The sequence below is a fragment of the Oerskovia sp. NPDC057915 genome (assembly GCF_042887685.1).
Taxonomy (GTDB): Bacteria; Actinomycetota; Actinomycetes; order Actinomycetales; family Cellulomonadaceae; genus Oerskovia.
Window position 1 is genome coordinate 1 of record NZ_JBHVOS010000014.1, and the last position, 57,671, is coordinate 57,671.

Below are 57,671 nucleotides of genomic sequence, written 5' to 3' on the forward strand. Positions count from 1 at the left end.
ATCACCGCCCCCCCCCCCCCCCCGGCCTCAGGCGCCCGCGTCGGCTCTTCCGTGAGGCGGCCCCCACCCGGTGCCGGCCGCCCCCCTCACGTACTCGACAGCCGGCCGTCAGTCCAGGCCGGCCGCCCGCCACGCCGGGCTCACCCGCACCACGTCGCCGATCACGGTCACGGCCGGTGCGCGGACGCCGGCCGCTGTCGCGACGTCGGCGATGGTCGCGAGCGTCCCGACGGTCGAGCGCTGGCGAGGGCCGTAGCCGTCCTCGACGACCGCGACCGGGGTCTCGGGCGAGCGCCCCGAGGCCACGAGGGCGGCTGCGGAGTCGCGGAGCCGTGAGACGCCCATGAGCAGGACGACGGTGTGGTCGGAGGCCGCGGGGACCTTGCCGATGTCCTCGTGCCCGGTCAGGACGGTGAAGCCGCGCGACCAGCCGCGGTGCGTCACGGGGATGCCCACGGCCGCGGGCACCGACACCGCGCTCGTCACACCGGGCACGACCTCGACGGGGATGCCGTGCTCCTCGCACGCGATGAGCTCCTCGCCCCCGCGCCCGAACACGTACGGGTCGCCGCCCTTGAGCCGGACGACACGGCGTCCCGCGAGCGCGTGCTCGACCAGCAGCGCGTTGATCTCCTCCTGCGGGACCGGGTGGAAGCCCGGGGTCTTGCCGACGTCGATCACGACGACGTCGTCCGCGAGCCCGTCGAGCAGCGCGCGCGGGCCCAGGCGGTCGGTCACCACGACCTCGGCCTGCGCGAGCAGCCGGCGTCCGCGCGCCGTGACGAGACCGGGGTCGCCGGGGCCGCCACCCACCAGGGCGACGCTCCCGCGGCCGTGCGCGGCGGGCCGGACCGGCCTCAGCGGCAGCTCGCCCGTCGCGAGCAGGGCGTCGATCGCGTCGCGGACCCGCTGGGCGCGCCGTGGGTCGCGACCTGCGCTCACAGCGACGGTGATCTCCGTGGCGTCGGCGTCCGACGCCACGACCGCTGGGGACGAACCCGCAGCACCGCCGGCACCACCGCCCCCGACCGTGACCCGCGCCACCGCGGGCACCCAGGCGGTGCCGGCCTCGGCGTCTCCCGCACTCACGCAGAAGACGCGCAGCGACTCGGCCTCGGCCGCGACGGCCGCGTCGACCTCGGGGGAGCCGGTCGCGGTGTGCACGAGCCACGCGCCCTCGACGTCACCGGGCCGGAACGAGCGTGCCTCCCAGGCCACGGTCCCGGCCGGGCCGGACCCGTCGGGGCGAGCGGCGCCGTCGGGCAGGGGGGCGACCAGCGCCGCCAGGTCCTCGCAGACCTCCGGCGCCACGACGCGCACGTGCGCGCCCGCGCGGACGAGCGACCGGGTGCGTCGCGCAGCGACCGGGCCGCCGCCCACGACGACGACCGGACGGCCCGCGATCCGCAGACCGAGGGGGTAGAGCTCAGGGTTCATGCGCCCATCATCGCCCGAAAGCGGCGGCGGCCAGCTCACGCCGGCGCAGCAGCCACCCCGAGCCCTTGCTCGTCGACGTCTCCGGAGCCAGGCCCCGGCGACGCAGCATGGTCTTCTCGACCGGAGCGAAGAAGAGCAGCTCGATGACCATGCCGACCACGAGGATCAGCAGGATCGCGGTGAAGACGAGCGCCATGTCGGACAGCTCGCGGCCCTGCTGGAGGAACGCCCCCAGCCCGAACCCGATCCCGCCGCCGACCGCGATGATCTCGGCGGCCATGAGCGAGCGCCACGAGAACGCCCAGCCCTGCTTGAGGCCCGCGAGGTAGCCGGGGAAGGCCGCGGGCAGGATGACGTCCTTGATCATCTGGAACCGCCCCGCGCCCAGGACCTGACCCACGCGCCGGTACAGCGGCGGCACCTGGTCGACGCCCGACACGATCCCGTTGATGATCGAGGGCACCGCGCCCATGAGGATGACGAAGTACACCGTGGCGTCCGACAGCCCGAACCAGATGATGCCCGCGGGCACCCAGGCGACCGACGGCAGCACCTGGAGCCCCGTGATGATGGGCCCGAACGACACACGCACCCAGCGCACGCGCGCCACGAGGATGCCCAGCGGGGTGCCGATCGCGACGGCCGCCAAGAAGCCCAGGACGCCGCGCTCGAGGCTCGTCCCGAGGGCCTGCCACAGCGTGCCGCTCGCGGCGGCGCGCGTGACGGCCTCCCAGACCTGCTCGGGGCCGGGCAGGTTGTAGATGGGCTGGACCTCGAGCCACACGAGCGTCTGCCAGACGGCGAGCAGGATCGCGATCGCGAGGACCGGCGGGTAGACGGCGTGGAACGCCTTCGACCACCGGCTCGCGGTGGGCGCGACGGTCGTCTGGAGGGCGTCGAGGCCCGCCTCGATGTCGCTCACGTCCTTGGCGTGCCCGACGACGGCGCCTGTCTCGCGCGGACCGGTCGCGGCGGTCTCGCGCGTCTCGGGCGAGAGCCCGGACGCGTCCGGGCCGGGCAGGGCCTCGTCGCGCGGGGCCAGGGTCTCGGTGCTCTTCGACGTCTCAGACGGCATGGCGGCGGATCTCCTCACGGAGGTCGTTGGTGATCTCGGTCGCGAGGCGCGACGCGGCGGCGGCCTCGATGCTGCGCTGCTCGTCGGCCCCGTACACGTCGACGTCCCACTCGCGCACGATGCGCCCGGGGCGCGACGACATGAGCAGCACGCGCTGCCCGAGCCGCACGGCCTCACGGACGTTGTGCGTGATGAACACGATCGTGCGGCCCGTCTGCTCCCAGACGCGCTCGAGCTCGTCGTGCAGCAGGTCACGGGTGATCGCGTCGAGCGCCGCGAACGGCTCGTCCATGAGCAGGACGTCCCGCTCCTGGGCGAGCGAGCGCGCCAGCGCGACGCGCTGGCGCATGCCGCCCGAGAGCTCGTGGACGCGCTTGTCGCCCGAGCCGTCGAGGCGCACGAGCGAGAGCAGCTCGGCGGCCCGCTCGCGACGCTCGGAGCGGGGCACGCCCCGGAACTTCAGGGCGAGCTCGATGTTGCGGCTCGCGGTGAGCCAGGGGAACAGCGCGGACTCCTGGAACATCAGGGCCGCGCCGTCCCCGGCGACCTCCACGTCCCCCGTGGTCGGGCGCTCGAGGCCCGCGACGATGTTGAGCAGCGTCGACTTGCCGCAGCCGGAGGCTCCGAGCAGGCAGACGAACTCGCCCTGCGCGATGTCGAGGTCGATCCCGTCGAGCACCGGGGCGCCCGTCGGGGAGAACCGCTTGGACACGCCGCGCAGGCGGACGCCGGTCGTGGGACCGGTCTCGTCGCGCGGTGCCGTTCCGGTCGGGGTGCCCGTGCGGGCGGGGGACGTGGTGGTCATCGTGCTACTCCTTGCCGAGACCTGCGGCGGAGACGGTCGGCTGACCGGCCTCCTTCAGCACCTTGTTGAGCAGGCTCAGGTCGTAGATGCCGTTCAGGTCCGCCTCGGTGGTGGTCCCGGCGGTCACGCCGTCCTCGAGCAGGGTGTTGAGCGTGCCCGCGAGCGGGTCCGTCGTGAAGGTGATGTTGGTGAAGGCGCGGTCGAGGACCTCGTCCGACAGCGGCTTGCCGGCGATCTTCTCGATCTCGCCGTTGACGAGGGTCTTGGCCTCGTCAGGGTTGGCGTCGAGCCAGTCGATCGCCGCGACCTCCCCGCGCAGGAGCGCCTCGACGGTCTCGGGGTGCTCCTCGAGGAAGTCGGTGCGGACGATGAGGTGCGTGGTGAGGAACTGGCCGTCGTCCCACAGGTCCTTCTCGTCGACCAGGACGTGGGCGCCCGCGTCGAGCACCAGGCGCGAGGCCCAGGGCTCGGGCAGCCAGCCGCCGTCGAGCTCGCCGTTCTGGAACAGCGTGAGGGTCTGGGCGTTCTCGGTCGGGGTGACCGCGACGTCCCCGCCGCCCTGGATGTCGTTCTTCAGGCCGTTCTCGGTGAGCCAGGCACGCAGCGCGACGTCCTGGGTGCCGCCGAGCTGGGGCGAGGCGATCTTGGTGCCCTTGAGGTCGGTGGCCGTGTCGATCCCGTCGCGCACGACGAGCTGGGCCCCTCCCGACGTCGAGCCCGCGATGATGCGCACGGCCTCTCCGTTCGACTTCACGAAGTTGTTGATCGCGGGGTTGGGGCCGATGAACGTGGCGTCGATGGCCCCGGCGTTGAGCGCCTCGATCGCGGCAGGGCCGGCGTTGAAGACCTGGGTGGAGAGCGTGGTGTCGCCCAGGGCCTCCTCGAACTGCCCGCCTGCGACCCCGACGAGCGCGGGGGCGTGCGTGACGTTCGCGAAGTAGCCGAGGCGCAGCTCGTCGGCGGCGCCCGAGGACTTCTCGGGGCCGTCGGCGGCGTCGGACGTGCCCGTGGAGCAGGCGGAGAGCAGGAGCAGCGGCGCGACGGCGATCGCGGCGACCGCGGAGCGGGTCCGGGCGAAGCGGTGTCGTGACGTGCCGGCTCGGGTCGTGCGGGTCGGGCGGGACGACGTGTTCATGGTGGATCCTTCTGGATGGTCGGTGGTTGCCTGGCGGTGGACGTGTCGAGTCCCGGCAGCGCCGATCCGTGCAGTACGCGATCCGAGGGCCCGGTGGTCCGGGCCCCGACCTGCGGTGGTCGGGTGGGCCTCAGATCGCGTACTGCACGGGACGCTGCGAAGGACATCGCACGGCCGCCAGGGCGTCTCCGACCATTCCTGCTGCGAGGGTGCCGCCGTCCTGACCGTCGATCAGGAGGAAGGCACCGGTGCGGCGCGAGGTGACGTACTCCTCGGCCGCGACGGGTGAGGCGAGGCGCAGGGTGACGCGCCCGATGTCGTTGAGCTCGAGCGTCTCCGCGGGCTCGAGCTCGGCGGTGTCGAGGTCCAGACGCCCGACGACGTCGCGCACCACGGCCTGCACGGTGCGGGTCGTGTGCTTGAGCAGCACGCGGGTGCCGGGGCGCAGGGTCTTGTCGCTGAGCCACGCGACGGTGCCCTCGACGTCCTGCGTGACCTCGGGGGCGTCGGCCGCTGCCGCGACGAGGTCGCCGCGGGCGATGTCGATCTCGTCCGTGAGGCGGATCGTGACGGACTGGGGAGCGAAGGCCTCGGCGAGCGTGCCGTCGGCCGTGTCGATGCCCTCGACCGTGCTCTTCTTCCCGCTGGGCAGGACCACGACCTCGTCGCCCACGCGGACGACCCCCGAGGCGATCTGGCCCGCGTACCCGCGGTAGTCGCGGAACCGTTCCTCGAGGGCCGCGCCCTGGGGGCGCAGGACGACCTGGACGGGGAAGCGGAACGCCTCGGTGTCGGGCGTCTCGGCCGCGGGGAGCTCCTCGAGCAGGTCGAGCAGGCTCGGCCCGTCGTACCAGGGCGTCCTGCCGTCGGGCCCGCCCGAGCGGTCGACGACGTTGACGCCCTCGAGCGCCGAGACCGGCAGCGTGAGGATGTGCGCGACGCCGAGCGAGGCCGCGGCCTCGCGGATCTGGTCCGCGAGCTCCTCGTAGCGCTCCTGGCTGTAGTCGACGAGGTCGATCTTGTTGACGGCCACGATCACGTGCGGCACCCGCAGGAGGCTCGCGACCGCGAGGTGGCGTCGCGTCTGCTCCAGGAGCCCCTTGCGTGCGTCGATGAGCAGCACGACCACGTCCGCCGTCGAGGCGCCGGTCACGGTGTTGCGCGTGTACTGCACGTGCCCGGGGCAGTCGGCCAGGATGAACGAGCGCCTGGCGGTCGCGAAGTAGCGGTAGGCGACGTCGATCGTGATGCCCTGCTCGCGCTCGGCGCGCAGACCGTCGGTCAGCAGCGCGAGGTCGGCCGTGGCGAGGCCGCGGTCGCGCGAGACGCGCTCGACGGCGTCGAGCTGGTCCGCGAGCACGGACTTGGAGTCGAACAGCAGGCGACCGACGAGGGTCGACTTCCCGTCGTCGACGGACCCGGCGGTCGCGAGGCGCAGCAGGGTGCTCGTGGGGAGCACCTGGGGGTCGCCGGTGGTCTCGGCGGGCACGGCGCCCTCGGCGGGCAGCGGGTGCGTGGTGGTGGCGCTCACTAGAAGTACCCCTCCTTCTTGCGGTCTTCCATGGCGGCTTCGGAGATCCGGTCGTCGGCGCGCGTGGCGCCGCGCTCGGTGATGCGCGTCGCGGCGACCTCGGTGATGACGTCGTCGACCGTGTAGGCCGTGCTCTCGACGGCACCCGTGCAGGACATGTCGCCCACCGTCCGGTAGCGCACCGTCTCGGTGCGCACGTTCGCGGCCTCGGCGTCGTTGCGGGGCTGGGAGTACGGCCCGACGGCGAGCAGCATCCCGTCGCGCTCGAAGACCTCGCGCTCGTGCGCGTAGTAGAGGCTGGGCAGGTCGATCTTCTCGGCCGCGATGTAGCGCCAGATGTCGAGCTCGGTCCAGTTGCTCAGCGGGAACGCGCGGACGTGCTCGCCCGGCCGGTGGCGGCCGTTGTACAGGTTCCACAGCTCGGGGCGCTGGTTGCGCGGGTCCCACTGCCCGAACTCGTCGCGCAGCGAGATGACGCGCTCCTTGGCGCGCGCCTTCTCCTCGTCGCGGCGCCCGCCGCCGAACACGGCGTCGAACCTGTGGCCCGTGATGGCGTCGAGCAGCGGCTGGGTCTGGAGCGGGTTCCTGGTGCCGTCGGCGCGCTCCAGGAGGCGGCCGTCGTCGAGGTAGTCCTGGACGCTCGCGACCTCGAGACGGGCGCCGAGGCGCTCGACCGTGGCGTCGCGGTACTCCAGGACCTCGGGGAAGTTGTGGCCCGTGTCGACGTGCAGCAGCGGGAACGGCACCGGGGCCGGCCAGAACGCCTTGGTCGCCAGGTGCAGCATGACGACCGAGTCCTTGCCGCCGCTGAACAGCAGCACGGGGCGCTCGAACTCGGCGACGACCTCGCGGATGATGTGGATCGCCTCGGACTCGAGGGACTCGAGCTGGGTCAGGCGGTAGGTGGAGGTGGTCTCGGTGGTCTCCGTGGGGGAGGCCGGTGGGGCGAGGGGGGCGGTCAAGGCGTCGCTCTTCTCGTCGGGGTGCGTGGGGTGGTCGGTGGGCGCGGTCGAGAGGCCCGTGGTCACGGCGCTCATACGTGGAGCCCGCACTCGGTCTTGTCGAGCCCGGCCCAGCGGCCTGCGCGCGGGTCCTCGCCGGGGGCGACGCGGCGCGTGCAGGGCGCGCAGCCGATCGACGGGTACCCGTCGTTGAGCAGCGGGTTCAGGATCACCTGGTGGTCGGCTGCGTAGCCGAGCAGGTCGTCGAAGGACCAGGCGGCGAGCGGGTTGATCTTGACCAGCCCGTTCTTCTCGTCCCAGGTCACGAGCGGGGTGCCCGTGCGGGTGGGGGCCTCGTCGCGGCGCACGCCCGTGACCCAGACCTCGTACTCGCCGAGCGTGCGGGTCAGGGGTTCGACCTTGCGCATCGCGCAGCACGCGGCGGGGTCGCGCGACCACAGGTCCTTGCCGTGCGCCTCGTCCTGCTGGGCCACGGTGAGCTGGGGCAGGACGTCGACGATCGTGACCTCCATCTGCTGCTCGACGGCGTCGCGCGTGCCCGAGGTCTCGGGGAAGTGGTAGCCGGTCTCGAGGAACAGGACGTCGACCCAGGGGGCCTGCTGCGCGACGACGTGCGGCAGGACCGCGTCCGCCATCGAGCACGCGACGGCGATCGAGTCGCCGAACTCGCGCACGGCCCACGCGACGACCTGCTCGGCGGTCGCTTCGTCCGTGGCGCCCAGGCCTGAGCCGTGCAGCTCGGCCTGACCGCGCTCGACGATCGCACGCAGCTCGTCGGCTGTCCGCCGGGGGCGGGCGTTCTCGGCGCGGCGGGCGGCGTGCGCGGCCCGGGACGCGGTACGCGCCTCGGTGCGTGCCCTGGCGGCGGCGCGCAGCGCGGCCAGCGGGTCGCCGCCGGTCGCCGTGCCTGCGGTGCCAGGAGCACCCGCGGTGCCCGACGGCGTCGCGCCCGCCGCGCTCGACGCCCCGCCAGCGGCGGTGGTCGGCCCGCTCATCGCAGCGACTCCTCGTCCGCGCGGTGCGCCCACCGGGCGAAGCTCTCCTCGCCCTCCTTCTCCTTCTCGAACTGGCGCACGACGCGCTCGACGTACTCGGGCAGGTCGTCGTTGGTGACCTTGAGGCCGCGCACGGTGCGGCCGAGGCCGGCCTCCGCACGGTCGTCCGAGGTCAGCCCGCCGCCCAGGTGGACCTGGAAGCCGGGGACCTGGTTGCCGTCGTCGTCCATCACGAGCTGACCCTTGAGGCCGATGTCCGCGGTCTGGATGCGGGCGCACGAGTTGGGGCAGCCGTTGATGTGCAGCGAGAGCGGCTTCATCGTCGAGAGGTCGCCCAGGCGCTTCTCGAGGTCGTCGATCGCGCGGCTCGCCGCGGCCTTGGTCTCGACGATCGCGAGCTTGCAGTACTCGATGCCCGTGCACGCGATGGTGCTGCGGCGGAACGGGCTCGGGTTCGCGTCGAGGCCCTGCTCCTTGAGCCCGGACACGACGCGCTCGAGGTGCTCGTCGGGGACGTCGAGGACGAGCAGCTTCTGGTGCGGGGTGAAGCGGACGCGGTGCGACCCGGCGGACTCGGCGAGGTCGGCGACGGCCGCGAGGATGGTGCCCGAGACACGCCCCACGTAGGGCGCGGCGCCGATGTAGTTGAGGCCGTCCTTCTGCTTGTGCACGCCGATGTGGTCGCCCGGCTGGTCGGGCTGCGGGGCGGGCGGGCCGTCGGGCAGCGCGTAGCCCAGGTACTCGGTCTCGAGGACCTCGCGGAACTTCGCGGGCCCCCAGTCTGCGAGGAGGAACTTCAGGCGGGCCTTGTTGCGCAGGCGCCGGTAGCCGTAGTCGCGGAAGATCTGGACGACCCCGTGCCACACGTCGGCCACCTGCTCCTCGGTGACGAACGCACCGAGGCGCTCGCCGAGCCGGGGGTTCGCGGACAGGCCGCCGCCGACCCACAGGTCGAAGCCGATGCCGAGCTCGGGGTGCTCGAGCGCGACGAAGCCCACGTCGTTGATCTCGTGGACCACGTCCTGGGAGGGGTGGCCCGTCACGGCGGTCTTGAACTTGCGCGGCAGGTTCGCGAGCTCGGGGACCCCGATGTACTTGTCGGTGATCTCCTTGATGACGCGGGCGGGGTCGATCAGCTCGTCCGCCGCGATCCCGGCGACCGGGCTCCCGAGGACCACGCGCGGGACGTCGCCGCACGCCTCGGTGGTCTGGAGGCCCACGGACTCGAGGCGGCGCCAGATCTCGGGCACGTCCTCGACCTCGACCCAGTGGAGCTGGATGTTCTGGCGGTCCGTGATGTCGGCGCTGTCGCGGCCGAAGTCGCGCGAGATGTCCGCGATGACGCGCAGCTGCTCGGTCGTGACCGCACCGCCGTCGATGCGCACGCGGAGCATGAAGTACTTGTCCTCGAGCTCGTGCGGCTCGAGCGCAGCGGTGCGCCCGCCGTCGATCCCGGGCTTGCGCTGCGTGTACAGGCCCCACCAGCGGAACCGTCCGTGCAGGTCGTCGCCCGTGATCGAGTCGAAGCCCTCGCGGGAGTAGACGTCCTCGATGCGCTGGCGCACCGAGAGGCCGCCGTCCTCCTGCTTCCACTTCTCGTTGCCGTTGAGCGGCTCCTTGCCGTCGACGGCCCACTGGCCGTTGGGCCGGGCGACGCGCGCGGGGCGGGCCGGACGCTCGGGGCGAGCGGCGGCGTCGGGCGCCTGCGGGCTGGGCGCGGTACCGGTGGTGCTGCCTGCCTGCTGGTCGGCGACCGGGGTCGCGTCCGTGGTGGTGTGCGGCGGCGTCATCGTGCTCCTCGTGGGGGGACGTGGGCACGCGGACCGAGGGACTCAGCATGGAACGAGGGGGCTGAGGGCCGACCACGCGCACCCTTGGCTCAGGAAGATGGCGAGCGGTCGGCGAGGACGGCTCGGGCTGAGTCAGGCGCGGGTCAACAACAACAGCAGAAGCTGTCGCGGGCGCAGGCCGTCGACTCGTGACGTGCCGTCACGAGGAGGAGGTGCGCTGCCGTGGTCATGGCGGGAAATCTACAGAGGCAGCGGGTGAATGAACACCCCCTGTCCGCATGGTGGATGGGTGTCTCAGACTTCGGCGCCCTGCGGCGTGCTCGTCGAGGCGTCGGGCGGGGCGATGGGCGGGCGTGGGGCGGGCGTCGGACGAGCGTCGGACGAGCGTCGGGCGGGGCGATGGGTGAGCAGCGCCACGCCGATCTTTTTCCGACAGCGGCGTCAGCAAACTAGGATGCGGTCATGGAAATCGTCTACAACGTGTTCGCGGTCCTGCACTTCGTCGGCTGGGCCATCGTCCTCGGCGGCTACTTCGTGTCGCTCAAGTCCACCGCGCTCAACAAGGGCGTCTTCCACGGCGCCGCGACGGCAGCCGTCGCGGGCATCCTCATGGTCGGCGTGGCCGAGATGAGCGGCATGTGGGACGACGGCGGGCCCAGCATGATGAAGATCGGCATCAAGCTCGTCATCGCCGTGATCATCGCCGTCCTCGCGTTCGTCGGCGTGCGCCAGGGCGACAAGATCTCGCCCGCGCTCAAGCACTCGATCGGCGGCCTCACGCTGGTCAACATCATCGTGGCGGTCTTCGTCTGACCCCGGCATGCGCGACCCGGCGTCCTGGGCACCGCACCGGCCTGCCTGCCGGTGCGGACCGCCCGGCCAGGGGTCGCGTAGATTGACGAGCTCCCCGTACCCGTCAGGGTGCGGGGAGCTCTGTCGTCCCGGCTCTGTCGTCGAGGAAGTGGGTGCGCACGCGTGAGCGTCGTGGGAGAGGTCGTCGTCGGCCTGGTGATCCTGGTCGGGCTGGCCGGGATCGTGGTGCAGGTCCTGCCGGGCAACACGCTCGTGGGCGGGGCGATCCTCGTGTGGGCGGTCATGACGGGCGGGACGGGGGCCTGGGTCTGCTTCGCGGTCGCCGCCACGTTCATCGTCGCCGCCGAGGCGAGCCAGCTCCTGCTGGCGGGGCGGCACATGCGCCGGGCCGACGTCCCGTGGTCGACGCTCGCCTGGGGAGGCCTCGCGGGGGTGGTCGGGTTCTTCGTCATCCCCGTGGTCGGCCTGTTCGTCGGCTTCGTCGGCGCCGTCTTCGTGGCCGAGCTGATCCGCCGACGTGACCGTCGTGCGGCCTGGCGGGCGACCGTCGCGGCGCTCCAGGCCACGGGCATCACGATCCTGGTCCAGCTCCTGGGCGGGCTGCTCGCGGCCGCGACGTGGGGAGTGGGCCTGGCGGTCACGTGACCCGCCCCGGCCCCGCTGCGGGCGCCCGCCCGGCTGCCGGTGCCGTCGTCGGCGTCGAGAACGGGGTCCGGGTGGTCCTGGGCGGCAGAACCACCGCCACCTCGTCCTCGGCCCCCTCCGAGGGTGCTAGCCCTCGAGCCGCGGACGGAGCCGGTACTCCAGGCCGACCCGCACGGTCGGCCACTCGGCGGCCGTGATCGAGTAGACGACCGTGTCGCGCAGCGTGCCGTCGTACCCGATCTGGTGGCTGCGCAGCACGCCGTCGAGCCGGGCCCCGATCCCCTCGATCGCGGCCCGGGACTGCCGGTTGTGGAAGTGGGTGCGGAGCTCGACCGCGATCGCGTCGAGGTCGTCGAACGCGTGCGTGAGGAGCAGCAGCTTGGCGGCGGGGTTGACGCCCGTGCCCTGCGCGCTGGCCCGGGTCCAGGTGTAGCCGATCTCGACGCGGCGGTTGAGCGGGTCGATCCCGAGGAACGTCGTCACGCCCACGACCTGGTCGTCGGCGTTGCGTATCACGACCCACGGGTTGGCCGTCCCGGCCTCCCGTGCCGCGATCTTGTCCCGGATGTACTGCGCCATCTCCTCGGGGGTCGGGACCGAGGTGTACCAGGCGTTCCACAGCTCGCCGTCGCGCACGGCCTCGACGAGGGCGTCGTGGTGGTCCGGGTGCAGCGGGACGAGGCGCACGAGGGGGCCGGTCAGGGTCACGGGGTCGGCGAAGACGTTCACGTCCCGACACTATCTGCCCCGGCCGTGCCTCGTCCGTGGGTCCTGATGGTGGTCGCCGGGCGGCCGGTTGCCGAGAACGGGGCGTTGACCGTCCTGGGCGGCGGAACGACCACGACCCCGTGCTCGGCACCGCCGGCCGCAGCCGCGCCGCCCGGACGGTTCAGCCCACCGAGATCTCCGTCACGTAGAGCACGTTGCCGTCGAGGTCGCGCATCGAGAACATGGGCGGGACGCCGTCCCACCGCAGCAGCTCCTCGACGCGCACGCCCTGGGCCCCGAGCGCCGCGTGGTCGGCGGCGGCGTCGGAGGTCGCGAGGCGGATGCCCGTGTCCGTCCCGGCCTCCTGTCCCTGGCCCTCCTGGACGAGGGCGACCGAGACCGCCGCACCGGGTGGGGCGACCTCGATCCAGCGGAAGCCCTCCTGGAGGTCGCCGTCCATGCGGACCTCGAAGCCCAGGGTGTCGCGGTAGAACGCGAGCGCGGCGTCCTGGTCGCGCACCGGGACGGCGACCGTGTGCAGGCCCGTGAAGTGGGTTCTCGTCATGACTCCTCCTTCGCAGCGGGGCGCCCTCGACGGAGGGCGTCGTGGGGAGGACCGGCGCGGGGGAGCGAAGTCATCGGTCGAGCCCGTGTCCCGAGGGCCACGGGAGTCCGAGGGGCCGGGAGGTGCCGCGCGCCCCGAGCTCGTGGGGCGCGCGCCGATGCGGGGAGTGTCGGTGCGCACGCCTAGGCTGGGAGGGCTATGACATCGCTCTTCGAGAACCTGCCGCTGCCCGGATTCGACCTCGCGTCCCTCGGGGACTCGTCGCGCCTGCCGACCACCGCGCCGCGGTGGGACGAGGCGCCCGACGGCGGAGGTTCCGCACGCGGGTCCGCCCGCCCGGGGCGCGGCTCGGCGGAGCGCGGCTCGGCGGGGCGTGCCGACGCGGCGGCCCACGACGAGGACGGGCACCGCGCGGGCGGGTTCTCGCACATCGACCCGGACTCGCTGCTCGACGGCATGAACCCGCAGCAGCGCGAGGCCGTGGTGCACGCGGGCAGCCCGCTGCTCATCGTGGCCGGTGCGGGCTCGGGCAAGACGAGGGTCCTGACGCACCGCATCGCGTACCTGCTCGCGACGGGTCGGGCCCGGCCGGGCGAGATCCTCGCGATCACGTTCACCAACAAGGCTGCCGCGGAGATGCGCGAGCGCGTCGAGGCGCTCATCGGTCCTGCGGCCCGGTACATGTGGGTCTCGACGTTCCACTCGGCGTGCGTGCGGATCCTGCGCAAGGAGGCCTCGGCGCTCGGGCTCAAGTCGAGCTTCTCGATCTACGACGCGGCGGACTCCCAGCGCCTCATCACGCTCGTGAGCCGCGAGCTCAACCTCGACGTGAAGAAGTACCCGGCGCGGACGCTGTCCAACAAGATCTCTGACCTGAAGAACGAGCTGATCGACCCCGAGCGCTACGCGCGCGAGAGCGGCGCGTCGGCTGCCGACGGCACGCCCGGCGCTGGCCCGGCCAACGCGTTCGACCAGGTCCTCTCGGACGTCTACACGCGCTACCAGGCCCGCCTCGCGCAGGCCCACGCGCTCGACTTCGACGACATCATCATGACCACGGTCAACCTCCTGCAGGCCTTCCCGGCCGTCGCGGAGCACTACCGTCGCCGGTTCCGGCACGTGCTGGTCGACGAGTACCAGGACACCAACCACGCCCAGTACGTCCTGGTCCGTGAGCTCGCGGGGGCGAGCGCCCCGGAGGCTCAGAGCGAGGACGGCACGTGGGCCCCGGGCACCATCCCGCCCGGCGAGCTCACGGTCGTGGGTGACGCCGACCAGTCGATCTACGCGTTCCGTGGGGCCACGATCCGCAACATCCTCGAGTTCGAGGCCGACTACCCGAACGCCCGCACCATCCTGCTCGAGCAGAACTACCGCTCGACGCAGAACATCCTCTCGGCCGCGAACGCCGTGATCTCGCGCAACATCGACCGCAAGCCCAAGCGCCTGTGGACGGACGCGGGGGCGGGCGTCAAGATCATCGGCTACGTCGCGGACAACGAGCACGAGGAAGCGCGCTTCATCGCCGAGGAGATCGACCGCCTCGGCGACTCGGACGGCGTGCGCCCGGGCGACGTCGCGATCTTCTACCGGACCAACGCGCAGTCCCGTGCCCTCGAGGAGGTGCTGATCCGCGTCGGTCTGCCCTACAAGGTCGTGGGCGGCACGCGCTTCTACGAGCGGCGCGAGATCAAGGACGCGATCGCCTACCTGCGGGCCGTCGCGAACCCGGACGACGACGTGAACCTGCGCCGCATCCTCAACGTGCCCAAGCGCGGTCTCGGCGACCGCGCGGAGGCCCTGGTCGCCGCGTTCGCCGAGCGCGAGCGCATCTCGTTCGCCGCGTCGCTCGACCGGGCCGAGGAGATCCCGGGCATGACGACCCGGACCCTGAACCCGCTGCGCACGTTCCGCGAGCTGTTCCACGGGCTGCTCGACCTGTACGCGACGGGCGCGACTCCCGCGGAGATCCTCGGTGCCGTCCTCGACCGCTCGGGCTACCTCGCCGAGCTGCGGGCCAGCGACGACCCGCAGGACGGGTCGCGCGTCGAGAACCTCGCCGAGCTGCACGCGGTCGCGAGCGAGTTCACCGAGCTCGAGCCCGAGGGGACCCTCACGGACTTCCTGGAGCGGGTCTCGCTCGTCGCGGACTCGGACCAGATCCCGTCGAGCGACGACGAGGGGCACGAGGGCAAGCCCGTCGTGGACCCTGGCGTCGTGACGCTCATGACGCTGCACACGGCCAAGGGCCTCGAGTTCCCCGTGGTGTTCCTGAGCGGCATGGAGGACGGCACGTTCCCGCACATGCGCTCGCTGCACGACGAGAGCGAGCTCGCCGAGGAGCGACGTCTCGCGTACGTCGGCATCACGCGCGCCCGGGAGCGGCTCTACATCTCGCGCTCCGCGGTGCGCTCGGCGTGGGGCATGGCCAACGAGTTCCCGCCCAGCCGGTTCCTCGACGAGATCCCCGAGGACCTGTGGGACTGGCGCCGCAAGGAGTCGTCCATGGCGACCCTGCGCGGTCCGGGCGGCTACACGGGCGGGTGGGGCTCGTCATCGGGCGGCTCGCGCGGCGGGTCGGGGACCGGCTACGGCTCGGGGGGGTCGGGCTCGCGCAACGGCGCGGTCCGCACGCGCTCGGTCACGCCCAACCCGGACGGGCCGAAGTTCGGCTCGGCGACCCCGCGCAAGGAGGGGGACATCCCCTCGCTCGCGATCGGCGACAAGGTCACGCACGACGCCTACGGGCTCGGCACGGTCGTCGCGGTCGAGGGTGCGGGTACCAACGCGGTCGCCAAGATCGACTTCGGGGCCGACGGCACCAAGCGCCTCCTGCTGCGCTTCTCGCCCGTCACCAAGCTCTAGAGGCCCGACGGCGGCCCGCACGTCGGGTCGTCGGCCCGCGCCGGGTGATCGGCGCGGGATCGCGACCGGGCGCACGGCCCGGCTGCGCGCCCGGCCGGGCCCGTGCCCGGCGCCGCGTGCCCGCCCTGGGCGAGCGGCGCCGTCGGGCAGGTCAGGGCCCCTTTCCCGGCCGCACCCTGCCACCCGTGCGGTGCGCCACGCCGGGCGTCGTGGCGCCCGTGGACACCCCTGCGGTGTGGCCAACGAGACAGCGCCGGGCCGGGGCGACGGGCTGCTCCGGGTAGGTCTCGGCGTGTCGCCGGGCTACCCTGTGACGGGATGTCTCGATGTCGAGACATCGGTAGGCCGGTCAGGCAGTCAGATGGAAGGACGACACAGGGTGGACCTGTTCGAATACCAGGCGCGCGACATCTTCGAGAAGCACGGCGTGCCCGTGCTGGGCGGCGTGGTCGCCACGACCCCCGAAGAGGCTCGCGAGGGCGCTGAGAAGCTCGGTGGCGGGACCGTGGTCGTCAAGGCCCAGGTCAAGACCGGAGGACGTGGCAAGGCGGGCGGCGTCAAGCTCGCCCACTCGCCCGAGGAGGCCGCCGAGAAGGCGTCCGAGATCCTCGGCATGGACATCAAGGGCCACACGGTCCACCGCGTCATGATCGCGGCCGGCGCGAAGATCGCCGAGGAGTTCTACTTCTCGGTGCTCCTCGACCGGGCCAACCGCTCGTACCTCGCCATGGCGAGCGTCGAGGGTGGCATGGAGATCGAGGTCCTCGCGGTCGAGCGCCCCGAGGCGCTCGCGAAGGTCGCCGTGGACCCGACCGTCGGCATCGACCAGGCGAAGGCCGACGAGATCGTCGCCGCCGCCGGGTTCGCCGACGACATCAAGGCGCAGGTCGCCGACGTCATCCAGAAGCTGTGGACCGTCTACAAGGAGGAGGACGCGACCCTGGTCGAGGTCAACCCCCTGGTCCGCACCGAGGACGGCTCGATCGTCGCGCTCGACGGCAAGGTGACCCTCGACGAGAACGCCGGGTTCCGCCACGCGGACCACGCCGAGCTCGAGGACAAGGACGCGGCCGACCCTCTCGAGGCCAAGGCCAAGGAGAACGACCTCAACTACGTCAAGCTCGACGGCCAGGTCGGCATCATCGGCAACGGTGCGGGGCTCGTCATGAGCACGCTCGACGTCGTCGCCTACGCGGGTGAGCAGCACGGCGGCGTCAAGCCCGCCAACTTCCTCGACATCGGCGGCGGCGCGTCCGCAGCCGTCATGGCCGCGGGCCTGGACGTCATCCTCAACGACGAGCAGGTCAAGAGCGTGTTCGTGAACGTCTTCGGCGGCATCACGGCGTGCGACGAGGTCGCCAACGGCATCGTCCAGGCGCTCGCGATCCTCGGCGACGAGGCGAACAAGCCGCTCGTCGTCCGTCTCGACGGCAACAACGTCGAGGAGGGGCGCGCGATCCTCGCCCAGGCGAACCACCCGCTCGTCACCCTGGCCGAGACGATGGACGGCGGCGCCGACAAGGCTGCCGAGCTGGCCAACGCCGCTTCCTGACCGAGACCCGAGAGAGAAAACAGACAGACATGGCAATCTTCATCAACGAGGACTCCAAGGTCATCGTCCAGGGCATGACGGGTTCGGAGGGCCAGAAGCACACGACGCGCATGCTGGCCTCCGGCACCAACATCGTGGGCGGCGTGAACCCGCGCAAGGCCGGCACCTCGGTCTCCTTCCCGAAGGGTGAGGGCACTGTCGACGTCCCCGTCTTCGGGTCCGTCTCCGAGGCCATCGCCGCCACGGGCGCCGACGTCTCCGTGATCTTCGTGCCCCCGGCGTTCACGAAGTCCGCGGTCGTCGAGTCCATCGAGGCCGGCATGCCGCTGACCGTCATCATCACCGAGGGCGTCCCGGTCGCGGACTCCGCGGAGTTCTTCACCCTGGCCGAGGCCAAGGGCGTCCGTCTCATCGGCCCCAACTGCCCGGGCATCATCAGCCCCGGGAAGTCGAACGTCGGGATCATCCCGGCCGACATCACGGGCCCCGGCAAGATCGGGCTCGTCTCGAAGTCCGGCACGCTGACCTACCAGATGATGTACGAGCTGCGTGACTTCGGCTTCTCGACCGCGATCGGCATCGGTGGCGACCCGATCATCGGCACCACGCACATCGACGCCCTCGCGGCGTTCGAGGCGGACCCCGACACCGAGGCGATCGTCATGATCGGCGAGATCGGTGGCGACGCCGAGGAGCGTGCCGCGGCGTACATCCAGGCGCACGTGACCAAGCCGGTCGTCGGCTACGTCGCGGGCTTCACGGCCCCCGAGGGCAAGACCATGGGTCACGCGGGCGCCATCGTGTCCGGCTCCTCGGGCACCGCGCAGGCCAAGAAGGAGGCCCTCGAGGCTGCAGGCGTCAAGGTCGGCAAGACGCCGTCCGAGACGGCCGCGCTCATGCGCGAGATCCTCTCCTGACCACGCCCCGCTGAGCACCCGCTCAGCATGCCCGACGGCGCCCGGCCACCATTCGGCCGGGCGCCGTCGGCGTACCCTGTTCTTCCTGGACACGCCGGGCCAGGTGCGCGGATCGCGGGCGCGCCGCCCGACCTGCACCGCCAGGGCCGACCGATCGACGACGATGGAGACCATGACCACGCCCACCCAGTCCGTCGCCGGGCGACGGGCACCCCGCACGGTCGAGGAGCCCGCCCGCGGTCCTCGTCGTCCCCTCGAAGCCCCTCGGCGCTGGATCTCGGGCGTGGTCGCCGCGCTCCAGGCGCTCGCCCTCTCGCTGGCCGTGGTGATCCTCCCGGCGGTCGCGGCGTTCCTCGCGTCCTCCGCAGGTCCGGGCGAGGGTGACGCCGGGGGCTGGGGGCAGTCGGTGTCGGTCGCCGCCGGTTTCTGGCTCCTGGCGCACGGGGTCCCGCTCGCGGCCGCCGGCACCTCGATCACGATGGTGCCGCTCGGCCTCACGTTCCTCGTCGTCTTCACGTGCTTCGCGTCGGCCCGTCGCTCGGCGCACACCGCGACGTCGTCGTGGGCCGTCGGCGTCGGGGTCTACGCGGTCGCCACGCTCGTCATCGCGCTGCTCGCGGGGTCGGCGCCGGGGTGGGACGTCCTGTTCGCCCTGCTGGGTGGCGCGGTCGTCGCGGGGATCGGCCTCGGTGCCGGGATCCTGTCGCGCCCCGACGCCCCCAGGGTCGCCGACCTGACTGCGGTCCTCGACCCGTACGTCCCGCCCGTCGTGCGGCTCGGCGCCCGCGCGGGCCTGCTGGGCCTGGCGCTGCTGGTCGGGCTGTCGAGCGTCGTGGTCGGCGCCTGGGTCGTCGCCGGTCGGGCGACGTCGGGAGACATCGTCGTCGGCCTCGCGCCGGGCCTGCTCGGGGGGCTGATCCTGGCCGTCTCGCAGCTCGCGGTCGTGCCGAACCTGGTGCTCTGGGTGAGTTCCTGGATCGCCGGACCCGGCTTCGTGGTGGGCGAGGGGAGCAGCTTCACGACCAGCGCCTCGGAGCCCGGCGCGCTGCCCGCCGTGCCGCTCCTCGGCGCCCTGCCCGGACCCGAGTGGACGACGGTCCTCGCGTCGTTCGCCCCCGTTCTCGTCGTGGTCCTGGGCGTCGTGGCGGGGGTGTTCGTCTGGCGCCGGTGCGGGCGCCACGACGCCCGCTGGGCGGACCTCGGCCTCGCGCTGGCAGGCGTCGCCCTGAGCGCGGGACTGCTCGTGGTGGTGCTGCAGGTCCTGGCGGGCGGCGCCGTCGGCCCGGGGCGCATGGCCCACGTGGGCGCGCCGCCGCTGCTCGCCGGGGGCATCGTCGCCGCGGAGATCGCGGGTGGCGCGGCGCTCGCGCTGGCGTGGGGCAAGGCGGCCGTCACCGAGCGGGTGCGTCACCGTCACGACGACACCGCTCCCGACGACACCGCCCCCGAGGACGCCGCCGCGCCCGTCGACTGATCTCCCCGGGCGCGGCGGACCGGCGACCGTTGCCGGCCTGGCCTACCGACCCAGCCGGTCCTTCGTCCACTGCTCGCGCGCCTGCTCGTACTGCACGGCGCACTCCTGCTGCGCCGAGACCGTGATGGCACCGTCGAGGCACTGCTGGTTGTCGAGCTCGACGTCCCACATCGCGAGGCCGCCGAGCATCGACAGGGACATGGTCGCGGTCAGGCCCAGCCCGACGGCGACCGCGGGCAGCAGCGCCCCGCCCAGGCGGGCGCGCCACACCGCACGCATCGCGCGGACCCCGAACACGATCGTCACGACCGCGAAGAAGAGGCTCGAGACCCGCCACGGGAACGCGAGCGAGCTCGTGACGAGCGTGACGAGCATGAGCAGCCCGAAGTGCAGCACCTGCCGCGTGGTCGCGCGCAGCGTGTCGGGGTCGACGGGCACGGGCGGCTCGCCCGGTGCGGGCGGGCCGCCGCCGGTGCGGCCGGGACGGACCTGACCGGGCGCGGCGTCGTGGGCGGGAGGAACCGGGGGCCCCTGCACCGGGGGAGGGGTGGGCTTCCGCGCCTCGTCGGTCGGCTTCTGGCCGGGACGTGGGGGCGCGTACGGGTTGCCCATGGGCAGCTCCTCGGTGCTTCGCGGGTGGCACCGGGCGGAACCGGCCCGCGGGTCCCGCCCCAGGGGCGGACGAGCAGACCGGCGCCTCTCCGGCGCGGACTAGGGTGGTACCTGGCTTTTCTCCCCCATTCTCCACCACTGCCGACGCCTCCGAGGAGCACCGTGCGCACACCTTCCGGTCAGCCCATCGACACGACGAGCGCGGCGCGGGTCGTCGTCCTGGTCTCGGGGGCGGGCAGCAACCTCGCGGCGCTGCTCGCGGCGCACGAGGACCCCGCCTACGGGGCACGGGTCGTGGGAGTCGTGACGGACAAGCCGGGCGCGGGCGCGCTCGACCTGGCACGCCAGGCGGGGGTCGCGTCGGTCGTCGTGGCACCGGGCGACTTCGCGGACCGCGACGCGTGGAACGACGGCGTCGCGGAGGCCGTCGCGGTCTTCTCGCCCGACCTCGTGGTCCTCGCGGGCTTCATGCGCATCCTGAGCCCGGCGTTCGTGGACCGTTTCGCGGGCCGGACGATCAACACCCACCCGGCGCTCCTGCCGTCGTTCCCGGGGGCGCACGGGGTCCGCGACGCGCTCGCGTACGGCGTCAAGGTCACGGGCTGCACGGTCCACGTGGTCGACACGGGCGTGGACACGGGGCCGATCATCGCGCAGGCGGCCGTGACGGTCGAGGACTCGGACGACGAGCAGGCGCTGCACGAGCGCATCAAGGTCGCCGAGCGGGCGCTGCTCGTCGAGACGGTCGGGCGCGCTGCGCGCGAGGGCCTGCGGGTCGAGGGGCGCCGGGCGCTGCTGGGGTGAGCCGCGCGAGGTGGCGGCAGGTCTAGCGTCGAGAGGGTGATCCTGGACGGGGGCGCTGAAAAGGTGGGGTGCGCAGGGCGCGCCGTCGGGCAGGATCGGACGGTCGCCCGGCGCAGCGCCGCGCGACACCCGTCAGGAGGCCGTCCGTGCAGCTCCCGTTCACCTACGAGGTCACCAAGTACGACCCCGCGACGCGGACCGTCAACCCGGACGGGACGGTCGACTGGGACGAGCGGCCGGACGCCGACGGCTCGATCGAGGACGCCTACGTCGACGCGGTCTCGATCATCGCGCGCGAGCTCGGGGTCGAACGGCTGACGCTGCGCGATACCGAGCTCTGGCACGACGACTCCGACCTCGACCCGGGGAGCGTCCTGGCCCGGCTCTTCGGGACGCGTCTCGAAGGCTGCTACGACGGCGCGATCGTGGACGTCGCGGGGGCCAGGCTCCTGGTGCGTGAGGCGCTGCGGGCCGAGAGCCTCGATCGACCTGCCCCCGAGGTCCCGACGCTGTGGTGCCGCTTCGAGGCCGAGGGGCGCATGTTCGTGCACACGGGTTACGACCTCTACATGTACATCGGGGCGTCCGAGCCGTGCCTGCAGGCGGTCGAGGCCGTCGCGGCGTCTGGCCTGTTCCCGGTCCGGATCCGGGAGTCCCCGTACGACCCGACGACTGCGGACGCGTGGGCGGAGCTGGCTGACGTACCTCCGGTCGACGAGACGTTCTGGGCGACCGTCGACGACTTGGTCGACGAGCGCGGGGGCGTGCTCGTCCAGGAGCACGCCGGGTGGAGCCGTTGGCACCGGATCGTCGCAGGCAATCCCCGGCCGGTGTTCCGCCCGCGGGCCATGGTGGAGGTCTGGCCGGACGTGTCCACCGACGTGACGGCGGTGCTGAAGGGGATCGTCGACGAGGACGACGACCCGCAACGTGACCTCGTCTACCTCACGGCGGACGGCGCGGTGCGCTGTGTGCGGATCGACGAGGACAGCCTGCCGGGGATCGAGCGGCGCCTCGCTGGTGCGGTCGGCGGGTTCGCCGTCCCGGAAACCGTCGACGAGGCGCGGCCGATGTTGCTGCACCGGGCGGCATGCCCAGATCCCGACGGGGTGGTGCGGGTTCGGGTCAACAGGTGGTGACGCTCGGGCACCGGGCGGACTGCTGTTGCGGCAGACCGATTGTCCCCACCTCTTGACCGGCCACATGATCAATGAGTATGTTGATCAACATAACTGTTGATCACGACGAGCAAGGCCGACATGACCCTCCTGGACGACTCCCACGACGAGACGGCCGCCGACCTCGACCGCGCGTTCCTCGCGCTGGCCGACCCGGTCCGTCGGAGCATCGTCGCCACGCTGTCCAGGGGGCCGGCCACGGTCAACGAGCTCGCCGCACCCTTCCCCATCACGAAGCAGGCCGTGTCCCGGCACATCCAGGTCCTCGAGACCGCGGGCCTCATCACCCGCACCCGGGACGGCCAACGACGACCCTGCCATCTCGATCCCGCCGCGCTCGAACGGCTCACGGCGTGGATCGACGAGTACCGGCTCACCGCGGAGCGGCAGTACCGCCGGCTCGACGCCCTCCTCGGGCGGCTCCAGGCGCCGTCGTCGGACCTATCGAAGGAGCAGTCATGAGCAGCACGCACCCCACGACCGTCACGGCGCCTCCGGGAACACCCTTCATCGAGGTCGTGCGCGACGTCGACGCCCCGCGGCCCCTCGTGTTCCGGGCCTTCACCGACCCGACGCTCGTCACGCAGTGGCTCGGCCCCCGCCGCTACGAGATGGTCCTCGACCACTGGGACGCCCGGACGGGCGGCTCGTGGGCCTACGCCCACCGTGCGGGCGACGAGGAGTACGGGTTCTTCGGCACGTTCCACTCGGTCGTCCCGGACACGAGGGCCGTCCAGACCTTCGAGTTCGCGGGTGCCCCCGGGCACGTGAGCCTCGACGAGGTCACGTTCGAGGACCTGCCGGGCGGCGGGACCAGGATCGTCACGCGCTCGGTCCACCAGTCGGTCGAGTCCCGCGACGCCATGGTCGGCTCGGGCATGGCCGACGGCATGAGCGAGGGCTACGACCGCCTCGACGAGCTGCTGGCCTCGGACGTCGTCGCCTGAGTTGTCGAGAGTCGTTGCGCACTACGTTCGAGAGGAGGCCATCTGGGGTCGGAGGCTCGCTCCGACCCCAGATGGCCGCATCTCGTGTGCGGCGCAGCGGGCCGGGTCGCGTGGCGCCCCGCCGTTCAGGGAGCCCAGGTGCCCGACGGCGCCACGCACCCAGGGCGACCCGCTCGCCCGGGTGCGTGGCGCCGTCGGGCAGGGGGCGGATCCTGGCGAGGCCCGCTGCGAACCGGGCGCGGTAGGATCGGAGACGGCCGCGACTGGCGAAGGTGGGAACGACCACCGGGGAGCGTCCGATCGACCTGTTGGTGCGTCGTCCGCCTGGGCGCCTGGGTGACCGGAATTCCGCGACCCGCTGACGACCCACAGGAGCCCCTCGATGTCCGCAGCCTCCACCTCCCCTGACCTCCAGATCGCCGACGACGCCCAGCGCCCCGTACGCCGCGCCCTGCTGAGCGTCTACGACAAGACCGGCCTCGTCGAGCTCGCCACGGCACTGCACGCCGCGGGCGTCGAGCTCGTCTCGACCGGCTCGACCGCGTCCACGATCGCCGCGGCCGGTGTCCCCGTGACCAAGGTCGAGGACCTCACCGGGTTCCCCGAGTGCCTCGAAGGGCGCGTCAAGACGCTGCACCCGCGCGTGCACGCCGGGATCCTCGCGGACACCCGCAAGCAGGACCACCTCGACCAGCTCGCGCAGCTCGAGATCGCGCCGTTCGAGCTCGTGGTCGTCAACCTGTACCCGTTCGCGGACACGGTCGCGTCGGGTGCCGGTCCGGACGCCGTGATCGAGCAGATCGACATCGGCGGCCCCTCGATGGTGCGCGCCGCGGCCAAGAACCACCCGAGCGTGGCCGTCGTCGTCGACCCCGCCGCGTACGGCGACGTGGTCGCCGCGGTCCAGGCCGGTGGCTTCACGTATGCCCAGCGCAAGGCGCTCGCGGTGCAGGCGTTCGTGCACACCGCGACCTACGACGTCGCGGTGGCGTCGTGGATGAGCAGCGTCGTCGCGCCCACCGATGCCACCCAGGTCGACGGCGAGACGGTGAGCACGGGCTTCCCCGCCTGGGTCGGCGCCACCTGGGACCGTTCCGACGTGCTGCGCTACGGCGAGAACCCGCACCAGCGCGCCGCGCTCTACACGAACGGCCACGGCGCCACGGGCCTCGCGCAGGCGAACCAGCTGCACGGCAAGGCCATGAGCTACAACAACTACGTCGACGCCGACGCCGCGTGGCGCGCCGCGCACGACCACGGCGACGCCCCGACCGTCGCGATCATCAAGCACGCCAACCCGTGCGGCGTCGCGGTCGGCAGCGACGTGGCCGACGCACACGCCAAGGCCCACGCGACCGACCCGGTCTCGGCGTACGGCGGGGTCATCGCGACCAACGCCGTGGTCAGCGCGGCGGCCGCCCAGCAGATCGCGGGGGTCTTCACCGAGGTCGTCGTGGCCCCGGGCTACGAGCCCGAGGCGCTCGAGATCCTCTCGCGCAAGAAGAACGTCCGCCTGCTCCAGGTCGACGGCGCCCCGAGCGCGAGCGTCGAGATCCGCCCCGTCTCGGGCGGGCTGCTCATGCAGCAGGTCGACCGCATCGACGCCGCGTCGGAGAACGGCGGCGACAGCCCCGAGTCGTGGGCCCTCGCGACGGGCGAGGCTGCGGACGCCGAGACGCTCGCCGACCTCCAGTTCGCGTGGCGGGCCGTGCGCGCCGCGAAGTCGAACGCGATCCTGCTCGCCAAGGGCGGGGCCGCGGTCGGCATCGGCATGGGTCAGGTCAACCGCGTCGACTCGTGCCGCCTGTCGGTCGAGCGCGCCAACACGCTCGGCGCCGACGGCGAGGAGCGCGCTCGCGGCGCGGTCGCCGCGTCCGACGCGTTCTTCCCCTTCGCGGACGGCCTGCAGGTCCTGCTCGACGCGGGGGTCAAGGCCGTGGTCCAGCCCGGCGGCTCGGTCCGTGACGACGAGGTCGTCGCGGCCGCGCAGGCCGCCGGCGTCACGCTGTACCTGACGGGCACGCGCCACTTCGCGCACTGACCCGTCCGGCTCGGCGCCCCGTTCGGGGGAGGGGCGCGCCGAGCATGCGGTTCCTGCGGGCCGAGCATGCGGTTCTCGTCCGGGTCGACCCGGACCCGGACGACAACCGCATGCTCGGCGCCGAGGGGCCGAGGGGCCGAGGGGCCGAGGCGCCGAGCAGGCGAGCCCCCGCCTCCTCAGACGACCGCGTCGCGCAGCTTGCGGGTCGGGTCGGTCGCGACCTCGACGTCCACGTGCAGCGCCACGTCGCGGTTCATGAGCTTGCGCACCTGGCCGACCTCGCGCGGTGCGTCGACCACGAGGATCGCGCGCACGGTCGCGAGCCGGTGCCCCTCGGCGTTGGTGCGGTGCGCTCCCGCGACGGTCTCGAGGTACAGGGCGATCCAGCCTTCGTGACCGGTGGCCCCGCCGCTCGGGTCGCCGCGGTAGACGACCTCGTGGAACGGCGAGGGCGTACCGAACAGCGCGATGTCGTGCCCGAGCTGCTGCGAGAACACGTACGGCGCGTGCTGGGGGACCGGCGCCAGCCCGAGCAGCGCGCGGACGGGCTGCGGCTCGGCGGGCATCTCGTCGATGCCGAGGAGGGCCCGCACGGTCGGCTCGGGGTCGTGCAGCGCCGCAGACCAGTGCCCGCCGGGCACGGGCCCGAACACCGCGTTGTCGCGTGTCGCGCAGTCGCCCACGGCGTACAGGCGGCGGAGAGCCTTGAGGGGCAGGTGCCCCGAGGTGCCCGACGGCGCCGCGACGGTCGGGGGAGCGACGCGCCCTGCGCTGTTGACCCGGATCGAGCCGCGCGGGTCGAGGGGGAGGGCGCCCTTGAGCCATGCGGTCGCGGGCCGGGCGCCGACCGCTGCCAGGACGAGGTCGCCCTCGATCGTGCGCCCGTCCGCGAGCACCACGGACCGGGCGCCCACCTCGGTGACCTGGGCTCCGGTGAGGAGGCGCGCACCGGCGTCGGCGTACCAGCGGGCCAGGTGGCTGCCGACCTCCGCACCGAGCTGACGCTCGAGCGGGGTCTGCGCTGCCTCGAGCACCGTGACGTCGCACCCGGCCTTCGAGGCGACCCCGGCGACCTCCGCGCCGATCCAGCCCGCACCGATCGAGACGAGGTGCGTCCCGGGGGTGAGCCGCGCGCGCAGGTGGGTGGCGTCGTCGGCGGTGTGCAGGGTGAGCGCGGCCTCCCAGCCGGCCGGCCGCACCGGTTCGGAGCCCAGGGCGAGGACCGCGACGTCGGCCGTGACGCGCCGACCCGAGCGGGTCGTCACCGTGACTGCCTCGGTGCCGGGCTCCAGGTCGACCGCGGGGTCGTCGAGCAGCGCCTCGTCGGCCAGGACGGTGACGTCCACACCGATCTCCTCGGTCAACCAGGCGGGCTCGGGGCGGGACAGCAGCTCCTTGGACAGCGGAGGGCGGTCGTAGGGCGGCACGCCCTCGGCCCCGAGGATCGTCACCCGCCCCGTGAAGCCGTGCGCCCGCAGGGCGGCCACGGTCTGGGCGCCGGCGAGGCCCGCGCCCACGACGACGACCGACCCGGCCGCAGGGCGCCGCGAGTGCGGCAGGACAGCAGTGGTGACTGGTGAGGGCACGATCCCTACGGTAGTCGGCGGTAGGCTCGGACTCGTGAACTGGTGGGAAGCGTGAGCGACGTCACCGCGCCCGGGCGCGGTCCGCACAACGGCACCCCGACGCAGCATCGACCGGGGGCGGCCCCCAGCTGGCACCGGCTCGACGGCGCGTCGGAGACCGCGGGTGCTGCAGAGGGTCAGGCGGGGGCCGCGGAGCCGCTCGCTCCTGTCGCCCCGCCCTCGGGGATCCCCCGGGTCTCCGGTGGCGACGGCGGGACCGAGTCGCTCGACCGACCGGCCACGGTGGTGGTGCCCGCCCCGCAGAGCAACCTCGCGATGTGGCTCGTCTTCGCCGGGGTACTTCTCGCGGTCGCGGTGACCCTGCTCGTCGGGGCGCGTGCCGGAGTGCTGGTCCTCGTCGGGATCCTCGTCGTCGGGGCGGGGGTCCGGGCCTTCCTGCCGGGCCCGGGACCCGTGGGGCTCACGGTCCGCACCCGGTGGACCGACGTCATCATGTACCTCGCCATGGCGGGTGCCATGGGCACGCTCGCCGTCACGGTCCCCAACGTCTGACGGCTCGTCCCGAGGCCGGGCACCGGGCTCGTCCCCGATTCCGGACACCCTGGTCCCGCCCGCCGCACACCCAGACAGCGCGAGGCCCGGTCCGCAGCAGCGGACCGGGCCTCGTCGTCGTGGTGCAGCGGCTGGTCAGGCCTTGGGAGCCGTGCCGTCCGTCGGCTCGGCGTCGGACCCCTCGGGTCCGGTCGTGCCGGCCTCGGTGGCCTCGGCGGACTCGACGACCTCGACGGTCTCGACCGTCTCGGTCACCTCGACGGCCTCCGGGACCTCCGTGGAGGGGGACGCCGCTTCCTCGGCGACCGCGGCGGCCGTCGCTGAGCCCGCTGCGCCCGCTGCGCCTGCGGTACCCGTGCCCTCGGCCACGACCGCGGCCTCGTCGACCACGAAGACCTCGTCCTCGGCCAGGAGGTCGTCCTGGACGGGGGCGAAGGCGAACGCGCGGTAGAACAGGGCGGCGATCGCGGCGCCCGCGAGCGGGGCGACGACGAAGAGCCAGAGCTGGCCCCAGGTCCACCCGCCGGCGAAGACCGCGGCGGCGAACGAGCGGGCGGGGTTGAGGCCCGCGTTGGTGAACGGCGTGGCGACGAGCAGCAGGACCGTGAGCGTCAGGCCGATCGCGACGGGCGCGAGCTTCGAGTTCGAGCGCTTGTCGGTGACGCCCAGGATCACGCCGACGAAGATGGCGGTCGCGACGATCTCGATGATGAGCGCCGACCAGATGCTGAACGAGAACGCCCCGTTGGTGGCGACGGCGAGAGGCGAGTGCTCCTCGAAGCCGTTGGCGGTCGAGGACAGGAAGGCCTGCTGCGTCGCGTCCGAGATCAGCCCGCTCTGCTGGAGCACGGGGAGCGCCGAGGACGGGATGGTCGCGAAGAGCACGGCCGAGGCGATGACGCCGCCGACGAGCTGTGCGAGCCAGTAGGGCAGGACGTCGGCCCAGGCGGTGCGCCCGCCGATGGCCGCGCCGAGCGTCACGGCCGGGTTGAAGTGTCCTCCGGAGACGTGGCCGACCGCGGCGATCCCACCGAGCAGCGCGATACCGCCCGCGAGGGCCACGCCGACCGTGCCGGCGCCGAGGCCGCCGACGCTGTAGAGCGCCACGCCGAGGATCGCGAGCACGAGGAAGAACGTGCCGAAGGCTTCGGCGCCGAGCCGGGCGAGCAGGCTGGGCCCGACCACGACGGTCGTCTCGTCGACGACGACTGCGTCAGGTGCTGAAGTGTCCTGGGACATGGTGTTCCTGTCTGGTGTCTGTGTGGGGTCCGGGGAGGCCGGACGTTCGGGATGAACATGCGAGGTCGGTGCAGAACCGGCATCTCGGAGGCATCCTGCCACCGATGTCTGGGAGTTGGCTGATGAGTTCGTGACCAGTCTCACTCCGCGAGCGCGACCGCGCCAGAGGGCGGGCCGGACGCGCGGGGGCGAGCGGCGCCGTCGGGCCGTGGGTGTCCGAGGCGCGGACCGGGCGGAAAGTATCTTGACGTCGAGAAGTCGAGTACCCTGGGCGGCGGTCAGCATCAACGGTTCGCGCGCGCGAGTTCCGGCACCCGCCGGAAGCCCCCGGGCGGCCGCAGGTTCCCCTCGCAGAGTTGGAGTTACCCCCGCATGGGCAAGATCAAGGTCGTCAACCCGGTCGTCGAGCTCGACGGTGACGAGATGACGCGCATCATCTGGCAGTTCATCAAGGACCGCCTCATCTACCCCTACCTCGACATCGACCTCAAGTACTACGACCTGTCGATCGAGAACCGCGACGCCACCGACGACCAGGTGACGATCGACGCGGCGAACGCGATCAAGCAGTACAACGTGGGCGTCAAGTGCGCGACCATCACCCCCGACGAGGCACGCGTCGAGGAGTTCGGCCTGAAGAAGATGTGGGTCTCCCCGAACGGGACGATCCGCAACATCCTCGGCGGCGTCGTCTTCCGCGAGCCCATCATCATCTCGAACATCCCGCGCCTGGTGCCGGGCTGGAACAAGCCGATCATCATCGGCCGTCACGCCCACGGCGACCAGTACAAGGCGACCAACTTCAAGGTCCCGGGCGCCGGCACCCTGACGCTCACCTACACGCCTGCCGACGGCTCCGAGGAGATCAAGCAGACGGTCGTCACCTACGGCGACGACGGTGGCGTGGCCATGGGCATGTACAACTTCAACGAGTCCATCAAGGACTTCGCGCGCGCCTCGTTCGCGTACGGCCTGCAGCGGAACTACCCGGTGTACCTGTCGACCAAGAACACGATCCTCAAGGCCTACGACGGCCAGTTCAAGGACCTGTTCCAGGAGGTCTTCGACGCGGAGTTCAAGGACCAGTTCGAGGCTGCCGGCCTGACCTACGAGCACCGCCTCATCGACGACATGGTCGCCTCGGCCATGAAGTGGGAGGGCGGCTACGTCTGGGCCTGCAAGAACTACGACGGCGACGTCCAGTCCGACACGGTCGCGCAGGGCTTCGGCTCGCTCGGCCTCATGACGTCGGTCCTCATGACCCCGGACGGCAAGACCGTCGAGGCCGAGGCCGCGCACGGCACCGTGACGCGTCACTACCGCCAGCACCAGCAGGGCAAGCCGACGTCGACCAACCCGATCGCGTCGATCTTCGCCTGGACCCGTGGCCTCATGCACCGCGGCAAGATCGACGGCACCCCCGAGGTCACGGCGTTCGCCGAGACCCTCGAGGACGTCGTCATCAAGACGGTCGAGTCCGGCAAGATGACCAAGGACCTCGCGCTCCTGGTCGGCCCGGAGCAGGAGTGGCTGACGACCGAGGACTTCCTCGCGGCGCTCGACGAGAACCTGGCCGCCCGCCTGGCTGCCTGACCCTCTCCTTCGCACGCCCGACGGCGCCGCTCACCTCCCGGGGTGGGCGGCGCCGTCGGGCGTTCTCCGGGGCGGAGGACGGGACGCGCACGGCCCGGCGCCGCCCGCTCGCCCGGTGCGAACAGGGGCCCGCAGGGTGTGACGGACGCCCCACGGACGAGGAGCGCGAGTACCCCTGGGGAGCGCGGGGGCGTTGTGACAGAGTGTGGCCATGACAACTCCCGTGAACGTGACCGTGACCGGAGCCGCCGGTCAGATCGGTTACGCCCTGCTGTTCCGCATCGCCGCAGGTCAGCTCCTCGGACCGGACGTGCCCGTCCGCCTGCGACTGCTCGAGATCCCCCAGGGGGTGAAGGCTGCGGAAGGCACCGCGATGGAGCTCGACGACTGCGCCTTCCCGCTGCTGGCGGGCATCGACATCTTCGACGACCCGCGCGCCGGTTTCGAGGGGGCCAACGTCGGCCTGCTCGTCGGGGCGCGCCCCCGCGGTCCGGGCATGGAGCGTGGCGACCTCCTCGAGGCCAACGGTGGCATCTTCAAGCCGCAGGGCGAGGCGATCAACGCCGGCGCGGCCGACGACGTCCGCGTGCTCGTCGTCGGGAACCCGGCGAACACCAACGCGCTCATCGCCGCGTCGAACGCCCCCGACGTGCCGAAGGACCGCTTCACGGCCATGACGCGCCTCGACCACAACCGGGCGCTCACGCAGGTCGCCAAGCGCGCGGGCGTGCCCGTGTCCGAGGTCCGCAAGGTCAGCATCTGGGGCAACCACTCGGCCACGCAGTACCCGGACATCTTCCACGCCGACGTCGCAGGCCGCCCGGGCGCCGAGCTCGCCGCGGACTCTGCCTGGCTCACGGGCGAGTTCATCCCGACCGTCGCCAAGCGCGGCGCGGCGATCATCGACGCACGCGGCGCCTCGTCGGCTGCCTCGGCAGCGAACGCCGCGATCGACCACGTCTTCGACTGGGTCAACGGCACGCCCGAGGGCGACTGGACGAGCGCGGGCATCGTGTCGGACGGGTCGTACGGCGTCCCCGAGGGCCTCATGGCCTCGTTCCCCGTGGTCTCGCGCGGCGGGAGGTGGGAGATCGTCCAGGGCCTGGAGATCTCGGACTTCTCGCGCGAGCGCATCGACGCCTCGGTCGCCGAGCTCGTCGAGGAGCGCGACGCGGTGCGGGGGCTCGGTCTGATCTGAGCCACGAGGGTCGGCGTCCGGGACCGGGCGCCGACCCCCGCGCGCCCGGTCCCGGTGCCCGGGACCGGCGTCCGGACCACGGTGCGGGGTCCGGAAAATCCCTGCGTGCACGTCGGACCCCCGCCATAGGATCGACGGGCCATGACCGATGCACCCACCGGCTCTCCGACCGGCCCAGACCATGCCCCCTCTTCCCTGAGCGCCCCCCCGACGGACCCCGCGCGCCGCCTCGACTGGCGGCGCCTGCGCGGTCCGCAGGCCGTGGTCGCGCTCGTCGCGCTCACGATCGGTGCGGTCGGCGCCGCGTACGGCACGGTCGTCGTGGGCTGGCTCGCCGCCGACCCGACGACGGCGACGCTCCAGCTCCTCGCCGCGTGCATCGTGGGTGCGGCGCTGCTCGACACGGTCGGACAGGTGGTCTGGGCCGGGGTCGTCGACCGGGCCGAGGGGCGCCTGCGCGGCGACCTGCTCTCCGCGGCGCTGCACCAGCCCCTGGCCACGCTCACCGAGCAGGCCGTGGGCGAGGTGCTGGACCGCGTCGACGACGACACCCACGCCGTCGGCACGCTCGTTCGCCGTCAGGCCTGGGGGGCAGGACGCACCCTCGTCGGTGTGGTCCCCATGTGGGTCGTGGCCGGACTGACGTGGTGGCCCGCATGGATCCTGTTCCCCGTGCTCGGCCTGGTCGCCGGGCTCATCGTGCGTCCCATGCTCGGGGAGATCGCTCGCCGGAAGGTGATCGAGGAAGCGGCCTGGACGGACCACGCGGCCGTGTTCGAGGAGGCCGTGGCCGCGCGCGACGACCTGCGCACGAGCCTGGGCCAGTCGTTCGCGGTGCGGCGGCTCGCCGAGCGGTCGGCGCAGGTCCACCGGAAGTTCGAGGCCGTGCTGTCGGTCGAGTCACGCATGCTCCGCCGCGCCGGCCTCGTGCTCGCGTCGCTGCTCGCCGGCGTCGCGGTCTCGGGCGCGGCGCTCGCCGCCGACGGACAGCTGGGCGTCGACCGCCTCGTCACGCTGTTCCTCGTCACCTCGATGTTCGTCGGGCAGACCGACAACCTCGTCCACCACCTGCCCGACATCCAGGAGGGACTCGGAGCCCTCACGCGCATCCGGCAGATGCTCTCGGTAGCCCCCGAGCCGGCCGGCGGGCGCGACGTGCCCGCGGGGCCGGTCGGCATCGAGCTCCGCGACGTCCACTTCTCGTACGCCGAGGGCACCTTCGCCCTCGACGGCGTGAGCCTGCACGTGCCCGCCGGGGCGACGGTCGCGCTCGTGGGCAGGACGGGGTCGGGCAAGTCGACCCTCGCGTCGCTGCTGTCCCGGGCGGTCGAGCCACCGCACGGTTCCGTCTTCCTCGGGGGCGTCGACGTCCGCGACCTGGACCTGCAGGCGCTGCGTGCCGCGGTCGGTGTCGTGACCCAACGGACCGAGATCCTCGCGGGGACCCTCGCCGAGAACGTCGCGCTGTTCGCCGACGTCCCGCGCTCGTCGATCGAGGCCGCGGTGCGCGAGCTGCGCCTCGACGACTGGGTGGCCGGCCTGCCGGACGGGCTCGACACGCTGCTCGGACCCGGCGGGACGTCGCTGTCCGCGGGGGAGGAGCAGCTCGTCGCGTTCGCCCGCCTCCTGGTGCGTGACGTCCAGGTCGTCGTCCTCGACGAGGCCACGGCGCGCATGGACCCGCTGACCGAGGCGCGGGTCGTCGCCGCGTCCGAGCGGCTGCTCGCAGGACGCACGGGCGTGCTCGTCGCGCACCGACTCACGACGATCGAGCGCGCCGGCCTCATCGCGGTGCTCGACCGGGGGAGCGTCGTCCAGCAGGGCGACCGTGCCGCGCTCGCACGCGTCGCCGGGCCCTACCGCGACCTGCTCGACGCGAGCGTCGCGCAGGACGGCCAGCCGTCGTCGGTGCTGGTCGACGGCCGGGGGAACGAGCAGGTGACGGAGGGTGAGGGCGCGCGCCCGACCGAGGCCACCGCGACGCTCCCGGTGGTAGCCGCGGGATCCACGGACGCTGTCGACGGCGACCCGTCGGCGCAGGGCGTCGGAGGTCGACGTCGGCTGGGTGCGCCGCCGGCCCTGGTGGACCCGGGCGACGGGCCCAGCCTCGCGCGCGGTGTGCGGCACGCGCTGTTCGTGCGACCCGCGTGGGGCGTCGCGGGTGCCGGGCTGTTCCTCGTGGCGAGCCTCGTCTCGGCCCAGGGGGCCGTCACGGGCTTCCTCTGGGGGCACGCCGTCCAGGGGCTCGACGAGGGTTTCCCGGTCGCGCTGCTCGTCCCGTTCGCCGTGCTCCTCGTGGTCGCGCCCCTGTGTCTCGCGCGTGCCCTGTACGTCTACCCGCGGTGGTGGATCGAGGTCCTGCTGCGGGTGCGCATGTCCGTCATGGCGGGCCAGACGCGCCAGCACCGCCTCACGTCCACGCCCCCGGGCGAGGTCGTGGCGCGGGCCATGGACGCCGACCGCTTCGTGCGGTACGCGGACCGCTGGGTCGACCTCGTCAACGGGCTCGTCATCGCGGGGGTCACGGCCCTGCTCAGCCGGTCGTGGCTCGCGGGGGGCGTGCTGCTCGCGGTCATGGTCGTGTCGGCTGCCGCGTCGGCGCTCGGTCGCCCGATCGCGGGCCGGTCGGCCACGCGGTCCTCGGCCGCTCGGGCCCGGTTCGGGCGCGCCCTGGTCTCGGCGCTCGACTCGGCGCGCTCGGTCAAGCTCGCGGCCCGGACGCCGCAGGTGCACGCGCACCTGCACGAGGTCGACGCGGGCCGGGTGCGGGCCGCGATCTTCGAGCACCGGGTGCAGGCCGCGCTCGACGGGGTGCCGCTCGTCATGATCCAGCTCGGCGTCGTCGCCGCGTGGGCCGGCCTCCTGACGGGTACGTGGGACCTCGCGACGGCGCTCCTGGTCGCGAACGCGGTCAACGGCTTCGGGTGGTTCGGTGTCGTCGCGGGGGCGGTCGTGACCGAGGCGCCGGGTACGCGGTCGTGGCAGCGTGCCACGAGCCGTCTGGCTGCGGGGGCGGACCTCATGGACCTTCCCCCGGGTGTCGACCTCCTCTCGGGCGACGCGCCCATCCCTGTCCCGGGCACGCGGCAGGCGCTCGAGCTCCTGGAGCTCGCGGGCGTGAGCGCGCTGCACGACGACGGCACGATCGGCGTGCAGGGCGTCGACCTGACGGTGGAGCGCGGCGAGCTCGTGCTCCTGCTCGGCCAGGTGGGGGCGGGCAAGTCGAGCCTGCTCGCTGCCCTCGCGGGGCTCATGGAGCACACGGGCCACATCCGGTGGAACGGGACCGACGTCGAGGACGCGCAGACGTTCCTGCGCCCGGGGCAGGTCGCGCACGTCGCGCAGGTCCCGCGGGTGCTGTCGGGGACGTTCGCCGACAACGTGCGGCTCGGGCACGAGCGCGAGGTCCAGGGGCCTGTCGCGGCCGCGCGCATGGAGCGGGACGTGGTCGAGGCGGGCGGGCACGGTGCCCTCGTGGGGCATCGCGGTGTCCGGCTCTCGGGCGGTCAGGTGCAGCGGCTCGCGCTCGCCCGGGCGCTCGCGACCGACGCCGAGCTGCTCCTGGCCGACGACGTGTCGAGCGCTCTGGATGCCGCGACGGAGATCGAGCTGTGGTCGTCGTTGCGCGAGCGGGGGACCACGGTGATCGGTTCGACGTCGAAGCGTGCGGCGCTGTCCCGGGCGGACCGGGTGGTCGTGCTCCACGAGGGAGCGATCGCGGAGGTCGGCCCGTGGAGCGAGCTGGCGCCACGGTGGGGGCACCTCGCGGGCTGACCCGCTGCGTCGACCCGGCCCCTCCGGCGCCACCCCGTCGGGTCGCGTCCCGTCCCGTCCCCGACCACCCTCGGGTTCGGCGTCTCCATGACAACAAACTCTTGCTGCAACTTTCTGCAAGGACTACAGTCTGGGTCAGCCGGCGGCGGGGAGCGCCCGGCTCGGGAGACCACGCGGAGCGCAGAGGCTCGGTCACCCGGCGGTGCGTTCGCACGTCCGACTCCCCGGCGACAAGGGAGTCCTCATGCCATCACCTGCCCCCAGGCGGTCCTCCAGACCGCGCCGCACCACAGCCTCCCTCGCGGCGATATCGGTCGCGCTGACCGGGCTGACCGGGTTCACGGCGGTCGCCAACGCGGCGACCGGGCCAGCAACGACCGCGGCCGACGCGGCACGCACCTTCGCGCTCGTCGGCAGCCTCCAGGACGAGGCGGGCTGCGCGGCCGACTGGGACCCGGCCTGCGCCGCGACCGAGCTCGCACCGACCGGCACCGAGGGCGTGTACTCGGCCGACTTCCAGGTGCCCGCGGGCACGTACGAGTACAAGGTCGCCGTGAACGACTCGTGGGACGAGGCCTACGGCCTGAACGGTGGCGCGGACAACATCCCGCTCGTCGTCGGCGGCCCCACGACCCTGCGCTTCACGTTCGACGACGTCGCCAAGCGCGTCTCGCTCGCGCCCGTCGGGCTCGGGGGCGCCTACGACGAGGCGACCGATGCGCCGATCGTGACCCCGCCCGTGCGCCAGCCGGGCTCGGACGAGCAGTTCTACTTCGTCATGACGGACCGCTTCGCGGACGGCGACCCGACCAACAACGAGGCCGGCATCGAGGGCGGCGCGCTGCGCTCGGGCTACGACCCCACGAACAAGGGCTTCTACCAGGGCGGTGACATCCAGGGCCTGCGCGACCAGCTCGACTACATCGAGGGGCTCGGGACGACCGCGATCTGGCTGACGCCGTCGTTCAAGAACAACCCGGTCCAGGGCGAGGGCGAGAACGCCTCGGCGGGCTACCACGGCTACTGGGTCACGGACTTCACGCAGATCGACCCGCACCTGGGGACCAACGCCGAGCTCGAGGCGCTCATCGACGAGGCGCACGCCAAGGGCATCAAGGTCTACTTCGACATCATCACCAACCACACGGCCGACCTCGTCGACAACGAGCAGAAGCAGTACTCGTACGTCGACCAGGCGACCGCGCCGTACAAGGACGCCGCAGGCAACGCGTTCGACCCGGCCGACCACGCGGGCAAGGACACGTTCCCCGCGATGGACGCCGCGACGTCGTTCCCCTACACGCCCGTGGTGGCCGAGGACGCGAAGGACGCCAAGGTCCCCGCGTGGCTCAACGACACGACGCTCTACCACAACCGCGGGAACTCGACGTGGTCCGGCGAGTCCGTGACCTACGGCGACTTCGACGGCCTGGACGACCTCATGACCGAGAACCCCCGCGTCGTCGACGGCTTCGTCGACGTCTACCAGGGCTGGGTCGACCTCGGCATCGACGGCTTCCGCATCGACACCGTCAAGCACGTCAACTTCGAGTTCTGGGAAACCTGGACCACCGAGGTCCTCGACTACGCCCACGCACAGGGCAAGGACGACTTCTTCATGTTCGGCGAGATCTACGACGCCGACGCCGCCAAGCTCTCGCCGTACGTGCGCAGGACGGACATGAGCTCCGTTCTCGACTTCGCGTTCCAGTCCTCGGCCGCGAGCTTCGCGAGCGGCAACAGCGCCAAGGGCCTGTCCCAGCTCTTCGCGAGCGACGACATGTACACGACGCCCGACTCCTCGGCGTCCGCGCTGCCGACCTTCCTCGGCAACCACGACATGGGCCGCATCGGGTACCTCCTGCAGACCACGGGCGACGCCCAGCGTCGTGACGAGCTCGCGCACGACCTCATGTACCTCACGCGCGGCCAGCCCGTCGTCTACTACGGCGACGAGCAGGGCTTCGCGGGCGTGGGCGACGGCAAGGACAAGAACGCGCGCCAGTCGCTGTTCGCGACGCAGGTCGGCGAGTACGCGGACCAGCAGCTCGTCACGGGCGAGACCGCGGGCAGCCAGGACCGGTACGACACCACGTCGCCGCTGTACACCCACATCGCCGAGCTGTCCGCGCTGCGTGCCGACAACCCGGCCCTCGCGACCGGTGCCCAGGTCGAGCGCTACACCGACTCGGGCGCGGGCGTCTACGCGTTCTCGCGCGTGGACCGCACCGAGAAGGTCGAGCACCTCGTGGGGCTCAACAACTCGACCTCGGCCAAGACGGTCGGCTTCACCACGCTCACGCCCGGAGCGACGTATACGCCGCTGCGCGGCGGCGACCCCGTCACGGCCGGTGCCGACGGCACGGTCTCGCTCACGGTCCCGGCCCTGGGCTCGGTCGTCCTGAAGGCCGACCGCACGGTCGGCGTCGAGTCCACGGGCGACGTGTCGGTCACGGTCCCGGCCGCAGGGGCGGGCCTCACGGGGGTCGCCCCGGTCAGCGCCGACGTCGACGACGCCGCGTGGTCCGAGACCAGCTTCGCGTGGCGCGTCGTCGGCTCGGACGAGTGGCAGGTTCTCGGCACGGCCGAGGACACCTCGCCGCGCGTCTTCCACGACGTGAGCGACCTGGCCAAGGGCACGCTCGTCGAGTACCGCGCCGTGACGGTCGACGCCGACGCCGACCGTGCCGCGGCCTCGACGTTCGCGAGCGTGGGGAACTCGGTCAGCGGTGACGAGGAGGTCGAGCCCCCGACGGACATCGACCTCGTCACCGTCCCCGGCAGCCACAACTCCGAGATGGGGTGCGCGGGCGACTGGGCTCCCGGCTGCGAGGCCGCGAAGCTCACGAAGCGCGCCGACGGCGTCTACGCGGGCACGTTCGACGTCCCCGCCGGGACGTACGAGTACAAGGTCGCGATCAACGGCTCGTGGGACCTCAACTACGGCGTGGGCGGCGCGAAGGACGGCTCCAACGCGACGTACACGACCGCGGGCGGTCCCGTGACGTTCTACTGGGACCCGGTCTCGCACGACTTCTCGAGCACCGCGCAGGGCCCGATCGTCACGGTCGCCGGATCGTTCCAGGACCAGCTCGGCTGCGCGGCCGCGTGGTCCCCGGACTGCCTGCGCTCGTGGCTGCGCGACCCGGACGGTGACGGCGTCTACACGTTCACGACCTCGGCGCTCGCCACGGGCGCGTACGAGGGCAAGGTCACGCACGGCATGAGCTGGGCCGAGAACTACGGCGTCGGTGGCGTCAAGGACGGCCAGAACTACTCGTTCAGCGCGTCCGAGGGCAAGGCCGTGACGTTCTCGTACGTCCTCGCGACGCACGTCCTGACGGTCGAGGTCGCGGACCCGCCGCTGCCCGGCACGGGCCAGCAGGCCGCGCACTGGGTGGGCAAGGACCTCGTCGCCTGGCCGCGCGAGCTCCTCGCCGGGGCGGACCCGGCCACGCTGGGCTGGACGCTCCACACGGCGCCGACGGGCGGCCTGAGCGTCGCGGACGGCGCGGTCGTCGCTCCGGAGGGGGCGTCGTCGTACGCCCTGGTCCTGGACCCGGCCGGCCTGCCCGACGACGTCGCGGCCGACTTCCCGGCCCTCGCCGACGCGGTGGCCCTGCGGGTCACGGGCGCCGACGGCGAGCCGATCCCGGTCGACGCGGCAGCTGCCGCGCTGACGGGCCAGCTCCTCGTCGCCCAGCGCAGCGGCCCTGCGGCCGACGCGCCGCTCACCGCGGCCACCGGGGTGCAGGTCCCCGGTGTCCTCGACGACCTGTTCGCGGAAGGCGCTGCGGACCGCACGCTCGGCGCCAGCATCTACAAGAACGGCAAGTGGGCCTCGTTCGCCCTGTGGGCCCCCACCGCCAAGAAGGTCACGCTCCTCGCGTGGCCCGCGAAGGGCGACGCAGCGGACCTGAAGACCGAGGACGCGCGGCGGTTCCCCGCCGAGCGCCAGGCGGACGGGACGTGGACCGTCGACGGCAAGAAGGCCGACAAGAAGTTCGGCTGGGTCGGGGCCAGGTACCTCTACGAGGTCGAGGTCTTCGTCCCGTCGACCGGCAAGGTCGAGACGAACGTCGTGACCGACCCGTACTCGCTGGGGCTCACGCTCAACTCGACCCACTCGGTCGTCGTCGACCTCGACGCGAAGAAGACGCAGCCGAAGGTCTGGAAGGAGACCAAGGCGCCCGTCGTGGAGCGGGCCGTCGACCAGACGATCTACGAGCTGCACGTGCGTGACTTCTCGATCGCCGACACCACCGTGCCGGCCGCCAAGCGCGGCACGTACCTCGCGTTCGGGGAGAAGAGGTCGGCCGGCATGAAGCACCTCGCCGAGCTCGCAGACGCGGGCCTGACGACGGTGCACCTGCTGCCGACGTTCGACATCGCAACCATCCCTGAAGACCCTGCGGACCGGGCTGCTACGCCCGACCTGAGCGGCTTCGCGCCCGACGGCACCGAGCAGCAGGCCGCCGTGTCCGCGATCCAGGGCACCGACGGCTTCAACTGGGGCTACGACCCCCTGCACTTCTCGACGCCCGAGGGGTCCTACGCCGTCGACGCCGAAGGTGCCGCGCGCGTCGCGGAGTTCCGCACCATGGTCGGGTCGCTGCACCAGACCGGGCTCCAGGTCGTGCTCGACCAGGTCTTCAACCACACCGCAGCGAGCGGCCAGGACCCCAAGAGCGTGCTGGACAAGGTCGTTCCCGGCTACTACCACCGACAGAACACGACGACCGGCGCGGTCGAGACCAGCACGTGCTGCCAGAACCTCGCGACCGAGCACGCCATGACGGGCAAGCTCATGGTCGACTCGGTCGTCACGTGGGCCCGCGACTACAAGGTCGACGGATTCCGCTTCGACCTCATGGGGCACCACTCGAAGCAGAACATGCTCGACGTCCGGGCCGCGCTCGACGAGCTCACGCCGAAGAAGGACGGCGTCGACGGCAAGGCCGTGTACCTGTACGGCGAGGGCTGGAACTTCGGCGAGGTCGCGGACAACGCGCTGTTCGAGCAGGCCACGCAGGGGCAGCTCGGCGGCACGGGCATCGGCACGTTCTCCGACCGCCTGCGCGACGCGGTCCACGGCGGGTCGCCCGTCGACGGGGCCTCGACGTTCACGCAGGGCTTCGGCACGGGCCTCGCGACCGACCCGAACGGGCAGCCCGCCCGGGCGGGGGAGCCGGGCACCGTGAACGACGGGTCTCCCGACGAGCTCGCAGCGCTGGGCCACGAGACGGACCTGGTCCGCCTGGGCCTCGCGGGCAACCTGCGCAGCTTCACGTTCACGACCTCGACGGGCGAGACCCGGCGCGGCGACGAGATCGACTACCGGGGCGCGCCCGCAGGCTACGCGGACTCGCCCGAGGAGATCATCAGCTACGTCGACGCCCACGACAACGAGACGCTGTTCGACCTGCTGACCCTCAAGCTGCCGGCGGACACGTCGATGGCCGACCGGGTGCGCATGAACAACGTCTCGCTCGCCACGACGGCCCTGTCGCAGACGCCGTCGCTGTGGCACGCGGGCACCGACCTGCTGCGCTCCAAGTCGCTCGACCGCAACAGCTACGACTCGGGCGACTGGTTCAACGCGATCGACTGGACCGGGACGGACAACGGGTTCGGCAAGGGCCTGCCGCTCGAGGCCGACAACGGCGAGAAGTGGCCGCTCATGGCCCCGCTGCTCGCGAACCCGGCCCTCAAGCCGGGCGCGCAGGACATCGAGGCGGCGTCCGACAACGCGGCCGACCTGCTGCGGCTGCGGTCCTCGACGGACCTGTTCCGCCTGGGTAGCGCCGACCTCGTCAACCAGAAGGTCACGTTCCCCGACGCGGGGACCGCTCAGACGCCCGGTGTGATCGTCATGAGCATCGACGACACGGTCGGGGCGGACGTGGACCCGACGCTCGACGGCGCGCTCGTCGTCTTCAACGCCTCGCCCGACGCGGTCACGCAGACGGTCGCGGGGCTGGCGGGGCGCCAGTACGCGCTCTCGCCGGTCCAGGCGCGCGGGGCCGACCCCGTGGTCAAGGCGACCACGTGGGACGCGGCGACCGGCACGGTCACCGTCCCGGCCCGCTCGGTCGCGGTGCTCCTGGAGCCCAAGGCCGCGAAGGTCGAGCTCACCGCCACGGCGCGCACCCAGTGCGCCGCGGGCCGCGTGACCGTCACGGTCAGCGCGGTCAACGCGGGGAAGGTCCCGGCGACGGTCAAGGTCGAGACGCCGTTCGGCGCCAAGACCTTCAGCGGGGTGCTGCCGGGCAGGTCCGCCCAGCAGACGTTCGCGACGCGCCAGACGCAGGTCCCCGCCGCGACCGCCACGGTCACGGGCACGGCGACGATCGGCGGCAAGGAGGTCCGGACGGGCTACGACGTGTCGTACTCCGCGCGTGACTGTGGCTAGCGCCTGGGGGTGAACGAGCGAGAGCGGAGCTCGTGCGCGACGTGCCTGACACGTCGCGCACGGGCTCCGCTCTCGGTGCGTGCGGGGACTAGACCGCGTCGAGCCGCGCCCGCACCTCGGGGTCGAGGTCGAGCTCTGCCGCCCCGAGCAGCTCGTCGAGCTGCGCGACGCTGCTCGGCCCGATCACCGGGATGACCGGCACGGGCCCGCCGAGCAGCCACGCGAGCGCGACCTGGTTCGGCGTCGCGCCGATCTGACGTGCGACGTCGTGCAGCACGCGGCGCCGCTCGAGGGACGTCGGGTGCCCGTAGCCTTCCCACAGCTCCTTGTCGTCGCGCACCATGGCGCCCTGCAGCAGCGGGGAGTAGGCCGTGACCGCGAGCTGCGGCCGCTCGTCGGTCCCGGTCGAGCGCGCGTAGTCGAGCAGCTCGGGCGAGGCCCAGTTGTGCCGGTCGGGGTCCGGTGTCGGGTAGAGGTAGCTGAGCTGCTCCTGGACCACCCCGTACGGCGCGACGCCCTGGCGCAGCGCCTCCTCGCGCGCCTCGACCACGCGCCACAGCGCGACGTTCGAGATCCCCGAGATCCCGACCGCCCCCTCGGCCTGCAGCTTGCCGAACGCGCCGACGGTCTCCGCGAGCGGGGTGTCGAGGTCGTCGACGTGCCCGTAGAGGACGTCGAGCCGGTCGACGCCGAGGTGCCGCAGGCTCTCGTACGCCTCCCACGCGACGGTCTCGGCCGCGAGCCCCTGGAAGTTGGTCGGGGGAGTGTTGGACAGCGGCAGCGCGGGATCCTTCTTGGCCGCGCCGAGCTTGGTCGCGATGCGCACGTCCCCACGCGCCCCGCGGCTCGTGAGCCAGCGGTTGAGCAGGTCCTCGCTGTCCCGGCCCTGCCCGCCGGCCCAGTAGCTGTAGTTGTTGGCCGTGTCGAGGAACGTCCCGCCGGCCTCGACGTAGCGGTCGAGGATCGCGAACGACGTGTCCTCGTCCGTCAGCGTGCCCATGTTCATGGTGCCGAGGCACAGCGTGCTGACGTCGAACGACGTCCGGCCGTCGCCGAGGGTGCGGTAGCGCATGGTGGTCTCCTGCGAAGAGTGCTGCTGGTTGACGGTCTCCACGCTAGGAGTCGAGCGGCCTGGGTGTACGGTCCATTGGCATGGCACGTGACCAGACCAATTCGCTGCGAGGGCGCGGGGGCAGCGCACCCCACGCGTCCGGTCCGTCCCGCCCAGCAGCTCCGGCCCCACGTGCCTCGTCCGCCGCCGGCCCGATGACGGCGCTCGCCTGGGAGACGATCCTCGACCTGGGCGCGGGGCCGGGACCGCTCCACGGGCGGCTCGAGGACGCCGTGCGCGAGGCCGTCTTCACGGGGCGCGTCCCACCCGGGGCCGCGCTGCCGCCGAGCCGTGTCCTCGCCGACACCCTGGGCGTCTCGCGGTGGGTCGTGACCGAGGCCTACGGCCAGCTCGTCGCCGAGGGGTTCCTCGAGTCCCGGACCGGGTCGGGGACCAGGGTGCCGCTCACGGCCGGGACCGGACTGCCGTCCTCCCGAGCCGCACATGACGACGTCGAGGCGCACGTCCGTGCCGGGCGCGCGGTCGGCACGGACGACCCGACCGACCCTCTGGTCGCGCCCGACGTGGGGACGCGAGCGACGTCGTCGGGCCGTGCAGGCGCGGGGACCAGTGCCCCGCGAGCGCGCTTCGACCTGGGGCCCGGCGTGCCCGACCTGCGGCACGTACCGCGCGCCGCCTGGGTCCGCGCGCTGCGCGCCGCCCTCGCCGAGGCCCCCGACGCCGACCTCGCAGCCCCCGACCCCACGGGCCATCCCGCGACCCGGGCGGCGCTCGCGGACTACCTCGCCCGCGCCCGGCACGTGCGCGCGGGCGGGGGCGACGTCGTCGTGACCCACGGCGCCGACGACGCGATGCGCAGGGTCGCGGCCGCACTGCACCGGACCGGGCACCGGGCGATCCTCGTCGAGGACCCGAGCTGGTCGCGCCTGCGCGAGACCGCGGCCGCCGCGGGGCTCACGCCCGTGCCGGTCCCGGTGGACGACGACGGGATCGACGTCGACGCGCTCCTCGCCGCGGCGGGCCGGACCGGTGCGCGCGCCGTCCTCGTGACGCCCGCCCACCAGTTCCCCACGGGCGCGGCCCTGTCGCCCGCGCGGCGCGAGGCCCTCGTGCGCTGGGCGCGCGACGTCGACGGGCTCGTCGTCGAGGACGACTACGACGCCGAGTTCCGCTACGACCGCCGCCCCGTGGCCGCGATGCAGGGACTCGCGCCCGACCGCGTGGTGCTGCTGGGATCGCTGAGCAAGACGCTGTCGCCGGCGTTCGGGCTCGGCTGGGCGGTGCTGCCGCCGGGCTGGCGGGACACCGTGGTCGACCGGGGCGGGGCGGGACCGTCGACGCTCGACCAGCTCGCGCTCGTGCGGTTCGTGACGTCGGGGGCCTACGAGCGGCACCTGCGCGCGGCGCGCGGACGCTTCCGACGGCGCCGGGAGGCGCTGGTCGAGGCGCTCGCCTCCGTGCTGCCCGGGGCGAGCGTCACGGGGATCGCCGCGGGCATGCACGCCGTGGTCGAGCTCCCGCCCGGGATCGTGGCCGCCGACGTGGTGCGCGAGGCGGCGCTGCGCGAGGTCAACGTCGCGGCGATCGAGCGGTACCGGGCGACGGCGGCCCGGCGAGACGGCGGGAGCGACCGGCTCGTCGTCGGGTACGGCAACGTCGCGGACGCGCGCGTCGAGGAGGCCGTGGCGCGGCTCGCGGCGGCGGTACGGGCGGTGGGGCGTGCTATGGGGCGGTAGCGCGCGGGCTGGGCGGTGTCGCTGCGCCGAGTGTGCAGTTCCGGTCGTCAGGCGGCGCTCGGGACAGCCCGAACTGCACACTCGACGCGCCGCAGTGGCGCCTCGCGGCAGCGCCTCGCAGTGGCGCCCCGCAGCCGCGCGCCCGTCAGCGGAAGACGATCGTCCGGTGCCCGTCGAGCAGCACACGGTGCTCGGCGTGCCAGCGCACGGCCCGTGCGAGCGTGCGGCGCTCGACGTCCTCGCCCAGCGCGACGAGGTCCTCGACGGCCCGCGAGTGGTCGACACGCTCGACGTCCTGCTCGATGATCGGCCCCTCGTCGAGGTCGCCCGTGACGTAGTGCGAGGTGGCGCCGATGAGCTTGACGCCCCGGTCGTGCGCCTGGGCGTAGGGGCGGGCGCCCTTGAAGCTCGGCAGGAACGAGTGGTGGATGTTGATGACCTGGCCCGACAGGTCGCGGCACAGGTCGTCGGACAGGATCTGCATGTAGCGCGCGAGGACGACGAGCTCGACGTCGAGCTCGGCCACGAGCTCGCGCAGGCGGTCCTCGGCGGCGGCCTTGGTGTCGCGCGTGACGGGCACGTGGTGGAATGGCTTGCCGTAGAACGCGGCGATGTCCTCGAGGTCCCGGTGGTTGCCCACGACGCCCACGACCTCGATCGGCATGCCCTGCGAGCGCTCGCGGTAGAGCAGGTCGACGAGGCAGTGCGCGGCCTTGGACACCATGACGAGCGTGCGCACGCGGCGCCCGACCACGTCGAGGTTCCACGTCATGTCGAACGCCTCGATCACGGGGGCGAGGGCGCCCTCGAGCTCGTCGCGCGACGCGGTCGACTCGACCTGGACGCGCATGAAGAACAGCCCGGACAGCGGGTCGCCGAACTGCTGCGACTCGGTGATGTTGCCGCCGTGCTCGGCGAGCGTCCCCGTGACGGCGTGCACGATCCCCGGACCGTCCGGGCAGGACAGCGTGAGGACCCAGTGGGTCGGCGTGGACGCGTCGGGCGCGCCGGAGGCGGAAGCGTTCGGGAGAGAGGTGCTGGACACGGTCCCAGGGTAGCCGCGCCGTCGCTCGACCAGGGGCTCCGTCCGGGCCACGCTCGACCTGTGCCCGCCCCGCGCGTCGGGCAGAGTCGCCCAGCGCCCGGCCCGCGCGTCGGGCGGAGTCGCCCGCACCTGGCCCGCGCGTCGGGCGGACTCGCCCCGCGCACCCGGCCAGCGCGCCCTGCTCACGCAGCGGATGGGCCGGGCCAGGTGGCGCCCGCGCCGGGACGAAAAACCTCACATCACCCGTTTCCGGGCAGACCCTCCGACTAATTGGCAACAAAGTTGTCTTCCATTGTGCAGTGCGCAACGGAGCGCGCCACGACGTGGACCGCGCCGCGAACAGGTGCATAACCTCCCGGAACCGGCGCCACCGACGACGCCGGCCCCGAGTCGATGACGGAGTCGATATGAAGAAGTCCCGCCTGGCGGCGTTCGGCGTCGCCGCCGTGCTGGCCCTGACGGCCTGCGCCCCCACCCAGTCCACGATCACCGAGGCCGAGAACGACGAGAGCACGGGGACGCTGCGCGTCTGGCTCTTCGCCGAGGTCAACCAGGACCCCAAGGCGGCCGTGGTCGACGAGGCCGTCGCCGAGTTCGAGGCCGAGCACGAGGGCGTCGAGGTCGACGTCCAGTACATCCCCGTCGACACCCGCGCCGAGCGCTTCAACGCCGCGTTCAACGACCCGGCCTCGGCCCCCGACGTCGCCGAGTTCGGCAACACCGACATCGCGGCCTACGTCGCCGCGGGCGGTCTCGCGGACGTGACCGAGGAGGTCGCGGCCTGGGACGAGTCGGGCGACCTGACCCCCTCGATCGCCGCCACGACCGAGATCGACGGCGCGACCTACGGGGTCCCCTGGTTCATCGGGGTCCGCGCGCTCTACTACCGCACGGACGTCTTCTCCGAGCTGGGCCTCGCGGTACCGAAGACCCTCGCCGAGATCGAGACCGCGGCGCGCGCGATCCGGGCCGCCAAGCCCGAGATGGTCGGCATCGCGGCGGGCGGCGCCTACCAGTACGCGGCCATGCCGTTCCTGTGGGCCGGCGGGGGAGCGCTCGCGACCCAGGGCTCCGACGGTGCGTACACCTCGGCGCTCACCACGCCCGAGTCCCGCGCGGGCGTCACGGCGTACACGAACCTCCTCGCCGACGACATCTGCCCCTCGGCCCTGTGCGCCGAGTGGACCGGCAGCGCGAGCGTCCAGCAGTTCGTCGCGGGCACCGCGGGCATGGTCGTGGGCGGTGACTTCAACCGCAAGGCCGTCGACGAGTCGGCCGTCGGCGCCACCTACGCGATCGTCCCGCTCCCGGGCGAGAAGGCCGGTGAGGTCGCCCCCGCGTTCGCGGGCGGCAACAACCTCGGCGTCTTCAAGAGCACCGAGCGCAAGTCCCTCGCGGTCGACTTCATGACGCTCCTGGGCGGGAAGAAGTACCAGGAGAAGATGTTCGACGCGATGGGCAACCTGCCCACGTTCACCGACGTCCAGGAGAAGGTCGCGGCGGCGACGCCCGCGATCGAACCCTTCACCGCGACCCTCGCGGCAGGCACCGAGTTCGTCCCCTCGACCCCGGCGTGGACCCAGATCGACGCCCAGGGCGACATCAAGACCATGCTCCAGACCGTCGCGACGAAGCAGGCCACGGTCGAGCAGGCCACCGAGACCGCGGCCGCCGCGATGGACAAGGCGTTCTCCGAGGCCCCCTGATGACCTCGCTCACCACCGCACCGGGGGCGGGCAGCACGTCCGCCCGCCCCCCGCGCCCCGCGCGTCGCTCCCGGACCGGGACCTCCCGGCTCGAACCGTGGGTCTACCTCCTGCCGGCCGCCGCGATCCTCGTCGGCCTGCTCGGGTACCCGCTCTACCAGCTCGTCGTCACGTCGTTCTACGACTACCGCCAGGCCAACGTCACCGGCGGCGCGCCGCTCGAGTTCCTGGGGCTCGGCAACTACGCCCAGCTGTTCGGGGACGCCAAGTTCTGGACGGTCCTGCTCAACACCACGGTCTTCGCGGCCGGCTGCGTCGTCGCGACCCTCGCGCTCGGTTCGGCGCTCGCGGTCCTCGCGACCCGGGTCAGCCGGTGGGTGCGCTCGGTCCTGTTCCTCGCGGCGCTCGGCGCGTGGGCGACGCCCGCGATGACGGGTTCCGCGGTCTGGCTGTTCCTGTTCGACCCGACGCTCGGGCTCGTCAACAAGACCCTCGTCGACGTCGGCCTGTCGGGCTTCGCGGGGCACTCGTGGACGGCCGAGAAGTGGCCGGCGTTCGCGCTCGTGGGCGCCGAGGTCGTGTGGTGCTCGTTCCCGTTCGTGCTGGTCACGGTCTATGCGGGCATCCTCGCGATCCCGAGCGAGCTGCTCGAGGCCGCTCGCCTCGACGGTGCGTCCATGCCGCGCATCGCGCGCTCGATCATGGTCCCGATGCTGCGGCCGATCATCATCATCGTCACGATCCAGTCGATCATCTGGGACTTCAAGGTGTTCACGCAGATCTACGTCATGACGAACGGTGGCGGCATCGGCGGGCAGAACCTCGTCCTCAACGTGTACTCGTACCAGCAGGCGTTCGCGTCCAACCTTTACGGGCTCGGGTCGGCGATCGGCGTCGTGATGACGCTCCTGCTGCTCGGGGTCACGCTCGTCTACCTGCGCCTGCTGCGCCGATCAGGGGAGGTCCTGTGAGCACCAGCGTCACCGCCGGCACGCCCGACGCCGGAGCGTCCGTCGGGCGCGGAGCCTCACCGTCCGCCGTGCGGGGCACGGGCACCCCGGACGCCGGGGCGACCACCTCGCGGGGCGGGACGGGCGCCGCGGGTGCGCGGCGCCGTCGGGCGTGGAAGAACCCCGGCTCGGACGTCGCGGCGCTCCTGGTCGCCCTCGTCGTCGCGTTCCCGCTCTACTGGATGGTCCTGTCGGCCCTGCGACCGAAGGCCGCGATCGACGCGGGCGACGCGTCGCTGTTCACGACCGATCTCACGCTCGACTCGTTCGTGCGGGTCCTGACCGTCAACGACTTCGGGCGGTTCTTCCTCAACTCGCTCGTCGTGGCCCTGGCCGTGGTGGTCCTCTCGACGGTCTGCGCGTTCCTCGCGTCCGTCGCGCTCACGCGCTACCGGTTCCGCAGCCGCACGACGCTGCTCGTGATCGTGCTGATCGCCCAGATGGTGCCCATCGAGGCCCTGACGATCCCGCTGTTCTTCCTGTTCCGGAACATGGGGGCGAGCGTCCCCGCGATCGGGCTCAACCAGCTCGGGTCGCTCGTGCTGGTGCACCTCGCGTTCTCGATCCCGTTCGCGATCTGGATGCTGCGCGGCTTCGTCGCGGCCGTCCCGGCCGAGCTCGAGGAGGCGGCGCGGATCGACGGGGCCAAGAGCTTCCGGTTCGTGCGCTCGATCCTGTTCCCGCTCGTGTTCCCGGGCGTGGTCGCGGTCAGCGTGTTCTCGTTCATCTCGACGTGGAACGACTTCCTGTTCGCCAAGACGTTCATCATCTCGGCGCAGGAGAACCAGACGCTGCCGCTCGCGATCCTCACGTTCTTCAAGGACGACCAGAACGACTGGGGCGCGATCATGGCGGGCTCGGTCATCATGACGGTGCCCGTGCTGATCTTCTTCGTGCTCGTGCAGCGGCACCTGGTGTCGGGGCTGGCGGGGGCGGTGAAGGGCTAGGTGAGACGGTCACCGTTCCACCCGCGGACGTGCACCGCGAGGCGGTCCGTTTCTGACACGATGGGACCATGACCGACACGCCGATGACCATGGACCTCGTCACGGACGAGCACGCTGGGGAGCTCCTGACGCTCCGCCGGGCAGCGTTCGTCACCGAGGCGCAGCTCTACGGGGACCCGAACATCCCGCCGCTCACGCAGACGCTCGCCGAGCTCAAGGCGGACCTCGCGACCAAGGGCGTCATCACGCTCGGGGCGTGGCAGGGGCCGCGACTGGTGGGGTCGGTGCGCGTGGAGATCGAGGGCGGCAAGGCTACGCTCGGTCGGCTCGCGGTGGCCCCGGACCTCCAGGGGCGCGGGATCGGCACGCAGATGCTCTTCGCGGTCCTGCCGCACCTTCCTGAGGAGACCACTGAGATCTGGGTCTTCACGGGCAAGGACTCCAAGCAGAACCTGGAGCTGTACACGCGCCACGGCTACGAGGAGCAGTACGACAAGGCTGCGGGCGACCTCACCTACACGTACCTGCGTCGCATCCTGGGCGAGGCCGAGGCGCGCAACGCGAGTGACGCCCAGGACTGATCCCCGCCGAGTCGCCGACGAGGCGCGTCCCCACCCGGGGGCGCGCCTCGCGCGCGTCTACGGCTCGTCCCACGCGTACGCCCGCACGTGGTCGACGAGCATGCGCGCGGGCAGCGGGGTGCTCTCGTCGGGCGGGCCGGGCCAGTCGCCGCCGACCGCGAGGTTGAGCAGCAGGAAGAACGGGTCGTCGAATACCCACGGGTCGTCGCCGACGTCGGCCGGGGTCTTGCGCGAGTACTCGACGCCGTCGACGTACCAGGTGATCGCGTCCGGGGCCCAGTCGACCGTGAAGGTGTGGAAGTCGTCGGCGACGTCCTGACCGCCGGGGAGCGTGAAGGACGCGTGGACGGCGTCCGCCCCCGAGTACCCGGGGCCGTGCAGGCTGCCCCACACCGTGCCGGGCTCCTGGCCGACGTTCTCCATGACGTCGAGCTCGCCGCTCACGGGCCACGGCTCGGTCGTGAAGATGTCCTGCCCGAGCATCCAGAACGCGGGCCAGGTGCCCTGCCCTCCCGGGACCTTGATGCGTGCCTCGAAGCGCCCGTACTGCTGGGTGAAACGGTCCGCGGTGATGAGCCGGGCCGAGGTGTACTCGCAGCGCCCGTAGTGGCACCAGAGGTCGCCGGGGTTCTCCCGTCGGGCCGTGATGACGAGGTGTCCCTCGCCGTCGGTCGAGGCGTTGCCCGGGTTGTCGGTGTAGTACTGGAGCTCGCCGTTGCCCCACCCGCTGCCGCCCGTCTCGAGGCGCCAGCGCGAGGGGTCGGGCGGGGCGCCGGCCTCGCCGTCGAACTCGTCGGCCCAGGTCAGGGGCCCCGGCGGGGCTCCCATGCGGGTCGCCCCGGGTCCGGACGCAGGCGGCCCGACGGCGGCGGCCGTCAGGGTGGCGAGGCCCACCACGACGAGCACGGCGGCCACGAGGACGCTCGGGCGGGTCGGGCGAGCGGCCCGGCGCAGGGTGGACGACATCTCACTCCTCGCAGGTCGAGACGTCCTCGGCGTAGCGCAGCCACGACGGGAGGTCGGCGACGAACGCGTCCCGGACGTCGGGCGCGCCCGCGGCCCGCCAGTCGACGTCGTCGTCGATCTCGATCTCGTACTTGTCCCACTCGAACCAGTTCACCATCTTGAGCTGCGGGAACCGTTCGTGGGTCTCGGACGAGAACACCTGCCGCCACCAGGCGCGCTTGATGTCGAGCTCGGCGGCCCCGCCGCGCGAGGGCGTGTAGATGGCGGCGGTCTCCGGGACGGCGACCGGGTGCCCGTGCTCGACGCCGTACACCGTGTAGAAGTCCGGCACGGCGGCGTCGTCCCCGGCAGTGCCCACGTACGTGCCCGTCAGCATCGCGAGGAACTTGCCGTCCTCGGGGACCTCGTTGTTGCCCCACGGGCGCTGGTTTCCCCAGTGGTAGAGCGAGACCCCGACCCAGTCCACGGCGTCGTCCCCCGGGAAGTAGGGCAGGTAGCTGTCGTCGGCCATGGTGACCGTGCCGTCGTGGTCCGTGTCGAGGGCCGCGTAGTCGGCCGACCCCGGGAGCGCCGCGAACTGCCCGCCCGTGAACGGGTAGCCGCCGCCGTAGTTGGGCGCCCACATCATGGCCGTGCCCGGTGCCTCGGCATGGACCGCCGCGGCGACCCGGCGGAACGTCTCGACGTACGCCGTCGGCTGCTGGCCCCACGCGTACCAGGAACCGTTCATCTCGTGCGCGAACCGCAGCACGACCGCGACCCCCTGCTCGTTGACGTCCCGCAGGTCGTCGGCGAGCGTGGCGATCACGTCGTCCGACATGGCCGCGAGGCCTGCGTGCGGTTCGAGGGTCAGGAGCAGCACGCCCCCGTTGGCCTTCATCTGGGTGACCGCGCTGACCGTGTGCTCCCAGGTCTCGCGGTCGTAGGGGACGTCGGAGAACTGGACGGCGACGGCCGGGGCGTGGTCGAGGTAGGCCCGGTGCTCCTCGAGGGTCTCCGACGCCCAGTCGAGGTTGACGCCCAGCAGCGTGCCGTCGTCGGGCACGATGCTCGCCGCGTCCGCGGTGCACGCCTCGGCAGCAGGCGCCTCCGGCGCGGGGGGCGGGCCGGCCACCGCGAACCCCGCACCGACCGCCCCGACGCCCGCGAGCATGACCACGAGCGGCGTCACCAGGCCCGGCCTGCGGCGGCGGCCGCCCGTGCCCGGGAGGTAGAACGTCATCAGGAGGCCCGGGACGCGAGCAGCCCCCGCGCCTCGTCGTGACCGCCGTAGATCCGCGCGACGGCGTCGAGCCCCAGAGCCGTGAAGGCGTGCCGGAGCGCGGTCGACGCACCGAAGAGGCGCAGGTCGCCGCCGCGCGCGCGGACCACGCGCAGCAGGTCTAGCAGCCCCGCGACGCCCGACGGCGAGACGCCCTCGACCCCCGAGACGTCCAGCAGGACGAGCACGGGCCCGTCGGCGACCGCCTCCGTGACGGGGACGCGCAAGGACAGGACGGTGGCGGCGTCGAGCCGACCGCCGGGAAGGTCGACGCTCGTGACGGGGTGGCTCAGGGTGAGGACGGGTGCGCTGACGAAGGCGGCCATGGCGAGCTCCTGGGGACGTGGCGGACGGTGAGGTCGAGCGGGACTTCCGTCGGGTCGAAGGCGGTCGGGGAGGTGTCGTCGTTGCTGTCGAGCGCGTCGCCCACGGCCTGGGCCGCGAGGAGCGCGACGGACGGGGGAGTCGGGTCCGTGACCGAGTCACCGGGGCCCGTGTACCGTGCTGCGCGCAGCGCGGCGGACAGGAGGGCGAGGTCGACCGCGACCCAGCCCAGGGTCAGGAACGTGGCAGGGGCCGAGGCCTCGCCCGCGAGCATCCGGGCGACGCCGACCGCACAGGCCACGAGCAGGACGACGGTCACGACGACCTGCGGCAGCACGTGCCGGTACCCCGTGCCCGTGGCCTGCTTGGTCTTGGACGTGACGGAGAACGCGACGTGCCTGCCGAGGAACACCGCGGAGGCCCCCGAGAGCGTGGCCGCGATCCACGTCGGGAACAGCGCGAAGGACATCTGCTGCCCGCGCCACAGCCCGCGGCTGCCCCTGCCGGACACCTGGAAGAGCAGCTGGCAGGCCACGAAGAACGGCAGGAAGTGCAGGAAGAACAGCGCCGGGTCGGCGTGCAGCGGGAACACGCCGAGCGTCAGGAAGAGCACGGGCGCCGCGAGGTACACCAGAGCCGCGAACCCGCTCAGGTAGCTCGTCATGGTGCCCAGGTACATGAGCCGCTGGGCGAGCGAGAGCCCACGGACCAGGAGCGGGTTGTCCCGGAAGAAGACCTGCATCGAGCCCGTGGCCCAGCGCAGGCGCTGCGACAGCGCCGTGCCGACGTCCTCGGGCGCGAGCCCGTGCACGAGCACCTCGTGGTGGTAGACGCTCGTCCACCCCATCGCGTGCAGGTGCATCGCCGTGGCCATGTCCTCGGTGATCGTGGTCGTGTCGAGCGGGTTGATCGTCAGGGCCTGGTCCGTGCGGGCCACGTCGACCCGCTCGAGGACACCGTCGAGCTCGGCGAGCAGCTCGCCCGCGACGTCCTCCGGGAGCGCTCCGCCCCCAGGCGTCCCCGTGGCGCCCGCCGGCGCCACCGCGACCACGCCCGTGCCCGACGCCGAGGGCGCGCCCGGCGCGTGGACGAGGGCCGCGGCGAAGGCAGAGCGCAGCTCGCCCGTGATCTCGGCGAGCACGTCGCCACGCCGGAACTGCCCCTCGGCCCGGCGCACCGCAGCCAGCGCCTGCTCGGCCACGGGCATCGCCGCGGGCTCACGGACCGCGAGCTGGCTCAGGAGGTCCTGGAGCCGTGACCGGCCCGCCCGGAGCGCGGCACGCATCGCGCCGCGCGCGTCACGCGAGAACCGGGTCAGCCCCAGCGCCATGAGGGCCTCGCGCCGCAGCACCGCGTTCGACCCGCAGAAGAACGCCGCACCCCACCCGTCCTTGCCCTGCTGGATCGGGCCGTAGAACAGCTCGGCCTGGGTGCCCAGCGGGTCGCTCGGAGGGACGTTCCAGAAGTGCTGCGGCGTCTGGACGAACGCGACCTCCTCGTCCTCGAAGTACCCCAGGACCCGGTCGAGGAACCGAGGCTCGGGCACCTGGTCCGCGTCGAGGATCGCGACGAGGTCACCGCTCGTGCGGAAGAGCGCGTTGTTGACGTTGCCCGCCTTGGCGAACCGAGGACGGCCCTCCCACTCGGGTCCGCGCGTGATGTACCCGACCCCCACGCGGGAGGCCGCGACCTCGAGCTCGGGCCGGTTCCCGTCGTCGAGGATCCACGTCGCGTGCGGGTACGTCATGTCGCGCGCCGCGATCGCGGTCCGCAGGACCAGGTCCACGGGCTCGTTGTACGTCGTGACGAACACGTCGACGCTCAGGCCCTCGGGCGCGGGTGGAGCCGGTGCCCGGCGCCTCGCGTTCCACATGGTCAGCGCGTACAGGACCGTCTCGCCCAGGCTGTACGTCTCCGCCAGGACCAGGGGCACCGCGACCCACCAGGCGTCCCACGCCACGGTCCCCGTCCAGCGCCACCCGATGTACACGAGCCCGAAGGCCACCGCGACCACGGCCAGGAGCCGCACCGCGGCCAGTCTGCTGCTACCCATGCGTTCTCCTCCGCCGGACGACGAGAGACGGCAAGTCGGGACCGGGTCGGCGTGCGGCGAGAAGACCGGCGCACGGCGGCTCGAGAGCGGCGGCGGCGATGACGTCGGGACGGGCAGTGACACCCCTGCGTGCCTGTCACGACGGCGGGCGGTCCGGTCGAGCGGGACCCCCGGCGGTGTCGTGCCTCGAATGTAGAGCGGGTGAAGTTCGCAGGGGAAGCAGTGCGCGAGCCGGTCTGCGAGGTTCGTCCGGTCTGCGCCCACATCTCCACAGGCCGGCAACCCGGCGGTAACGCTGGGTCACACGGGCTTGCGCGCCGTTCACCACGACGACACGTCGGGGCGCTCGCGGCAGCGCACCTTCACGCGTGGGCGTGGGCGTGGGCGTGCGTGGGTGCTTGCCTGGACGGGGCCCGGGCGCTGACGGGATGCGCGCGGGACCCGGACGGGGCGTGCGCGGGACCCGGACGGGCCCCGCAGCCGTCCCCGTCAGGCCAGCCGGGCCGCCCGGCGCGGAGCGACGACGGCGCCCGTGATCGCCGCGATGATCTCCTCGTAGCTCGTGCCGGGCCCGGAGAACGAGCCGTTGTTGCGCCCGTGGCGCAGGACCTCGATCCGGTCCGCGACGGCACGCACGTCGGTCATGTTGTGGCTGATGAGGATGACCGCGTGCCCCAGGTCGCGCAGGCGCTCGATGTGGGTCAGGACCTCGGCGGTCTGCGACACCGACAAGGAGGCCGTGGGCTCGTCGAGCACGACGATGCGCGGGTCGCCGAGCAGCGTGCGCGCGATCGCGACGCTCTGCCGCTGGCCGCCCGACAGGTCGGAGACGCGCGTGCGGACCGAGGGGATGCGGGACGTGAGGTCCCGCAGGATCCGGCGTGCGTTCTCCTCCATCGCGGCCTCGTCGAGCCGCGGGCCGTGGCGCAGCTCGCGCCCCAGGTAGAGGTTGGACACGACGTCGAGGTTGTCGCACAGAGCGAGGTCCTGGAAGACCGTCGCGATGCCGAGCGCGTGCGCGGCCGCCGGGTTGGGGATGGTGACCGGGACGCCGTCGGACTCGATGATGCCCGCGTCCGGGACGAGGACGCCCGCGATGACCTTGGCGAGCGTCGACTTGCCCGCGGCGTTGTCGCCGACGAGCGCGACGACCTCGCCGCGGTGCACCTCGAGGTCGATCCCCTCGAGCGCGCGGACGGCGCCGAAGGACTTGTCGATGCCGTGCAACGACAGTGCGGGGAGGGTGGAGCTGCTCACGTTCTGTCACCTGTTCGTGCTCGGGCGCCCGGGGGCGCCGTCGTGCCCGCCACGTCGTCGTGGCGAGACGGTCGTGCGGTCGCGGTCATGGGCGGTCCCCCGGGGACGGGGGCCCGGCGTCCCCTGCGGCGACGAGGCCCACGGGACCCGGCGCCCCCGGGGCGAGGCGGACGTCGCTCGTGACGTCGGTCGACTGGAGGGCGAGCGCGAGCGCGCCCATGACCTCGGCGCGGGCGCCGAGCTCGCCCAGCACGACCTCGACCGGGGCGATCGTGTTGGGCACGAGGTGGCGCCGGACCGCGTCGCGCAGGGGGCCGGCGAGGATCTCTCCGGTCTCGGCGAGCTCGCCCCCGACGACGATGACCTGCGGGTTCATGGCGCTCGCGAGCGTCGCGACCGCGATGCCGATGCGGTCGCCCGCGTCGGCCACGACGCGACGGCACCCCGGGTCGCCCTCGAGCGCCCGGGAGATGACGTCGCGCAGGGTCAGGTCTCCGTGGCTCGTGCGCAGCAGGTCGAGCAGCGCGTTGGAGCCGACGACGGTCTCGAGGCAGCCGCGGTTGCCGCAGCGGCAGATGGGGCCGGCGGGGTCCACCTGGACGTGCCCGATCTCGCCCGCGGTCCCCGCGTACCCGCGGTGGACGTGCCCGCCGACGACGACGCCCGCCCCCGTCCCGTACGAGACCCGGACGAACACCGAGTCGCGGTAGGCGCGGGCCGCCCCGAGCTCGGCCTCGGCGAGCGCGGCGAGGTTCGCGTCGTTGTCGACGACGACGGGGCGCGCCAGGCGCTTGGACATGACCTGTCCGACGTGCAGGTCGTCCCAGCCGCGCATGATGCCGCGCACCGAGATCATCCCGGTCGAGATGTCGACCGGGGCGGGCAGGGCCATGCCGACGGTCAGGAGCTCGTCGGTCGAGGCGCCGATGCGTTCCAGGAGGTCCATGACGAGAAGCGCCGCACGGTCCAGCCCCGTGTCGACCCGGTGGTCCACGGGCAGGGGCATCTGCTGCTCGGCGACGATCGTGCGGCCGAAGTCGCCGAGCGCGACCTTGAGGTGGCGGTGCCCGAACTGGATGCCCGCGACGAGGCCGAGCTGGCGCGCGAGCGTGACCTTGAGGGCGCGGCGTCCGGAGCGCGAGGTGGGTCGGGTGTCGACGACCCCTGCCTGGGTCAGCTCCTTGACGATGGTCGAGACGGTCGCCGTGGACAGTCCCGTGGCCTCGGCGAGCTCGACCTGGGTGAGGCCGCCGTAGCGCTTCACCGCATCCACGATGCGCGTTCGGTTCGCTTCTCGGAGTGAGGTCTGCGAGCCGGGTGTGGACCGGTCGTTGTTCACAGGCAGCAGCGTACACGCTGGTGAGGGCCGGAGAACCGAGGCGACACGGGGGTTTCCTGGGGGCGCGGCGGTGGTACCGCTTCCACTCTGAGTTTGAGTCTCGAACACAATTAGGTCACGAACTGGTTACTGCGCTTGACGCTCGAACTCAAGCCTGGCTAGTTTCGCTCCAGTGCCGACCGAGGCAACGCGGAACCCCCTCCGCGGCTCGGAGGCGACGCGGGCCTCACAGCCGAGGCTCGCCCCCTGGTTCGACGACGAAAGGGAATGACGATGACGTCAATGCGCAAGGCGGTCGCGGCTGCCGCTGGGATGACGCTCCTGTTCGGTGCCCTCACGGCATGCAGCTCCGAGCGTGCGGGCAGCGAGTCGGGCGGCGGCGAGACCGGCGGAGGCGACACGCCCCTGATCGGCATCGCGATGCCGACCCGCAGCCTCGAGCGCTGGAACAACGACGGCGCCCACCTCGAGGAGCTCCTCGGCGACGCCGGTTACGAGACCACGCTCCAGTACGCGGACAACAAGGTCGACCAGCAGATCACCCAGCTCCAGAACATGATCAACCAGGGTGCCGACGTCCTGGTCATCGCCTCGATCGACGGCACGGCCCTCGGCCCGGTCCTCGACGCGGCCGCCAAGGAGGAGATCCCGGTCATCGCGTACGACCGCCTCATCAACGACTCGGAGCACGTCGACTACTACGCGACGTTCGACAACGAGAAGGTCGGCACGCTCCAGGGCGAGTTCATCGCCGAGCAGCTCGGCCTCGAGGGCGGTGCCGGACCGTTCAACCTCGAGCCCTTCGCCGGGTCGCCCGACGACAACAACGCCCGCTTCTTCTTCAAGGGCGCCTGGGACGTCCTGACCCCCTACGTCGAGTCGGGCCAGCTCGTCGTGCCCTCGGGCAAGGCGCCCGCCACGGTCGACGACTGGACCACCATCGGCATCCAGGGCTGGGAGTCCGCCAAGGCCCAGTCCGAGATGGAGAACCGCCTCAACTCGTTCTACACGGACAAGAAGGTGAACGTCGTCCTGTCGCCCAACGACTCGCTCGCGCTCGGCATCGAGCAGGCGCTCGAGGGCAGCGGCTACTCCGCCGGTGAGGGCTGGCCGCTCGTCACGGGCCAGGACGCCGACGAGGCCAACGTGAAGAACATGCTCGCGGGCAA

General features: G+C 72.7%; 43 protein-coding genes and 1 riboswitch (1 of these 44 running past the window's edge). Of the genes, 22 read left to right on the forward strand and 21 right to left on the reverse strand.

What is annotated here, in order from left to right; all coding sequences use genetic code 11:
• Window positions 1–108: 108 nt before the first annotated feature.
• The 8 genes from cobA to ACFVQ3_RS10810 form a co-directional block, all read right to left on the reverse strand.
• A complete protein-coding gene (cobA, locus tag ACFVQ3_RS10775) occupies window positions 109–1,437 on the reverse strand; it encodes a uroporphyrinogen-III C-methyltransferase (RefSeq protein WP_387638559.1) in 1,329 nt (442 codons plus the stop codon).
• Window positions 1,438–1,444: 7 nt separating this feature from the next.
• Window positions 1,445–2,512, reverse strand: coding sequence for an ABC transporter permease (locus ACFVQ3_RS10780; protein WP_387638561.1), 1,068 nt, complete (start codon window positions 2,510–2,512; stop codon window positions 1,445–1,447).
• Window positions 2,502–3,317, reverse strand: a complete 816-nt coding sequence (locus ACFVQ3_RS10785; protein ID WP_387638564.1) for an ABC transporter ATP-binding protein — start codon at window positions 3,315–3,317, stop codon at window positions 2,502–2,504. Before ACFVQ3_RS10785 ends, ACFVQ3_RS10780 begins: the two co-directional genes overlap by 11 nt.
• A gap of 4 nt (window positions 3,318–3,321) precedes the next feature.
• Window positions 3,322–4,452, reverse strand: coding sequence for an ABC transporter substrate-binding protein (locus tag ACFVQ3_RS10790; RefSeq protein WP_387638566.1), 1,131 nt, complete (start codon window positions 4,450–4,452; stop codon window positions 3,322–3,324).
• A gap of 130 nt (window positions 4,453–4,582) precedes the next feature.
• Window positions 4,583–5,959 carry a sulfate adenylyltransferase subunit 1 gene (locus tag ACFVQ3_RS10795; protein ID WP_387638797.1) on the reverse strand — a complete coding sequence of 459 codons (1,377 nt, stop codon included), beginning with the start codon at window positions 5,957–5,959 and terminating at the stop codon, window positions 4,583–4,585.
• Window positions 5,960–5,982: 23 nt separating this feature from the next.
• Window positions 5,983–7,020 (reverse strand): sulfate adenylyltransferase subunit CysD, encoded by a 1,038-nt coding sequence (cysD, locus tag ACFVQ3_RS10800; protein ID WP_387638569.1) that lies wholly within the window; start codon window positions 7,018–7,020, stop codon window positions 5,983–5,985.
• Window positions 7,017–7,940, reverse strand: a complete 924-nt coding sequence (locus ACFVQ3_RS10805; RefSeq protein ID WP_387638572.1) for a phosphoadenylyl-sulfate reductase — start codon at window positions 7,938–7,940, stop codon at window positions 7,017–7,019. Before ACFVQ3_RS10805 ends, cysD begins: the two co-directional genes overlap by 4 nt.
• On the reverse strand, window positions 7,937–9,730 hold the full coding sequence (locus ACFVQ3_RS10810; protein ID WP_387638575.1) for a nitrite/sulfite reductase: 1,794 nt from the start codon (window positions 9,728–9,730) through the stop codon (window positions 7,937–7,939). Before ACFVQ3_RS10810 ends, ACFVQ3_RS10805 begins: the two co-directional genes overlap by 4 nt.
• A 462-nt stretch (window positions 9,731–10,192) precedes the next feature.
• On the opposite strand from ACFVQ3_RS10810, the gene ACFVQ3_RS10815 reads away from it, so the two are divergent.
• Window positions 10,193–10,543, forward strand: coding sequence for a hypothetical protein (locus ACFVQ3_RS10815; RefSeq protein WP_387638577.1), 351 nt, complete (start codon window positions 10,193–10,195; stop codon window positions 10,541–10,543).
• 162 nt (window positions 10,544–10,705) lie between these two features.
• Entirely contained in the window at window positions 10,706–11,188 is a 483-nt protein-coding gene (locus ACFVQ3_RS10820; protein ID WP_387638580.1) for a DUF456 domain-containing protein, read from the forward strand.
• Window positions 11,189–11,314: 126 nt separating this feature from the next.
• On the opposite strand, the gene ACFVQ3_RS10825 is transcribed toward ACFVQ3_RS10820, so the two are convergent.
• The gene (locus ACFVQ3_RS10825; protein ID WP_387638583.1) at window positions 11,315–11,917 is read right to left on the reverse strand and encodes a GNAT family N-acetyltransferase; all 603 of its coding nucleotides are present in this window, start codon (window positions 11,915–11,917) and stop codon (window positions 11,315–11,317) included.
• 160 nt (window positions 11,918–12,077) lie between these two features.
• Entirely contained in the window at window positions 12,078–12,461 is a 384-nt protein-coding gene (locus ACFVQ3_RS10830; protein ID WP_387638586.1) for a VOC family protein, read from the reverse strand.
• A 198-nt stretch (window positions 12,462–12,659) separates the two neighbouring features.
• Between ACFVQ3_RS10830 and pcrA the strand changes: the two genes are divergently transcribed.
• The 4 genes from pcrA to ACFVQ3_RS10850 all read left to right on the forward strand — a co-directional run bounded on the left by pcrA (window position 12,660) and on the right by ACFVQ3_RS10850 (window position 19,269).
• A complete protein-coding gene (pcrA, locus tag ACFVQ3_RS10835) occupies window positions 12,660–15,326 on the forward strand; it encodes a DNA helicase PcrA (RefSeq protein WP_387638589.1) in 2,667 nt (888 codons plus the stop codon).
• 379 nt (window positions 15,327–15,705) lie between these two features.
• Window positions 15,706–16,878, forward strand: a complete 1,173-nt coding sequence (gene sucC, locus ACFVQ3_RS10840; protein WP_387487734.1) for an ADP-forming succinate--CoA ligase subunit beta — start codon at window positions 15,706–15,708, stop codon at window positions 16,876–16,878.
• 29 nt (window positions 16,879–16,907) lie between these two features.
• Window positions 16,908–17,795, forward strand: a complete 888-nt coding sequence (gene sucD / locus ACFVQ3_RS10845; protein WP_387638591.1) for a succinate--CoA ligase subunit alpha — start codon at window positions 16,908–16,910, stop codon at window positions 17,793–17,795.
• A gap of 172 nt (window positions 17,796–17,967) precedes the next feature.
• Window positions 17,968–19,269 carry a DUF6350 family protein gene (locus ACFVQ3_RS10850; RefSeq protein WP_387638594.1) on the forward strand — a complete coding sequence of 434 codons (1,302 nt, stop codon included), beginning with the start codon at window positions 17,968–17,970 and terminating at the stop codon, window positions 19,267–19,269.
• Between the two features lie 42 nt (window positions 19,270–19,311).
• Here ACFVQ3_RS10850 and ACFVQ3_RS10855 read toward each other — a convergent pair whose 3' ends face one another.
• Window positions 19,312–19,881 carry a hypothetical protein gene (locus ACFVQ3_RS10855; protein WP_387638597.1) on the reverse strand — a complete coding sequence of 190 codons (570 nt, stop codon included), beginning with the start codon at window positions 19,879–19,881 and terminating at the stop codon, window positions 19,312–19,314.
• A gap of 162 nt (window positions 19,882–20,043) precedes the next feature.
• Between ACFVQ3_RS10855 and purN the strand changes: the two genes are divergently transcribed.
• The 5 genes from purN to purH all read left to right on the forward strand — a co-directional run bounded on the left by purN (window position 20,044) and on the right by purH (window position 24,851).
• Entirely contained in the window at window positions 20,044–20,685 is a 642-nt protein-coding gene (gene purN / locus ACFVQ3_RS10860) for a phosphoribosylglycinamide formyltransferase (RefSeq protein ID WP_387638600.1), read from the forward strand.
• Window positions 20,686–20,831: 146 nt separating this feature from the next.
• Window positions 20,832–21,824 (forward strand): hypothetical protein, encoded by a 993-nt coding sequence (locus tag ACFVQ3_RS10865; protein ID WP_387638603.1) that lies wholly within the window; start codon window positions 20,832–20,834, stop codon window positions 21,822–21,824.
• 120 nt (window positions 21,825–21,944) lie between these two features.
• Window positions 21,945–22,325 (forward strand): ArsR/SmtB family transcription factor, encoded by a 381-nt coding sequence (locus tag ACFVQ3_RS10870; protein ID WP_387638800.1) that lies wholly within the window; start codon window positions 21,945–21,947, stop codon window positions 22,323–22,325.
• A complete protein-coding gene (locus ACFVQ3_RS10875) occupies window positions 22,322–22,810 on the forward strand; it encodes an SRPBCC family protein (protein WP_387638606.1) in 489 nt (162 codons plus the stop codon). Before ACFVQ3_RS10870 ends, ACFVQ3_RS10875 begins: the two co-directional genes overlap by 4 nt.
• A gap of 249 nt (window positions 22,811–23,059) precedes the next feature.
• Window positions 23,060–23,147, forward strand: a riboswitch (ZMP/ZTP riboswitch).
• 45 nt (window positions 23,148–23,192) lie between these two features.
• A complete protein-coding gene (gene purH, locus ACFVQ3_RS10880; RefSeq protein ID WP_387638608.1) occupies window positions 23,193–24,851 on the forward strand; it encodes a bifunctional phosphoribosylaminoimidazolecarboxamide formyltransferase/IMP cyclohydrolase in 1,659 nt (552 codons plus the stop codon).
• A 176-nt stretch (window positions 24,852–25,027) separates the two neighbouring features.
• Here the strand turns inward: purH and ACFVQ3_RS10885 are convergent, their stop codons facing one another.
• Window positions 25,028–26,437: an NAD(P)/FAD-dependent oxidoreductase gene (locus ACFVQ3_RS10885; RefSeq protein WP_387638611.1), complete on the reverse strand. Its 1,410-nt coding sequence runs from the start codon at window positions 26,435–26,437 to the stop codon at window positions 25,028–25,030.
• A gap of 51 nt (window positions 26,438–26,488) precedes the next feature.
• On the opposite strand from ACFVQ3_RS10885, the gene ACFVQ3_RS10890 reads away from it, so the two are divergent.
• A complete protein-coding gene (locus tag ACFVQ3_RS10890) occupies window positions 26,489–26,989 on the forward strand; it encodes a DUF3017 domain-containing protein (protein ID WP_387638614.1) in 501 nt (166 codons plus the stop codon).
• Between the two features lie 135 nt (window positions 26,990–27,124).
• Here the strand turns inward: ACFVQ3_RS10890 and ACFVQ3_RS10895 are convergent, their stop codons facing one another.
• On the reverse strand, window positions 27,125–28,228 hold the full coding sequence (locus tag ACFVQ3_RS10895) for an aquaporin (RefSeq protein WP_387638617.1): 1,104 nt from the start codon (window positions 28,226–28,228) through the stop codon (window positions 27,125–27,127).
• A gap of 372 nt (window positions 28,229–28,600) precedes the next feature.
• Between ACFVQ3_RS10895 and ACFVQ3_RS10900 the strand changes: the two genes are divergently transcribed.
• From ACFVQ3_RS10900 to pulA, 4 genes are all read left to right on the forward strand, one after another.
• Window positions 28,601–29,821, forward strand: coding sequence for an NADP-dependent isocitrate dehydrogenase (locus tag ACFVQ3_RS10900; protein ID WP_191795760.1), 1,221 nt, complete (start codon window positions 28,601–28,603; stop codon window positions 29,819–29,821).
• Between the two features lie 211 nt (window positions 29,822–30,032).
• Window positions 30,033–31,019, forward strand: coding sequence for a malate dehydrogenase (locus ACFVQ3_RS10905; RefSeq protein WP_387638620.1), 987 nt, complete (start codon window positions 30,033–30,035; stop codon window positions 31,017–31,019).
• A 141-nt stretch (window positions 31,020–31,160) separates the two neighbouring features.
• On the forward strand, window positions 31,161–34,793 hold the full coding sequence (locus tag ACFVQ3_RS10910; protein ID WP_387638623.1) for an ATP-binding cassette domain-containing protein: 3,633 nt from the start codon (window positions 31,161–31,163) through the stop codon (window positions 34,791–34,793).
• A 244-nt stretch (window positions 34,794–35,037) separates the two neighbouring features.
• Window positions 35,038–41,205 (forward strand): pullulanase-type alpha-1,6-glucosidase, encoded by a 6,168-nt coding sequence (gene pulA, locus ACFVQ3_RS10915; RefSeq protein WP_387638626.1) that lies wholly within the window; start codon window positions 35,038–35,040, stop codon window positions 41,203–41,205.
• 88 nt (window positions 41,206–41,293) lie between these two features.
• Here the strand turns inward: pulA and ACFVQ3_RS10920 are convergent, their stop codons facing one another.
• A complete protein-coding gene (locus ACFVQ3_RS10920; protein WP_387638629.1) occupies window positions 41,294–42,319 on the reverse strand; it encodes an aldo/keto reductase in 1,026 nt (341 codons plus the stop codon).
• A 152-nt stretch (window positions 42,320–42,471) separates the two neighbouring features.
• On the opposite strand from ACFVQ3_RS10920, the gene ACFVQ3_RS10925 reads away from it, so the two are divergent.
• Window positions 42,472–44,013, forward strand: a complete 1,542-nt coding sequence (locus ACFVQ3_RS10925; protein ID WP_387638632.1) for a PLP-dependent aminotransferase family protein — start codon at window positions 42,472–42,474, stop codon at window positions 44,011–44,013.
• Between the two features lie 145 nt (window positions 44,014–44,158).
• Here the strand turns inward: ACFVQ3_RS10925 and purU are convergent, their stop codons facing one another.
• Window positions 44,159–45,058, reverse strand: coding sequence for a formyltetrahydrofolate deformylase (gene purU / locus ACFVQ3_RS10930; protein WP_387638635.1), 900 nt, complete (start codon window positions 45,056–45,058; stop codon window positions 44,159–44,161).
• Between the two features lie 407 nt (window positions 45,059–45,465).
• Here purU and ACFVQ3_RS10935 point away from each other — a divergent pair, with 407 nt between their 5' ends.
• The 4 genes from ACFVQ3_RS10935 to ACFVQ3_RS10950 all read left to right on the forward strand — a co-directional run bounded on the left by ACFVQ3_RS10935 (window position 45,466) and on the right by ACFVQ3_RS10950 (window position 49,302).
• Window positions 45,466–46,764: an extracellular solute-binding protein gene (locus tag ACFVQ3_RS10935; protein ID WP_387638637.1), complete on the forward strand. Its 1,299-nt coding sequence runs from the start codon at window positions 45,466–45,468 to the stop codon at window positions 46,762–46,764.
• Window positions 46,764–47,735 carry a carbohydrate ABC transporter permease gene (locus ACFVQ3_RS10940; protein WP_387638639.1) on the forward strand — a complete coding sequence of 324 codons (972 nt, stop codon included), beginning with the start codon at window positions 46,764–46,766 and terminating at the stop codon, window positions 47,733–47,735. The genes ACFVQ3_RS10935 and ACFVQ3_RS10940 overlap by 1 nt, the downstream gene beginning before the upstream one ends.
• A gap of 185 nt (window positions 47,736–47,920) precedes the next feature.
• Window positions 47,921–48,721, forward strand: a complete 801-nt coding sequence (locus tag ACFVQ3_RS10945) for a carbohydrate ABC transporter permease (RefSeq protein WP_387638803.1) — start codon at window positions 47,921–47,923, stop codon at window positions 48,719–48,721.
• A gap of 68 nt (window positions 48,722–48,789) precedes the next feature.
• Window positions 48,790–49,302 carry a GNAT family N-acetyltransferase gene (locus tag ACFVQ3_RS10950; protein ID WP_387638641.1) on the forward strand — a complete coding sequence of 171 codons (513 nt, stop codon included), beginning with the start codon at window positions 48,790–48,792 and terminating at the stop codon, window positions 49,300–49,302.
• A 57-nt stretch (window positions 49,303–49,359) separates the two neighbouring features.
• Here the strand turns inward: ACFVQ3_RS10950 and ACFVQ3_RS10955 are convergent, their stop codons facing one another.
• The 6 genes from ACFVQ3_RS10955 to ACFVQ3_RS10980 form a co-directional block, all read right to left on the reverse strand.
• Entirely contained in the window at window positions 49,360–50,268 is a 909-nt protein-coding gene (locus ACFVQ3_RS10955; protein WP_387638644.1) for a family 16 glycosylhydrolase, read from the reverse strand.
• A 1-nt stretch (window position 50,269) separates the two neighbouring features.
• Complete coding sequence (locus ACFVQ3_RS10960) at window positions 50,270–51,490, reverse strand: glycoside hydrolase family 26 protein (protein ID WP_387638646.1); 1,221 nt, start codon at window positions 51,488–51,490, stop codon at window positions 50,270–50,272.
• Window positions 51,490–51,855, reverse strand: a complete 366-nt coding sequence (locus ACFVQ3_RS10965; RefSeq protein WP_387638648.1) for an STAS domain-containing protein — start codon at window positions 51,853–51,855, stop codon at window positions 51,490–51,492. Before ACFVQ3_RS10965 ends, ACFVQ3_RS10960 begins: the two co-directional genes overlap by 1 nt.
• Complete coding sequence (locus ACFVQ3_RS10970) at window positions 51,819–53,906, reverse strand: glycosyltransferase family 2 protein (RefSeq protein ID WP_387638650.1); 2,088 nt, start codon at window positions 53,904–53,906, stop codon at window positions 51,819–51,821. Before ACFVQ3_RS10970 ends, ACFVQ3_RS10965 begins: the two co-directional genes overlap by 37 nt.
• Before the next feature lie 489 nt (window positions 53,907–54,395).
• Complete coding sequence (locus ACFVQ3_RS10975; protein ID WP_387638652.1) at window positions 54,396–55,163, reverse strand: ATP-binding cassette domain-containing protein; 768 nt, start codon at window positions 55,161–55,163, stop codon at window positions 54,396–54,398.
• Window positions 55,164–55,248: 85 nt separating this feature from the next.
• Window positions 55,249–56,502 carry an ROK family transcriptional regulator gene (locus ACFVQ3_RS10980; RefSeq protein WP_387638655.1) on the reverse strand — a complete coding sequence of 418 codons (1,254 nt, stop codon included), beginning with the start codon at window positions 56,500–56,502 and terminating at the stop codon, window positions 55,249–55,251.
• 273 nt (window positions 56,503–56,775) lie between these two features.
• Between ACFVQ3_RS10980 and chvE the strand changes: the two genes are divergently transcribed.
• Window positions 56,776–57,671, forward strand: partial view of a multiple monosaccharide ABC transporter substrate-binding protein gene (chvE, locus tag ACFVQ3_RS10985; protein WP_387638805.1) — the 5' portion only. Its footprint extends 232 nt past the window's final position; the window shows 896 of its 1,128 coding nt (coding positions 1–896); its start codon is at window positions 56,776–56,778; the stop codon falls past the right edge of the window.

Coding starts and splice junctions, on each gene's coding strand:
- ACFVQ3_RS10970 (WP_387638650.1), bottom strand. CDS start 53,906: ATGGGTAGCAGCAGACTGGCCGCGGTGCGGCTCCTGGCCGTGGTCGCG.
- ACFVQ3_RS10790 (WP_387638566.1), bottom strand. CDS start 4,452: ATGAACACGTCGTCCCGCCCGACCCGCACGACCCGAGCCGGCACGTCA.
- ACFVQ3_RS10780 (WP_387638561.1), bottom strand. CDS start 2,512: ATGCCGTCTGAGACGTCGAAGAGCACCGAGACCCTGGCCCCGCGCGAC.
- ACFVQ3_RS10870 (WP_387638800.1), top strand. CDS start 21,945: ATGACCCTCCTGGACGACTCCCACGACGAGACGGCCGCCGACCTCGAC.
- cobA (WP_387638559.1), bottom strand. CDS start 1,437: ATGAACCCTGAGCTCTACCCCCTCGGTCTGCGGATCGCGGGCCGTCCG.
- ACFVQ3_RS10850 (WP_387638594.1), top strand. CDS start 17,968: ATGACCACGCCCACCCAGTCCGTCGCCGGGCGACGGGCACCCCGCACG.
- ACFVQ3_RS10935 (WP_387638637.1), top strand. CDS start 45,466: ATGAAGAAGTCCCGCCTGGCGGCGTTCGGCGTCGCCGCCGTGCTGGCC.
- ACFVQ3_RS10960 (WP_387638646.1), bottom strand. CDS start 51,490: ATGACGTTCTACCTCCCGGGCACGGGCGGCCGCCGCCGCAGGCCGGGC.
- ACFVQ3_RS10805 (WP_387638572.1), bottom strand. CDS start 7,940: ATGAGCGGGCCGACCACCGCCGCTGGCGGGGCGTCGAGCGCGGCGGGC.
- ACFVQ3_RS10900 (WP_191795760.1), top strand. CDS start 28,601: ATGGGCAAGATCAAGGTCGTCAACCCGGTCGTCGAGCTCGACGGTGAC.
- cysD (WP_387638569.1), bottom strand. CDS start 7,020: ATGAGCGCCGTGACCACGGGCCTCTCGACCGCGCCCACCGACCACCCC.
- ACFVQ3_RS10965 (WP_387638648.1), bottom strand. CDS start 51,855: ATGGCCGCCTTCGTCAGCGCACCCGTCCTCACCCTGAGCCACCCCGTC.
- ACFVQ3_RS10830 (WP_387638586.1), bottom strand. CDS start 12,461: ATGACGAGAACCCACTTCACGGGCCTGCACACGGTCGCCGTCCCGGTG.
- pcrA (WP_387638589.1), top strand. CDS start 12,660: ATGACATCGCTCTTCGAGAACCTGCCGCTGCCCGGATTCGACCTCGCG.
- ACFVQ3_RS10785 (WP_387638564.1), bottom strand. CDS start 3,317: ATGACCACCACGTCCCCCGCCCGCACGGGCACCCCGACCGGAACGGCA.
- sucD (WP_387638591.1), top strand. CDS start 16,908: ATGGCAATCTTCATCAACGAGGACTCCAAGGTCATCGTCCAGGGCATG.
- ACFVQ3_RS10950 (WP_387638641.1), top strand. CDS start 48,790: ATGACCGACACGCCGATGACCATGGACCTCGTCACGGACGAGCACGCT.
- ACFVQ3_RS10955 (WP_387638644.1), bottom strand. CDS start 50,268: ATGTCGTCCACCCTGCGCCGGGCCGCTCGCCCGACCCGCCCGAGCGTC.
- ACFVQ3_RS10910 (WP_387638623.1), top strand. CDS start 31,161: ATGACCGATGCACCCACCGGCTCTCCGACCGGCCCAGACCATGCCCCC.
- ACFVQ3_RS10810 (WP_387638575.1), bottom strand. CDS start 9,730: ATGACGCCGCCGCACACCACCACGGACGCGACCCCGGTCGCCGACCAG.
- ACFVQ3_RS10815 (WP_387638577.1), top strand. CDS start 10,193: ATGGAAATCGTCTACAACGTGTTCGCGGTCCTGCACTTCGTCGGCTGG.
- purH (WP_387638608.1), top strand. CDS start 23,193: ATGTCCGCAGCCTCCACCTCCCCTGACCTCCAGATCGCCGACGACGCC.
- ACFVQ3_RS10940 (WP_387638639.1), top strand. CDS start 46,764: ATGACCTCGCTCACCACCGCACCGGGGGCGGGCAGCACGTCCGCCCGC.
- ACFVQ3_RS10895 (WP_387638617.1), bottom strand. CDS start 28,228: ATGTCCCAGGACACTTCAGCACCTGACGCAGTCGTCGTCGACGAGACG.
- ACFVQ3_RS10855 (WP_387638597.1), bottom strand. CDS start 19,881: ATGGGCAACCCGTACGCGCCCCCACGTCCCGGCCAGAAGCCGACCGAC.
- pulA (WP_387638626.1), top strand. CDS start 35,038: ATGCCATCACCTGCCCCCAGGCGGTCCTCCAGACCGCGCCGCACCACA.
- ACFVQ3_RS10925 (WP_387638632.1), top strand. CDS start 42,472: ATGACGGCGCTCGCCTGGGAGACGATCCTCGACCTGGGCGCGGGGCCG.
- ACFVQ3_RS10875 (WP_387638606.1), top strand. CDS start 22,322: ATGAGCAGCACGCACCCCACGACCGTCACGGCGCCTCCGGGAACACCC.
- ACFVQ3_RS10905 (WP_387638620.1), top strand. CDS start 30,033: ATGACAACTCCCGTGAACGTGACCGTGACCGGAGCCGCCGGTCAGATC.